This is a genomic window from Streptomyces lothianensis, from assembly GCF_047779955.1.
Taxonomy (GTDB): Bacteria; Actinomycetota; Actinomycetes; order Streptomycetales; family Streptomycetaceae; genus Streptomyces.
Genome location: NZ_JBLMKT010000023.1, coordinates 57018 through 114688, shown reverse-complemented (window position 1 = coordinate 114688; position 57671 = coordinate 57018). Strand labels below are relative to the sequence as shown.

Genomic DNA, 57671 nt, shown 5'->3' with positions numbered 1-57671 from the left:
ATCCGTAGAGGACACCTGTGACTCCTTTGTCCTTCGTCCAGGTGATGTGCCGGGCTCTGCCCGGGCACTGGGAGCGGTGCTCGATCTGCGTTGTCACACCCTACCCCGTATTGCCGGAAGGTGTTCGACAATGCCGACCGATGGACGGCAGTCTTGTTCCGCGGTTCATCCGTCGTCAAGACCCCTGTGGCGGGTATCCCGATTCGTTACGGAGGGGGCTGCGGGGGGCGGCGCCGGGCGGGGCGTCGGCGGCCTGGGAGGGGTGCGGGCCGGACTCCCGGGGGATGCGGGGCAGCCCGCCGCACACCCGCCGCACGCCCGCCGCACGCCCGGCAGGCGCTCGGCCCGGACGCCGGACGGAGGCGGTCAGAACCTGCTTGCGCCCAGGTCACGGGAGACGGCCCGCGCGCAGTCGCGCACGGCGGCGACCAGCTCGTTGCGCAGTTCGCCGTCCTCGCAGACCCGCTCCACGGCACCCGTGACGCCGACCGCTCCGACCGGCATCCGCCGCCGGTCGTGGATGGGGGCGGCCACCGAGGCCACGCCCTCCCAGGTCTCCTCGACATCGGCGGCCCAGCCCCGCGCACGCGTCAGGTCGAGCACGGACTCGAAGTCGTCCAGGCCCGTGATCGTGCGGGTGGTGAACGCCTTGCGCTCGGCCTCGGCCGCCTCGCTGTGCGCCACCGGGTCGTACGCGCTGAGCACCTTGCCGAGCGCCGTCGAATGCAGCGGGTGCATGGCGCCCACCTCGAGGACCTGACGGGACTCGTCGGGCCGGAACACGTGGTGCACGATCAGGACGCCCTGCTGGTGCAGCACGCCCAGATAGACGCTCTCGCCGCTCGAACGGGCCAGGTCGTCGGCCCACACCAGGGCGCGGGCGCGCAGCTCGTGGATGTCGAGATAGCTGTTGCCGAGCCGGAGCAGCTCCGCGCCCAGCTGGTAGCGCCCGGAGGCCTCGTCCTGCTCCACGAAGCCCTCGGCCTGCAGGGTCCGCAGGATCCCGTGCGCCGTGCCCTTGGCCAGGCCGAGGGCGGAGGCGATGTCGGAGAGGCCGAGCCGACGCTCGCCGCCGGCGAGCAGCCGCAGCATGGCCGCCGCGCGCTCGAGCGACTGGATGTTCCTGGCCATGGCGCCGGCCTCCCCACCTGCTCGTCCTGCTCGCTTCTGCCCGTTCGGTAATGCTGAACACTATCGGTGGTTGCCGACCTTGGCCTAATGCTCCCCGGGACCGGCCCGGGACCGGCCCCGGGACAGGCCCCGGCCACGCCCGGTCACCCCCCCGGCGTCCGGCCCGTGGGACGCACTCACCCCGCGACCATGGTCCCGGCTAGGCTGGCCGGGTGCGTCCTCCACGGACAGGACGCAAAGCCGACAGCCGTCGCACACAGGGAGCTCTTCCATGGCCTCGCAGCCGACCCCGCCCGCAGCTACCACAGCCGCCCACGGCGCCCGTATCGCAGCCCTTCGAGAGGCACTCGCCACCCGCGTCGTGGTGGCCGACGGAGCGATGGGGACCATGCTCCAGGCGCAGGACCCGACTCTGGAGGACTTCCAGAACCTCGAGGGCTGCAACGAGATCCTCAACATCACCCGGCCCGACATCGTCCGTTCGGTGCATGAGGAGTACTTCGCGGTCGGCGTCGACTGCGTGGAGACCAACACCTTCGGCGCGAACGCCACCGCCGCGAGCGAGTACGACATCGCCGACCGCATCTTCGAGCTCTCCGAGGCCGGTGCCCGCCTCGCCCGCGAGGTCGCCGACGAGTTCGGCGCGAAGGACGGCCGCCAGCGCTGGGTCCTCGGCTCGGTCGGCCCCGGTACGAAGCTGCCGACGCTGGGCCACACCACGTACACCTCCATCCGCGACGGCTACCAGCAGAACTCCGAGGGGCTGCTCGCCGGCGGTGCGGACGCGCTGATCGTGGAGACCACGCAGGACCTCCTGCAGACCAAGGCCGGTTTGATCGGCGCCCGCCGCGCCATGGACGCGCTCGGTATCGAGGTGCCGCTGATCTGCTCCCTCGCCTTCGAGACCACCGGCGTGATGCTGCTCGGCTCCGAGATCGGTGCCGCGCTGACCTCCCTCGAACCGCTCGGCATCGACCTGATCGGCCTCAACTGTTCCACCGGCCCGGCCGAGATGAGCGAGCACCTGCGCTATCTGGCCCGCCACTCGCGTACGCCGCTGATGTGCATGCCGAACGCAGGCCTGCCCGTCCTCACCAAGGACGGCGCCTACTTCCCGCTCACCGCGCCGGAGATGGCGGACGCGCAGGAGACCTTCGTCAACGACTTCGGTCTCTCCCTGGTCGGCGGCTGCTGCGGCTCCACGCCGGAGCATCTGCGGCAGGTCGTCGAGCGCGTACGGGACATGACGCCGCGTGAGCGGGATCCGCAGCCCGAGCCGGGCGCTGCCTCCCTGTACCAGACCGTGCCGTTCCGTCAGGACATCTCGTACATGGCGATCGGTGAGCGGACGAACGCGAACGGTTCGAAGAAGTTCCGTGAGGCCATGCTGGAGGCCCGCTGGGACGACTGTGTGGAGATGGCCCGCGACCAGATCCGCGAAGGCGCGCACATGCTGGACCTGTGCGTGGACTACGTGGGCCGCGACGGCGTCGCCGACATGCACGAGCTGGCCGGCCGTTTCGCCACCGCCTCCACGCTGCCGATCGTCCTCGACTCCACCGAGGTCGACGTGATCCGGGCCGGTCTCGAGCACCTGGGTGGGCGCGCGGTCATCAACTCCGTGAACTACGAGGACGGCGACGGTCCCGACTCGCGCTTCGCGAAGGTCACGCGCCTCGCCCAGGAGCACGGCGCCGCGCTGATCGCCCTGACCATCGACGAGGAGGGCCAGGCCCGCACCGCCGAACACAAGGTCGCCATCGCCGAGCGGATCATCGAGGACCTGACCGGCAACTGGGGCATCCTCGAATCCGACATCCTCATCGACACCCTGACCTTCACCATCTGCACCGGCCAGGAGGAGTCCCGCAAGGACGGCATCGCCACCATCGAGGCGATCCGCGAGCTGAAGAAGCGTCACCCCGACGTCCAGACCACGCTCGGCCTGTCCAACATCTCCTTCGGCCTCAACCCGGCCGCCCGCATCCTGCTCAACTCGGTCTTCCTCGACGAGTGCGTCAAGGCCGGCCTCGACTCGGCGATCGTGCACGCCTCGAAGATCCTGCCGATCGCCCGCTTCGACGACGAGCAGGTCAAGGTCGCTCTCGACCTCATTCACGACCGTCGCGAAGAGGGCTACGACCCGCTGCAGAAGCTGATGGAGCTCTTCGAGGGCGCCACCACCAAGTCCCTGAAGGCCGGCAAGGCCGAGGAACTTGCCGCGCTCCCGCTCGACGAGCGCCTGCAGCGCCGCATCATCGACGGCGAGAAGAACGGCCTCGAAGCCGACCTCGACGAGGCGCTCCGGGACACCCCGGCCCTCGACATCGTCAACAACACGCTGCTCGAAGGCATGAAGGTGGTCGGCGAGCTGTTCGGCTCCGGCCAGATGCAGCTGCCGTTCGTGCTCCAGTCCGCCGAGGTCATGAAGTCCGCCGTGGCCCATCTGGAACCGCACATGGAGAAGGTCGAGGGCGAGGAGGCAGGCAAGGGCACCATCGTCCTCGCCACGGTCCGCGGCGACGTCCACGACATCGGCAAGAACCTTGTCGACATCATCCTCTCCAACAACGGCTACAACGTGGTCAACCTGGGCATCAAGCAGCCTGTCTCCGCGATCCTCGACGCCGCCCAGGAACACAAGGCCGACGTCATCGGCATGTCCGGCCTCCTGGTCAAGTCCACGGTGATCATGAAGGAGAACCTGGAGGAGCTGAACCAGCGCAAGCTGGCCGCCGAGTACCCGGTCATCCTCGGCGGCGCCGCCCTCACCCGCGCCTATGTCGAGCAGGACCTCCACGAGATCTACGAGGGCGAAGTCCGCTACGCCCGCGATGCCTTCGAGGGCCTGCGCCTCATGGACGCCCTCATCGGCGTCAAGCGCGGTGTGCCGGGCGCCGCACTGCCCGAGCTCAAGCAGCGCCGCGTCAGGGCCACCGGCGTCCAGGTCACCGAGGCCGAGGCCGAGCCGCAGGGACGCTCCGACGTCGCCGTCGACAACCCCGTGCCCACCCCGCCGTTCTGGGGCACCCGCGTCATCAAGGGCATCCAGCTCAAGGAATACGCCTCCTGGCTGGACGAAGGCGCGCTGTTCAAGGGCCAGTGGGGCCTCAAGCAGAACCGCAAGGGCGACGGACCCACGTACGAGGAGCTCGTCGAGACCGAGGGCAGGCCGCGGTTGCGCGGCTGGCTGGACGAGCTGCACACCCGGAACCTGCTCGAAGCGGCCGTCGTGTACGGCTACTTCCCCTGTGTCTCCAAGGGCGAGGACCTGATCCTCCTCGACGAACAGGGCAACGAGCGCACCCGGTTCACCTTCCCGCGCCAGCGTCGCGGGCGCCGCCTGTGCCTCGCGGACTTCTTCCGCCCGGAGGAGTCCGGGGAGACGGACGTGGTCGGCCTCCAGGTCGTCACCGTGGGCTCGAAGATCGGCGAGGCCACGGCCGAACTCTTCGAATCCAACTCCTACCGCGACTATCTCGAACTGCACGGCCTCTCCGTACAGCTGGCCGAGGCGCTCGCCGAGTACTGGCACGCGCGGGTCCGTTCCGAGCTGGGCTTCTCCGGTGAGGACCCGGCCGCGATGGAGGACATGTTCGCGCTCAAGTACCGCGGCGCGCGCTTCTCGCTGGGTTACGGGGCCTGCCCCGACCTGGAGGACCGCGCGAAGATCGCCGAACTGCTGCAGCCGGAACGCATCGGCGTCCACCTGAGCGAGGAGTTCCAGCTCCACCCCGAACAGTCCACGGACGCCATCGTCATCCACCACCCGGAGGCGAAGTACTTCAACGCCCGCTGAGCCGCCGGAGGGGCGCGGCGCGGCACCCCCTCGGATCCGTGCCCCCACGGCACGAAATGCGAAGCAGACGTACACTTATCGGTCCAGCGCAGGCCGGTCGTCCTCACCGGCGGGAATCCCCGCGGGTGCGGACGGCCGGCCTTCTCGTCCCTTACGGAGGTGTTGCGGATGACCAGCACGGTCCCCGCAGTCGGTACCCGGACGGCCCAAAGCAACCTGCAGGCCGTCCTGCTCGACATGGACGGCACCCTCGTGGACACCGAGGGCTTCTGGTGGGACGCCGAGGTCGAGGTGTTCGCCCGACTGGGCCACACCCTCGACGAATCCTGGCGTCATGTCGTCGTGGGCGGCCCCATGAGCCGCAGCGCGGGCTTCCTCATCGAGGCCACCGGCGCCGACATCACGCTGCCGGAACTGACCGTGCTGCTCAACGACGGCTTCGAGAACCGGATCAGCCGCACCCTGCCCCTGATGCCCGGCGCCGCCCGGCTGCTCACCGAACTCGCCGCACACGAGGTGCCGACGGCCCTCGTCTCCGCCTCGCACCGCCGCATCATCGACCGCGTCCTCGACTCGCTCGGCCGCCGCCACTTCGCCCTGACGGTGGCAGGCGACGAAGTGCAGCGCACCAAGCCGCACCCCGACCCGTATCTGCACGCGGCCGCCGGCCTCGGTGTGGAGCCGGCCCGCTGCGCGGTGGTCGAGGACACCGCGACCGGTGTCGCCGCCGCCGAGGCGGCCGGCTGCCGGGTCGTCGCCGTGCCCTCGGTCGCACCGATCACGCCGAGCCCGCTGCGTTCCGTCGTGTCCTCGCTCGAGAAGGTCGACCTGCCGTTCCTGCACGCCCTCGTGGGCTGATCCGGCGGAGCAGTCGGGCAGGACACCTGGGCTGAGGACCTGGGCTGAGGTCCGGGGCTGAGGTCCTGGGTGGCGCAGCGGAGCAGCGCAGCAGGGCAGCGCAGCCGGGCAGAGCAAGCGGAATCTTTCGTCCCGCGGAAAAGCCCGCAGGCCGCCGATCACGGGAATGCACTGATCGTTCACCGAGCGTGTCCCGTGGAAAGCCGAGGAAACCCTGCGCATTGACCCGTGCCTTTACCGTCACTCGGCGAAGCGCAATTCCCGCGCACCCCGATCGAGTTATCGGCGTGATGTTTGTCACGCGCAAGCCTGTCGACAGGGATGCCCAACTGTGCCCAAACGCCCTTCGGGGGTGCGTCGAGGGTGGCGTTGTGTCCCGATTGGCAACCTGATGCACGAAACATTCCGTACCGCGGATTTCGTTGTGTCCGCATCCGCTCCCGCTGCGTGATTACTCCCAACTCCGGGGCGCGGCAACCGACCTGACCCCGCGGACTAATGTCTTCGCGAGAACCCCGGAACACCGTCATAACTTCCATGCCCTGCGCACCCACACCTGTGCCGCAGTCCATGGGATCGATCGTTGGAGTAACTCGCGCATGAACCGCAAGACACTGGTGCTGCCGGTCGTCGTCGGCCTGCTTGCCCCCGTTCTCGCCGCCTGTGGCGGCAGCGATGGAGGCGGCGACAGCGACGGCGCGATCGTGGTCGGTACCACTGATGCGTTCGCCGCCACCTCCGACGCCCCCGCGCCCTTCGACCCGGCGTACGCATACGACGCCGGTTCGTGGAACGTCCTGCGCCAGACCGTGCAGACGCTCCTCATCGCGCCGCGCGGCGGTGGCCAGCCCCAGCCCGAGGCCGCCGAGCAGTGCGGGTTCACGGACAACGTCAACAAGCGCTACGAGTGCACGCTGCGCAGCGGCCTCAAGTTCTCCAACGGGGACGCGCTGACCGCCGAGGACGTCAAGTTCTCCATCGAGCGGACCCTGCACCTCGGCGAGACGCTCCCCGACGAGAAGAACAGTGGTGTCTCCTCGCTGCTCTCCGGCATCGACACCGTCGAGACCGTCGGCGACGACAAGGTCGTCTTCCACCTCAACGCCTCCGACGCCACGTTCCCGCACAAGCTGGCGACCCCTGCGGCGGGCCTCGTGAACCCGGACGTCTACAGCGAGGACAAGCTCCGCACGGGCTTCCAGGTCGACAGCTCCGGCCCGTACACCCTCGAGACCGAGACCAAGAAGGAAGACGGCGCGGAAGTAGTCGTCAAGACGGTCTACACCAAGAACCCGCACTACAAGGGTTCGCTGACGGTCAAGAGCGACAAGATCGAGCTGCGCGGCTTCGAGAAGGCCGAGGGCATGAGCGCCGCCCTGAAGAAGGGCGACATCGACGTCATGGGCCGCACCATCGAGCCGGCCCAGGTCAAGGAGCTCACGACCGGTGCCGTCGACAACGTCGAGCTGATCGAGATGCCCGGCCTCGAGATCCGCTACCTCGGCTTCGACACCGACGCCCCGGTCATCGGCGACAAGTCCGTACGCCAGGCCGTCGCGCAGGTCGTCGACCGCGCCGCGCTCGTCAACGAGGTGTACGGCGCGAGCGCCAAGGAGCTGTACTCGATGGTGCCCAGCAGCATCACCGGGCACAAGAACTCCTTCTTCAACAAGTACAGCGAGCCGAACAAGGACAAGGCCGCCGAGATCCTGAGCGAGGCCGGCGTCCAGACGCCCGTCAAGCTGACCCTGAACTACACGACCGACCACTACGGTGCGGTCACCAAGCAGGAGTTCGAGGTCCTGCGCGACCAGCTCAACGCCAGCGGCCTGTTCGACGTGGACATCAAGGGCGAGCCGTGGAAGACCTACCTCACCGCCACGCTCAAGGGTGAGTACCCGGTCTACGGCATGGGCTGGTTCCCCGACTTCCCGGACGCGGACAACTTCATCGCGCCGTTCGTCGGCGAGGGGAACTTCCTCAACTCGCCCTACGAGAACAGCCGGATCATCAACCAGCTGATCCCGCAGTCCCGCAAGGAAGCCGACCGCCTCGCCGCCGGTGACTCGCTGGAGTCCATCCAGGGCATCATCGCCGAGGACGTGCCGCTTCTGCCGCTGTGGCAGGGCAAGACCTACGTCGCCGCGCGTGATGACATCACCGGTGTCGAGTGGGTGCTCAACTCCTCCTCCAACATGCAGTTCTGGGAGCTGGGACGCGGCATCGGCGAGTGACCGTCACCGGCTTCGGGCCCACCGCCTGAGCAGGACAGAAAGAGGGCCGCCCCCGGTTCGGGGGCGGCCCTCCTCGCCGTCTCGTGCCACGGCTCGCCGTCTTGTGTCCCGCGCGGACGTGGCCGTCGTGGCCGTCGTGTCTGTCTCGTGTCGGCGCGGACGTCTACTGCGCACCGGGCCGTACGAGGCCGCTCTCGTACGCGTAGACCGCGGCCTGCACCCGGTCCCTGAGCCCCAGCTTCGTCAGCACATGGCCGACATGCGTCTTCACCGTCGTCTCGCTGACGAACAGATCGGCGGCGATCTCCGCGTTCGACAGACCGCGCGCCACCAGCTTCAGGACCTCCACCTCACGCTCGGTCAGCGTGTTCAGCGTGTCCGGCACCGGCTCCTCACCGGACGGCAGATGCCCCGCGTACTTGTCGAGGAGGCGGCGTGTGATGCTCGGCGCGAGCATTGCCTCGCCGGCCGCGACCACCCGGATCGCCTGCACCAGCTCCTGCGCGGGCGCGTCCTTCAGGAGGAATCCGCTCGCCCCCGCCTTCAGCGCCTCCACCACGTACTCGTCCAGATCGAACGTGGTCAGCACGAGCACCTTCGCCGGACCGTCACGCTCCGGACCGGTGATCTGCCGGGTCGCCTCGACCCCGTCCATCCGCGGCATCCGGATGTCCATCAGCACCACATCGGGCTGCAGCGCCCGCACCTGGTCGAGCGCCTGCAGGCCGTCACCGGCCTCGCCGACGACTGCGAGATCCTGCTCGGCCTCCAGAATCATCCGGAACCCGGTGCGCAGCAGCGGCTGGTCATCGACCAGCAGGACGCGGATCGCCACGGCAAGATCTCCTTCGCTCGGCGCGCCAGCCCCGTCGGCAAGGACTGGACCGGCCCCATTCTGCCCTGTGAACCACTCACGGCACGCGGCACCCTCGGAGCCGCCGCTGCTCCCCGGCCCGACCTCCGGCCGGATCGCAGCGGCTCGGTGGCCGGCTCCCGACAGCCGCTCGGCCCCCGACGCGCGGCAACGCCTCAGCCGCCGGTGCGCGGCAGCGGATACGGCGGGGGAGTGCCCCCGAATTCCGGGCACACCGCACGGTGATCGCACCAGCCGCACAGCTTGGTCCGCCGCGGCCGCCAGTCGCCGCTCTCGGTGGCCTCGCGGATCGCCTCCCACAGCGCGTGCAGTTTGCGCTCCACCCGCTCCAGATCGGCCATCACCGGGTCGTACGTCAGCACATCGCCGCTGCCGAGATACACCAACTGCAGTCGGCGCGGGATCACGCCCTTCAGGCGCCAGACCACCAGCGCGTAGAACTTCATCTGGAACAGCGCGCCGTCCGCGTACTCCGCGCGCGGCGCCTTGCCCGTCTTGTAGTCGACGATCCGCACCTCGCCGGTGGGCGCCACGTCCACCCGGTCGATGATGCCGCGCAGCTTCAGCCCCGAATCCAGGCTCGCCTCCACGAACAGCTCACGCTCGGCCGGCTCGAGCCGGGTGGGGTCCTCCAGCGTGAACCAGCGCTCCACCAGCGCCTCCGCCTCGGCCAGCCACCGGTCGAGCTGCTCGCCCGCGGACTGCTCGTCCGAGTCCGCGAACAGCTCCGCGAGCTCCGGCTTCGACTGCTTCAGCCGGTCCCACTGGCCTGGGATCAGCGCCTTGGCGCTCGGCGCGGTGCGCTCGGCGGCGGGAGCGTCGAAGAGGCGCTCCAGGACGGCGTGCACCAGCGTCCCGCGGGTCGCGGCCGGGCTCGGCTTCTCGGGCAGCTTGTCGATGACCCGGAAACGGTAGAGCAGTGGGCACTGCATGAAATCGCTCGCGCGCGAGGGCGAGAGCGACGCGGGCGGCGCTGCCTTCGCCCCGCCCGCGCCCCCGGCGGCTGGCGCTGCGGGCACGGAGGCGGCCTCGGTGCTGTTGTCCATGCACAAGACCCTACGGCCCGCCGCCGACAACGGACGCCTACCATCGACGGCAGACCGTACGGCACTGCATGATCGTGAGAGAGTACGCACGCGCGCCGCCTGCAGGCAGGCAGCGGCCGGGCCGACGGCGCACACGGGGCCGACCCCCGTACACACGGGATCGACTCCCGGACAAGGCCAGCACGGGGACTGAAGGGGCGCACAGTGGACGAGAGCGGCGCGAGCGGACTGCCGCGTAGCGGCGGCGGGGACAGAGGCCCCGCGGCCGGCCGGGCCGTGCCGCCGCAACCGCCGCACCCCGATGCGCCCGCACACGACGAGACCGCGGAGCCCCGCGGCACCGATTCGTCCGTACGCGCCGAGCGCTCCGTGCGCGAGGAGTCCTCCGCACGAGACGCCGAAGCCTCTGAGCAGGGCAGCAAGACGCCCGACCGGAGCGGCGACGGCTCGGGGGCGGCAGCCGAGACGCCGGACCCGACAACCTCCGCGGGACCCGCCGCGGCCGGGGAACCGGCCACCGACGAGCAGCCCGCCGCCACCGCCGAGCCCGCCACCACGGAGCCTGCCCCCACGGAGCCCAGCCCCACGGAGCCTGCCCCCACGGAGCCCGCCGCCCCCGAGGAGCCCGCCACCACCACGGCGCCCCACGAGCAGCCCCCCCAGCCCGCCCCCGTACGAGCCCTGGCCCAGCACCCCCGCACCCCGGCCCCGGGCGGTGCCAAGGGCGCCGGCGGTGCTGGTGAGCAGGGCAAGAAGCCCGGCGGCGGCCTGCTCATGGGCCGGATCTTCGGCGTACCGATCTACGTGGCCCCCAGCTGGTTCCTCGTCGCCGCCCTGATCACCTGGGTCTTCGGCGGCCAGCTCGACCGCGTCCTGCCCGAGCTCGGCGCCGCCCGCTACCTCGTCTCGCTCTTCTTCGCCGTCGCCTTCTATGCCTCGGTCCTCGTCCACGAGCTGGCCCACACCGTCGCCGCACTCCGCTTCAAGCTGCCGGTACGCAAGATCCAGCTGCAGTTCTTCGGCGGAGTCTCGGAGATCGAGAAGGAGTCCGAGACCCCGGGCCGTGAGTTCATCCTCGCCTTCGTCGGCCCGCTGCTCTCCCTCGTCCTCGCCGGTGTCTTCTACGCCGGCATGCAGACCGTCGAGGCGGGTACCGTCCCCGGCGTCCTGCTCGCCGGCCTGATGATCTCCAACCTGATCGTCGCGGCCTTCAACCTGCTGCCCGGCCTGCCGCTCGACGGCGGCCGGATGCTGCGCGCCGTCGTCTGGAAGATCACCGGCAAGCCGATGAGCGGCACCGTCGCCGCCGCCTGGGTGGGCCGCGCGCTCGCCATCTCCGTACTGATCGGCCTGCCGCTGCTCACCCAGTCCGGTGCCCTCGGCGCCGAGGCCACCGACTCCGTCGGCATGGACACGGTCACCGACGCCCTGCTCGCCGCCATCCTCGCCGCGATCATCTGGACCGGCGCCGGCAACAGCCTGCGCATGGCACGGCTGCGCGAACGCCTGCCCGAGCTGCGCGCCCGCACGCTCACCCGCCGCGCCGTCCCGGTGGAGCCCGCCACCCCGCTCTCCGAGGCGCTGCGCCGCGCCAACGACGCGGGTGCCCGCGCGCTCGTCGTCGTCGACGGCCATGGCGAGCCGGTCGCGGTGGTACGGGAGGCGGCCATCGTCGGCGTCCCGGAGCACCGTCGTCCGTGGGTCGCGGTCAGCGGCCTGGCCCAGGACCTCACCGACGGCATGACGGTCTCCGCGGAACTCGCCGGCGAGGAACTCATCGACACCCTGCGGGCCACCCCGGCCACCGAATACCTGGTCGTCGAGGACACCGGCCAGATCTACGGAGTCCTGTCCACCTCGGACGTCGAGCGCGCCTTCGTCAAGGCGATGGACCGCTCCCGCTGAGCACCGCGCCCCCAAAGCCACCCCCGAGCAGCGCACCCCGGCCATGGCAAACACCCCCCGCCACGGCCGGTAGGCTGTTCACATGTCCGAACCGACCGGTGCCGCCCGCCGACGCGGGCCCTTCAAGGTCGGGGACCAGGTACAGCTGACCGACCCCAAGGGCCGCCACTACACGTTCACGCTCGAAGAGGGAAAGAACTTCCACACCCACAAGGGTTCCTTCCCGCACGACGAGCTGATCGGCGCTCCCGAGGGCAGCGTTGTCCGCACGACCGGCAACGTGGCCTACCTCGCGCTGCGCCCCCTGCTCCCCGACTATGTCCTGTCCATGCCCCGCGGGGCCGCCGTGGTCTACCCCAAGGACGCGGGGCAGATCCTGGCCTTCGCCGACATCTTCCCCGGCGCACGCGTCGTCGAGGCGGGCGTGGGATCCGGCTCCCTCAGCAGCTTCCTGCTGCGCGCCATCGGCGACGAGGGCATGCTGCACAGCTACGAGCGCCGCGAGGACTTCGCGGAGATCGCCAAGGGCAATGTGGAGCGCTACTTCGGCGGCCCGCACCCCTCCTGGCAGCTCACCGTCGGCGACCTGCAGGACAACCTCTCCGACACCGACGTGGACCGCGTCATCCTCGACATGCTCGCCCCCTGGGAGTGCCTCGAGGTCGTCAAGAAGGCACTCGTCCCCGGTGGCATCCTCTGCTGCTACGTGGCCACCACCACGCAGCTGGCCCGCACCGTCGAGTCCATCCGTGAGATCGGCTGCTTCAACGAGCCGACCTCGTGGGAGTCGATGATCCGCAACTGGCACGTGGAAGGCCTCGCCGTCCGCCCCGACCACCGGATGATCGGCCACACCGGCTTCCTGCTCACCGCCCGCCGCCTCGCGGACGGCGTCGAGCCGCCCATGCGCCGCCGCCGCCCCGCCAAGGGCGCCTACGGCGAGGACTACGAAGGCCCCAACGCCGCAGGCGGCTCCCGCGGCCGCTGACGCCGCGCCGCCTGAGGCGAACACCCTGTCAACGCACCGGCGCCGCCGCCCAGTTCCCGCAGCACCCGAGGAACTCGGCGGCGGCGCCGTCGTATTGACACAGCCTTTACGGACCGGAACGTACCCCGCCGTTCCGCACCCCTGTGAGGTGTGACACGATGCCGCACACCCCCGCCGGCACAGCCCTCACAGGAGACCCTCCTCGTGCAGCACTCCGCCGTACCGGAGCTCGCCCACACGCGCACCAATCCCATGCATTGGCTCGCCACAGCCGTCGCGCTCGCCGCGGTCGTCTCGGGCGCCTCCTTCGTCCAGCCCGACGGCGCCTCCGCCTCCGCCGCCCCCCGACCCGGACCGCCGCCCGTGGCCCCCCAGGCGGCCCCTCAGTCGGCCCCCGACCCCGCCGACGCGAAGATCCCGATGAACTGCGCGGGCGAGGAGCCCCAGGTCATCGAGCAGGCCACCGGGGACCTCGACGGCGACGGCGGCCCCGAGACGGTCGTCGTGGCCCGCTGCCCCGCCGGCTCCGGCACCCCGCCCAGCGGCGTCTACGTCCTCCACCGGCCCGCCGCCGGTCCGCCCCGCATCGTCGCCACCCTCGTCGACCCGAAGGACAAGCTCGGCATCACCGACTTCGCCGTCACCGACGGTGTCGTCACGGCCACGCTGCTCGGCTACTCCTCCCCGTCCGTCCCCCGCTGCTGCCCCGACGAGACCGAGAAGGCCAGGTGGCAGTGGCAGGGCGGCACCTTCGTACGCTCGAAGCAGAGTGCGGCCATCGGCGCCTGACCCGCGCCTGCCCGCCCGTACGCCGGAAGGGCCCGTATCCGCCGCCCTGCGGCGCATACGGGCCCTTCGTCGCACTGCGGGCCGCTGCGGCTACTCCGCGTCCGGTCCGTGCACCTCGACCTTGTCCGAGACGCGCCGTACATGGATGCAGTCACCCGGGCAGTCCTTGGCGGAGTCCGCGACATCACGGATCAGTGGCAGCGGCACGCGCGCCGCCGCGCCGGGCGTCTGCAGCAGCTCGTCCTCGCCGTCCTTCACATACGCAAGGCCGTCGATGTCCAGCTCGAAGACCTCCGGCGCATACTGCGCGCAGATGCCGTCGCCGGTGCAGAGATCCTGGTCGATCCAGACCTCAAGATCCTCTCCGCCTTCGGTGGCGGGGGCCTCGTGCGTCACCGTCATGTCTCCTGCCGTTTCCCTTGGTCGAGCTGCCCAACACGGTACAAGTCGGGCCAGGCCTGACGGGTGTTGAACGTTTCGACGATACAACCGCTCGCTTTTTGATGTTGTTCGGTGGGTATCTACCTGGCGCGAGGGAGAACGCAAGGGTGAAGATCAGACACACCCCGGACGTCTTTGTGATCTAGGGGTTTCAATCAGTACCCGCCCAGGTAGGGTCAGGAAGCGTCCAGCTCCCCCTGGAGGAGGTGAGGACCGTGGCAGCCCACGACGACGACATGAACCGCGGCATCCGCCCGGCCCGAGGGTCCGATGACCCGGCCGGTCAGATTGCCTACCTTGAGCAGGAGATCGCCGTCCTGCGACGCAAGCTCGCCGACTCTCCGCGTCATACGAGGATTCTCGAAGAGCGGATCGTCGAGCTGCAGACCAGCCTGGCCGGCGTCTCGGCACAGAACGAACGGCTCGCGAACACGCTCCGTGAGGCCCGCGACCAGATCGTGGCCCTCAAAGAGGAGGTCGACCGGCTCGCACAGCCACCGGCCGGCTTCGGAGTCTTCCTCAGCGCCAATGAGGACGGCACCGCCGACATCTTCACCGGCGGCCGCAAACTACGGGTGAACGTCAGCCCAAGCGTCGACCTCGACGAGCTCAGGCGCGGCCAGGAGCTGATGCTCAACGAAGCGCTCAACGTGGTCGAGGCCATGGAATTCGAGAGCGTCGGCGACATCGTCACCCTCAAGGAGATCCTCGAGGACGGCGAGCGCGCCCTCGTCACCGGCCACACCGACGAAGAGCGCGTGGTCCGCCTCGCCGAACCCCTGCTCGGCGAGACGATCCGCCCCGGCGACGCCCTGCTCCTCGAACCACGCTCCGGATACGTCTACGAGGTCGTGCCCAAGAGCGAGGTCGAGGAACTGGTCCTCGAAGAGGTCCCCGACATCGGCTACGAGCAGATCGGCGGCCTCGGCAACCAGATCGAAATGATCCGCGACGCGGTCGAGCTCCCCTACCTCTACCCCGACCTGTTCAGGGAGCACGAACTGCGCCCGCCCAAGGGTGTCCTCCTGTACGGCCCGCCCGGCTGCGGAAAGACCCTCATCGCCAAGGCGGTCGCGAACTCCCTGGCCAAGAAGGTCGCCGAGGTCACCGGACAGGCCCAGGGCAAATCGTTCTTCCTCAACATCAAGGGCCCCGAGCTCCTCAACAAGTACGTCGGCGAGACCGAGCGGCAGATCCGCCTCGTCTTCCAGCGTGCCCGCGAGAAGGCAAGCGAGGGAACACCCGTCATCGTCTTCTTCGACGAGATGGAATCCCTCTTCCGAACCCGTGGATCCGGCGTCAGCTCGGACGTGGAGAACACCATCGTCCCCCAGCTGCTCGCCGAGATCGACGGTGTGGAAGGCCTGGAGAACGTGGTCGTCATCGGCGCCTCCAACCGCGAGGACATGATCGACCCCGCCATCCTGCGCCCCGGCCGGCTCGACGTGAAGATCAAGATCGAGCGCCCCGACGCCGAAGCCGCCAAGGACATCTTCGGCAAGTACCTCACCGAACGCCTCCCGCTGCACACCGACGACCTCGGTGAGAACGGCGGCGAGAAGGCGGCCACGGTCCAGCGCATGATCCAGACCGCCGTCGAGCAGATGTACGCCGAATCCGAGGAGAACCGCTTCCTCGAAGTCACCTACGCCAACGGCGACAAGGAAGTCCTCTACTTCAAGGACTTCAACTCCGGCGCCATGATCGAGAACATCGTCGGCCGCGCCAAGAAGATGGCCATCAAGGACTTCCTCGACAAGAACCAGAAGGGCCTCCGCGTCTCCCACCTCCTCCAGGCCTGTGTGGACGAGTTCAAGGAGAACGAGGACCTCCCCAACACCACCAACCCCGACGACTGGGCCCGCATCTCCGGCAAGAAGGGCGAACGGATCGTCTACATCCGTACCCTCGTCACCGGGAAGCAGGGCGCGGACACCGGACGCTCCATCGACACCGTGGCCAATACCGGCCAGTACCTGTAGCACACAGGGCGGCTGCGGGTGCCCGGCTCCGGGCACCCGCAGCCGACTGCTTTCCAGAACCCAGCCAACCCAGCGAACCCCAGCAACCCAGCCAACTCACCAGCCCAGCACAGGCAATGACGCAATTGATCTCCCCACCAGCGCAAAGCCGCTCTAGGCTCTTCGGTACCGCCGGGTCGCGCAGTGCGGGGACGGGCACCGCACACGCTCCGGACAAGAAGCGGTACTTGAGCGCCGCGCCCACAAGGGAGCGCCGCCGGGCAAGGAGGGCCGCATGACCGTACGGCGAGTAATGGGCATCGAGACCGAGTACGGCATCTCCGTGCCCGGACACCCCAACGCCAATGCCATGCTCACCTCGTCCCAGATCGTCAACGCCTACGCGGCGGCGATGCACCGGGCGCGCCGCGCCCGCTGGGACTTCGAGGAGGAGAACCCGCTACGCGACGCGCGAGGCTTCGACCTCGCCCGGGAAGCCGCCGACGCCAGCCAGCTCACCGACGAGGACATCGGCCTCGCCAACGTCATCCTCACCAACGGCGCACGCCTCTACGTCGACCACGCACACCCCGAGTACAGCGCGCCCGAGGTCACCAACCCGCGCGACGCCGTCCTCTGGGACAAGGCCGGCGAGCGCATCATGGCCGAGGCCGCCGAACGCGCGGCGGGCCTGCCCGGCGCCCAGCCCATCCACCTCTACAAGAACAACACCGACAACAAGGGCGCTTCCTACGGCACGCACGAGAACTACCTGATGAAGCGGGAGACCCCCTTCTCGGACATCGTGCGCCACCTCACCCCGTTCTTCGTTTCCCGCCAGGTCTTCGCCGGCGCGGGCCGCGTCGGCATCGGCCAGGACGGCCACGAGCACGGCTTCCAGATCAGCCAGCGCGCCGACTACTTCGAGGTCGAGGTCGGCCTGGAGACCACCCTCAAGCGCCCCATCATCAACACCCGCGACGAGCCCCACGCCGACGCCGAGAAATACCGCCGACTGCACGTCATCATCGGCGACGCCAACCTCTCCGAGATCTCCACCTACCTGAAGCTGGGCACCACCGCCCTCGTCCTCTCCATGATCGAGGACAACTTCATCGCCGTGGACCTCGCCGTCGACCAGCCCGTACGCACCCTCCACCAGGTCTCCCACGACCCCACGCTGCAGCATCTCGTCACTCTCCGCAGCGGCCGCACCCTCACCGCCGTACAACTCCAGATGGAGTACTTCGAGCTCGCCCGCAAATACGTGGAGGAGCGCTACGGCGCCGACGCGGACGAGCAGACCAAGGACATCCTCGGCCGCTGGGAGGACACCCTCAACCGGCTCGAGAACGACCCCATGAGCCTGTCCGGCGAACTCGACTGGATCGCCAAACGCGAGCTCATGGAGGGCTACCGGCGCCGCGACAACCTCGACTGGGACGCCGCACGGCTCCACCTCGTCGACCTCCAGTACGCCGACGTACGGCCCGAGAAGGGCCTCTACAACCGGCTCGCGGCCCGCGGCAAGATGAAACGGCTCCTCGACGAGAGCGACGTCGAGCGCGCCGAGACAAAGCCTCCCGAGGACACCCGCGCCTACTTCCGCGGCCGCTGCCTGGAGCAGTACGCCGACGACGTGGCCGCCGCCTCCTGGGACTCCGTCATCTTCGACCTGCCCGGCCGCGACTCCCTGCAGCGCGTCCCAACCCTGGAACCGCTACGCGGAACGCGTAATCACGTCAAGGAGCTCCTGGACAGGTGCAGGACCGCGGAAGACCTGGTGCGCGTCCTTTCCGGCGGCTGAACGCGCGTCCGGTGGGAATCACTGGGGTAGGTCCCGCGCGTTGAGGTAACTGCGGGGCCGATGTCGGACCCTCGGCGTAGGGTCTGATCAAGAACGGCGAACGTCGACACCGAGCGGGGTGAGGGACATGGCGACCAAGGACACCGGCGGCGGACAGCAGAAGGCCACGCGTTCCACCGAGGAGACCGAGGAGCAGGTGGAGGACGCACAGGCCTCCGAGGACCTGGCGGAACGCCAGGAGAAGCTGAGCGAGGACGTCGACTCGGTTCTCGACGAAATCGATGATGTGCTCGAAGAGAACGCCGAGGATTTCGTGAGGTCCTTCGTTCAGAAGGGCGGAGAGTGATTTTACCTTCGATTCAAAGGGTGGTCTGGTGGGTGACTCGGAGCTGAGGCGTTGTTCTCGCTGTCAGAGACACCTGGCGCGGGGGGCATTTGCTTCCAATAAGTCGATGCCTGATGGTCTGCAGGCGTACTGCCGGGAGTGCTCAGCCGAGTACTACCGGCAGCGCCAAGAGGCCAAAGGTAAGACGGTGCGAGCCAAGGTGACTGTCCCTGCTGGGTGTAAGCGATGCCCGCAGTGCGAGGAGATCAAGCCGCACTCCGAGTGGGAGCGCAACAAGTCTTCGTCGGATGGTTGGGCCAGTTACTGCAAGGCGTGTCGAGCCGAGCGCAACCGGATCAGCTACTTCAGGCGCAAGTACGGCCTGTCGCCTGGCGAGTTGGATGCGCTGATCGAGGAGCAGCAGGGCGTCTGCTGTATCTGTCTTGCTGCTCCCGCCGAGCATGTGGATCACTGTCACGAGACGGGTAAGGTCCGTGGCGTGTTGTGCTTCAGCTGCAACGCGGCACTGGGGCAGTTCAAAGATCGGCCTGACGCCATAAGGCGCGCGGCCGCCTACGTGGAAGGAAACCCGTGGAAGCCAATCCTCGTAGCACCGGGCGTCTACCAGCTGCCTTCCTGACCCCGGGATCCTCGTCCTTCGTGGACTTCCTGGGTGAGCACCAGCCGGAGATGCTGCCCGCGAACCGCACGCTGCCGGCCGTGCAGGGTGCGTTCGAGGCGCCGCACGGTACGACGATCGTTGCCGTGACGTTCCCCGGCGGCGTGGTGCTCGCCGGTGACCGGCGGGCCACGATGGGCAACATGATCGCCTCGCGCGACATGGAGAAGGTCTTCCCTGCGGACGAGTACTCGGCGGTGGGTATCGCCGGTACCGCGGGCCTCGCCGTGGAGATGGTGAAGCTGTTCCAGCTGGAGCTGGAGCACTTCGAGAAGGTCGAGGGCGCGCAGCTCTCGCTGGAGGGCAAGGCCAACCGGCTGTCCACCATGATCCGTTCGAATCTCGGCATGGCGATGCAGGGCCTGGCGGTCGTGCCGCTCTTCGCGGGGTACGACCTGGATCGCGAGAAGGGCCGGATCTTCAGCTATGACGTGACCGGTGGCCGTACCGAGGAGCGGGGCTATACGGCCACGGGCTCGGGTTCGGTCTTCGCCCGCGGTGCGCTGAAGAAGCTGTTCCACGAGGAGTTGACCGAGCAGGAGGCCACGACGCTGGTCGTCCAGGCGCTGTACGACGCCGCGGACGACGATTCGGCGACGGGCGGTCCGGATGTGGCCCGCCGGATCTTCCCGATCGTCACGGTGATCACCGACGAGGGTTTCCGGAGGCTCTCGGAGGAGGAGTCCTCGGCGCTCGCCCGTTCCGTGGTGGAGCGCCGTATGGAACTGCCCGATGGCCCGCGCGCCGCGCTGCTCTGAGAGCGGGCGGCCGGAATGTACTTGTCACTGACAGAAAGGGACGGATAGCCGGTGTCGACGCCGTTCTATGTCTCACCTCAGCAGGCCATGGCCGACCGGGCGGAGTACGCCCGTAAGGGCATCGCCCGTGGACGCAGCCTTGTGGTGATGCAGTACGCCGACGGGATTGTGTTCGTCGGAGAGAATCCGTCCCGCGCGCTGCACAAGTTCAGCGAGATCTACGACCGGATCGGTTTCGCCGCGGCCGGTAAGTACAACGAGTACGAGAATCTGCGGATCGGCGGAGTCCGTTATGCGGATCTGCGCGGCTATACGTATGACCGCGATGATGTGACGGCGCGCGGTCTGGCGAACGTGTACGCGCAGACGCTCGGCACGATTTTCTCGAGCGCCGCCGAGAAGCCCTACGAGGTGGAGCTGGTCGTCGCCGAGGTGGGTTCGGATGCCTCGGGCGACCAGATCTACCGGCTGCCGCATGACGGTTCGATCGTGGACGAGCACGGCTCGGTCGCGGTGGGCGGCAATGCGGAGCAGATCAGCAGTTTCCTGGATCAGCGGCACCAGGACGGGATGTCGCTCGCGGAGGCGCTGAAGCTCGCTGTGCAGGCGCTGTCGCGGGAGGCGAACGGGGGCGAGCGGGAGATCCCCGCGGAGCGCCTGGAGGTCGCGGTCCTGGACCGTACGCGGCCGCAGCAGCGGAAGTTCAAGCGCATCGTGGGGCGGCAGCTGAAGCGGCTGCTCGAAGCGGATGGCGCGGCCACCACGCCGACCGATGCGCCTTCGGACGAGGAGGGCGAGGGCGCGGGCGAGTCCTGAGCCCGCCACCACCCGCCCTGTCGTGGGCCCGCCCCCGGTCACCGGAGATCCGGTGACCGGGGGCGCGGTGTTTCCGGCGCCTATGCGGAGGGCGGCGGCGCCGTGGAGTCCCGTACGACCAGTTCGACCGGGAGCGCGTCGCTCCGGGGCTCCCTGCCCTCCAGGACGTGCAGGAGGGCCTGCATCCCGCTCTCCCCGACCCGCTCGGCGGGCAGTCGGATCGTGGTGAGCTCGGGATCGACCGCGGTGGACAGGGCGAGGTCGTCGAAACCGGCCACGGAGATGTCCTGGGGGATGCGCAGCCCCTGGCGCCGTGCGGCCTTGCAGGTGCCGGCCGCGATGATGTCGTCATCGCAGATGACGGCGGTGGGCTGCGGTCCCGGGGCGGCGAGGGCCTGCTCGGCGGCGCTGCGGGCGCCGTGCACGGAGAGCGGGGCGGGTGCGCGGCGCAGGCTGGTTCCGGCGGTGGTGCGCAGGGTGCGGGCGACGGCCTCGGCCCGTACGCCGAAGGTCCATGAGTCGACATCCGCGCCCAGATGCAGGAAGCGGCGGTGGCCGAGCGCGAGGAGGTGCTCGGTCATCTGCCGCATGCCGTCGGCGAGGTCGACGTTGACGTGGGCGGCGGCGGTGGTGTCGGCGGGGTCGCTGTCGAGCATGACGAGCGGCAGGTCGGTGCCGCGGCTGATGTCGGCGAGCGCACCGGCGGCCATGGAGGAGGCGATGACGCCGTCGATGGCGGAGCGGGCGGAGGCGAAGGGGTCCTTGGCGGGGCCGATGCCGCCGGGGGAGGGGTAGAGGACGACGCCGAAGTCGTGGGCGGCGGCGATGCGGGCGGCGCCGGTGTAGACGCGGGCGAAGAAGTCGTTGGTGAGGGCGGGGACGACGAGGAGCGCGGTGCGGGTGGAGCCGAGGCGGAGGTTGCGGGCGGCGAGGTTGGGGCGGTAGCCGAGCTCGCGGGCGGCGGCGCGGACGCGTTCGGCGGTGGCCTCGGAGACGCGGCCGCGCCATTTGTCCCGCAGGACGAGGGAGACGGCGGCCTGGGAGACCCCGGCGGTGCGGGCCACGTCCTTGCTCGTGGGCCGGGCCACGGCTGCTCCTTGCTGGTCGGTTTCGGGTGTACTGGATTCGGGGGTGTACCGGAGGTGTCCGGGATCCGGTTCCGGGCCGGGTGGGTATCGGCTCCCGGGCTGGACCGGTGGGCTGAGGTCATGCTACGTATGCACAGGGACGTTATACGTAAAACTTGATCCCCAGCGAGCGAGAGGAGCCGCCGATGACCGCGGGATACGCGGAGCTGCTGCGGACACGGCATGCGGCGCGGCTGCTCACGGGCACGCTGGTGGGCCGGCTGCCGAGCGCGACCGGGCATATCGCGATCGTGCTGTTCACCCGCTCCGAGGGCGGCAGCTACACGCTGGCCGGCGCGCTCGCCGCGGTGTACGGCCTGGCCATGGCCCTCGGCCAGCCGCTGCTCGGGCGCGCCGTCGACCTGCGCGGGCAGCCGCGGGTGATGCTGCCCGCGGCCGTCGTCTCGGCGCTCGGCATGGCGGCCTTCGCCTTCGTCGGCATCGGCTCGCTGCCGCTCGCGTACGCGGCCGTCACGGTGGCCGGACTGTTCACGCCGCCGCTCGAGGGCGGTCTGCGGGCGCTGTGGCCGGGCGTGCTGAAGCGCGAGGACCGGGTGCATGCCGCGTATGCGATGGACGCGGTGGCGCAGGAGGTCATGTTCACGGTCGGGCCGCTGCTCGTGACGCTGATCGTCTCGCTGTGGTCGGCGGCCGGTGCGCTGCTGGTCATCAACCTCATAGGCGTCGCGGGCGCGCTGTCCGTCGTGGTCTCCGAGCCCTCGCGTGCGTGGCGTTCGGCGCCTCGGGAGGCGCACTGGCTGGGCGCGCTGCGCTCGTCCGGACTGCTCGCGCTGCTCGGCTCGTTCTTCTTCGTCGGGCTCGCGCTCGGCTCGATCACGGTGGCCGGTGTGGCCTACGCCGACGACCAGGGCCGCGAGTCCGTGTACGGCTGGCTGATGGCCGCGCTCGGGCTCGGCGCCCTGCTGGGCGGCGCGCTCTACGGGGTCCGGCAGTGGACGGGTGCGCCGGAGCGGCGGCTGCGGATCCTCGTGGGCCTGCTCGCGCTCGGCTACGTACCGCTGGTGTTCACTCCTTCGGTCGTGCCGATGTGCGTACTGGCCGGCGTCGCGGGCGTCTTCCTCGCGCCGTCCCTCGCGTGCGCGTTCATCGTCGTGGACCGGCATGCTCCGCGCGGCACCGTGACCGAGGCGTTCTCGTGGCTCGTGACCACGTTCGGCGTGGGCGCGGCGGTGGGAACGGCCGCCGCTGGACCGGCGATCGAGGGCGGTTCGACGGCCTGGGGTTTCGCCGTCGCGGCCGTCGGCGGATTCGCGGCGCTTCTCGTGCTGCTCGCCACCGTGAAGGTGCTCGGTGCTTCCGGGCGGAGCACCGGTGTCACCGGCTCGTCGGAAAGTGATCGGAAAGGTGCCGTCGAACCCGGTTTCAGCGCAGGGCATCAGGCGTAATGTTCAGTCATGGACCGCCGAATTTTCGGGCTGGAGAACGAGTACGGCGTCACATGCACGTTCAGGGGACAGCGCCGTCTGTCGCCTGACGAAGTGGCGCGGTACCTCTTCCGCCGTGTCGTGTCATGGGGCCGAAGCAGCAATGTGTTTCTGCGCAACGGCGCCCGCCTCTATCTCGATGTCGGATCACATCCGGAGTACGCGACTCCCGAATGTGACAACGTGACGGAGCTCATCACCCACGACAAGGCCGGCGAGCGCATTCTGGAGGGCCTCCTCGTCGATGCCGAACGCCGCCTGCACGAGGAGGGGATCGCGGGCGACGTCTACCTCTTCAAGAACAACACCGACTCGGCGGGAAACTCGTACGGCTGCCATGAGAACTACCTGGTGGCCAGGCACGGCGAGTTCTCCCGGCTCGCGGACATCCTGATCCCGTTCCTGGTGACCCGTCAGCTCCTGTGCGGGGCGGGCAAGGTGCTGCAGACCCCGCGCGGCGCCGTGTACTGCGTGAGCCAGCGCGCCGAACACATCTGGGAGGGCGTCTCCTCGGCGACGACGCGCTCCCGGCCCATCATCAACACCCGCGACGAACCGCACGCGGACGCGGAGCGCTACCGGCGGCTGCATGTCATCGTCGGCGACTCCAACATGTCCGAGACGACCATGCTGCTCAAGGTCGGCGCCACCGACCTGGTGCTGCGCATGATCGAGGCGGGCACGGTGATGCGGGACCTCACCCTGGAGAACCCGATCCGGGCGATCCGCGAGGTCAGCCACGACATCACCGGCCGCCGCAAGGTGCGGCTCGCCTCCGGGCGGGAGGCCTCCGCGCTGGAGGTGCAGCGCGAGTACTACGAGAAGGCCGTGGACTTCGTCGACCGGCGCGGCATCCGCACCGGCACGGTCGCCCAGGTGCTCGAACTGTGGGGCCGCAGCCTCGACGCCATCGAGGCGGAGGACCTGGACAGGATCGACACCGAGATCGACTGGGTCATGAAGTACAAGCTGATCGAGCGCTACCGCGCCAAGCACAACATGACCATGTCGCATCCGCGGGTCGCGCAGATAGACCTCGCGTACCACGACATCCACCGTCGGCGCGGGCTGTACTACCTGCTGGAGAAGAAGGGGCAAGCCGCCCGTATCTGCAATGACTTGAAGATCTTCGAGGGCAAGTCGGTGCCCCCGCAGACCACCCGGGCGCGGCTGCGCGGCGATTTCATCCGCCGTGCGCAGGAGCAGCGCAGGGACTTCACGGTGGACTGGGTGCACCTCAAGCTCAACGACCAGGCGCAGCGCACCGTGCTGTGCAAGGACCCGTTCCGGTCGGTCGACGACAGGGTGGAGAAGCTGATCGCCGGCATGTGACATGAGCGGTCAAGTCCGCGGGCCCGCACCGGACATCCGGGTGCGGGCCCGCAGGCATGTGCGGGTGCGGCCCGCACGCATGTCCGGGTCGCTGCCTGCCCGCAGGCATGCCGTACGCGGCGGGGCCCGGCTTGGCCGTAAGGTGTCCGGCACCAGGGCGCGTCCGGGAAACGACCCGCCGAACAAACCCTCCCCACTCCTGCAACCTCCAGAGGACCATTGTGCGACGCCGACTTGCCGGCCTTGTGCTCGTACCGCTGCTGCTGCTGACCACAGCGGCCTGCGGTGACGAGAAGGCCTCCGACTCCGATTCCTCCTCGTCCTCGGTGAGCCAGGGCGGGCTGCCCACGATCACCGACGGCACGAAGTTCGGCGAGAAGCCGACCCTGGCCAAGGGCAAGGGCGAGCCGCCCGAGGAACTCAAGGTCGAGGTGATCAGCGAAGGCAAGGGCGAGGAACTGGGCGACGGCGACAAGGCCGAGGTGAACTACCTCGGCCAGCTGTGGGACGGCGACAAGCCCTTCGACAACAGCTTCGACCGCGGGCAGCCCTTCGAGGTGACCATCGGCGGCGGCGGGGTCATCACCGGCTGGCAGCAGGCGCTGATGGGCCAGAAGGAAGGCAGCCGCCTGGAGGTGTCCATCCCGCCGGACCTCGGCTACGGCGACCGCGGCCAGGGCGACATCCCGCCCGGCGCCACACTCGTGTTCGTGATGGATGTCGTCAAGGTCACCCAGGGCACGCCCATCCCGAAGAAGATCGAGGGCGGCAAGGTCGTCGAGCAGAAGGACGCCAACCTGCCCGAGGTCGGCACGAACGAGGACGGCAAGGAGCCCGAGCTCACCGTTCCGAGTGACAAGGACGCGCCGAAGGAACTTGTCTCGAACTACATCATCGAGGGCAGCGGCGAGGCACTGAAGCCGACGGACACCGTCGCCGTCGCCTATGTGGGCAAGATCTGGAAGGACGGCAAGACCTTCGACTCCAGCTACAAGAGCGGCCAGCCCATCCAGTTCCCGCTGAACCAGGTGATCCCCGGCTGGTCGAAGGGTCTCGACGGCAAGAAGGTCGGCAGCCGGGTGCTGCTCGTCGTACCGCCGGACCAGGGCTACGGGGAGCAGGGCCAGGGGCCGATCCCGGGCAATGCCACGCTGGTCTTCGCCGTGGACATCCTCGCCAGGATGTGACACCGGCAAAGATGTAAGACTGTCCCGGTTGCACATCCGCAGAACTGCAGGAGCTTTTACGTGAGCATCGACAAGCCCGAGGTCGACTTCCCCGGTGGCGAGCCCCCGAAGGACCTTGAGATCAAGGATCTCTGGGAGGGCGAAGGCCCGGTGGCCAAGGCCGGCGACAACGTGCAGGTCCACTACGTGGGCGTGTCCTTCTCCACCGGCGAGGAGTTCGACGCGAGCTGGAACCGCGGCACCCCGCTGCCGTTCACGCTCGGCGCGGGCCAGGTCATCGCCGGCTGGGACCAGGGTGTGCAGGGCATGAAGGTCGGCGGCCGCCGCCAGCTGATCATCCCGCCGCACCTCGCCTACGGCGACCGTGGCGCCGGCGGCAAGATCGCCCCCGGCGAGACGCTGATCTTCGTCTGCGACCTGGTCTCGGTCTGAGCCGGTCCACAGGACCCGTCCGGTGATCTGACCGGATCCGGTTCGAACATCCGAGGGCCCCTGCCGCCTGGCAAGGGCCCTCGGCTTTTGCCCCGACACTCCGGAGCGGTACGGTCGGGCTTCGTAGCAGCAGTCCAGGAGGGGTGGGAGAGGGCGTCGATGGCGATTGCCAAGGCGGAGCGGCTGATGAATCTGGCGCTGTGTCTGCTCGGGACCCGCCGACCGCTGAGCAAGCGCGAGCTGCGCGGCTCCATCGAGGCCTACCTCGAGGCGAATTCGGATGACAGCTTCAACCGGATGTTCGAGCGGGACAAGGACGATCTGCGCGAACTCGGCCTGGTCATCGAGACCGTGGAGAACCTCGACGGCGAGGTCGGCTACCTCGCCCGCCGGGACTCCAACAACCTGCCGCCCGTCACCCTCGACGCAGAGGAGGCCGCCGCGCTCGGGCTCGCCGCCAAGGTCTGGCAGCAGGCCCGCCTCGCCGGCGCGGCGAGCGGCGCCCTGCAGAAGCTGCGCGCCGCCGGGATGCCCGAGGACGTCGACCCCTACGAGGCGCATGGTGCACTCGAACCCCGGATCCCCGTCCATGAATCGGCCTTCGAACCGCTGATGCTGGCCTGCCGCGACCGCAGGCCCGTCGTCTTCGACTACCGCAAGGCGACCGCCGCCCGCCCCGAGACCCGGCATGTCGAGCCCTGGGCCCTGGAGTGCTGGCGCGGCCACTGGTATCTGGCCGGCTGGGACCGCGACCGTGGCGCCGAGCGGGTCTTCCGGCTCTCCAGGATCACCGGCAAGGTGCGCTCGCGCGCGGGCCGGTTCACCGCGGAGGTCCCCGATGTCGTCACCGTCCGCGAGACCGTCGCCGGCTGGGCCGGGGAGATCACCGACCGGACCGCGCTGATCCGGCTCCGTACGGGCGCGGGCTATCCACTGCGCTCCAAGGCCGCCCGCGTACGCGAACTCGGGGACGGCTGGGACGAGTTGGAGATCCCTTACGGGCACGGGCTCGACGCGTGGCTCGTCGAGTTCGGGCCCGATGTCGTCGTACTGGAGCCCGCGGAGCTGCGGGCGGATGTCGTGGAACGGCTGCGTGCCGTGGCCAAGGGCTGAGGGGAAGCGGAACAACTATGGCTGCCAACGCCATCGACCAGACCCGGCGGATGCTGTCCCTGGTCACGTATCTGCGCGAGCGCCCCGGCGCCCGGGTCGCGGATGTCGCGCGCGCCTTCGGGGTCGCGGAGGCCGAGCTGATCTCCGACCTCGATGTGCTGCCCCTGTGCGGGACCAGCTTCCGCGGCGGCGATCTGCTCGACATCGACACCGACGGCGAGCGCATCTGGTGGCACAACCCGGACGATGTGGCCGCGCCGCTGCGCCTGGCCGCCGACGAGGCCACCGCGCTGCTTGTTGCCGCGCGTGCCGTCGCCACCCTGCCGGGACTGCGCGAGAGCGACCGGCAGGCTCTGCTGCGCGCCACCGCCAAGCTGGAGGCCGCCGCCGGTGAGACCGCGGCGGCCGGCGACCGGCTCTCGGTGACCTTCGAATCCGAGGGCGGTGTCTTCGCCGAGGTGGACCGTGCCATCTCCGAACGCCGCCGCCTGTGGCTGCGCTACTACTCGCCGGCCCGCGACGAGCTCACCGAACGCGAGGTCGACCCGATCCGGCTCTTCGCGCTCGGCCACACCTATATGGAGGCCTGGTGCTACCGCTCCGAGGCGCGGCGCACCTTCCGGCTCGACCGGGTCGCCGAGATCCGGATCCTCGACGCCGCCGCGGCTCCGCCGGAGCTGGAGCTGCGGGACCTGTCCGAAGGGCTCGTCCAGCCCTCGGCCGATGATCCGGAAGTGGTGATCGAGGTCGGGCCCGGCGGGCGCTGGGTCGCCGAGTACTACCCGCACGACAGCGCGGAGGAACTGCCCGACGGGGGCTTGCGGATCACACTGCGCACCCCGGACCCGGCCTCGCTCAAGCGGCTCGCGCTGCGGCTCGGGCGCGACGGGCACATCCTCGCCCCGCAGGAACTCGCGGACAGCGCACGCGAGGCGGCGCGGGCCGCGCTCGAGGCGTACGAGCAGGGCTGAGGCGGCTGCGCGCGGGACCGGGACGCGGGGGAGCGGCACCGGGACACGGGGCGGTCCGGGACACCGGGCAGCCCCGAGCGCAGGGCAGGTCCCGGAGTGCGGGGCAAGTCCCGGAGTGCGGGGCAAGTCTCGGAGTGCGGGGCAGGACCAGACACGGGGGAGCAGGACCGAGACGTACGGGAACGCCTGGACCGAGGCGTACGGCAGGACCGGGAGGAGCTGTGACGGTGCGGACACCGACGGCGGGAGGCGGACCCGGCACGATCGACGGATCGGCCGGGGTGTGGAGCGAGGGCACGGTCGGGCGCTGGTACTCGCCCGACCCGGAGACCACGTCCGGAAGTCCGGAAGGGCCAGGTTTCGATCGCTCGGTGTCCGGCGACCCGGCCGTCTTCCGTGCCGCCTGCCCCGAATGCGCCTCCCGCTTCGTGCTCACCGCATCCGCCCTGCGCCTGGTGATGGGCGCGAGCCACCGCACCACCTTCTACTCCTTCACCTGCCCCGACTGCGGCTCGGCGGTACGCAAGCCGGCGGGCGAGCGGATCGTCGAACTCCTCACCGGAGGCGGGGTGCGCACCCTGCGCCTGCACACCACCGTCTAGGCTTGCCCTCATGCTCTGGCCCATGACCGCGATCGCACTCGGCTTCGCCGGGCTCGCGGTGCTCGCTTGCTTCGCGGTACGGGTCTTCGTCGAGGTCCGGCGCCTGGGAGCCCAGGTCGCCGAGACCTCGACGAAGATCACCGCCGCCTCGAACGACCTGGAACGCGCGGCCGAGAACATGGCCAGAACCGGCCGGGACGTCCTCTAGCCGGCTTGAGGACGTCCCGGCGCGGGTCGGTCGTCGACCCGGTGGGGTCTGCAACTTGCGTGTCCGGGCCGGTACCCTGCTCAGGTCATGGTCCGACCGCAATTCATGCCGGTCCGGCTGCAGGGAGTTCGCACGGGCATTGCCTGGAGTTCACTCCTCAGAGTTACGATTGCCGCTCACGCGGGTCTCGCAACCGGGGTCCGAGAGAGCTCTACCACACAAGCCACACGGCCTCGGTGGGAAAGTGGGGAATCATGGGTCAGGTCGGCATCTGGCAGATCGCCATCATCGCAGGACTGATTCTGCTGCTGTTCGGTGCGAAGCGGCTGCCGGACATGGCCCGCTCCCTGGGCAAGTCCGCGCGCATCCTCAAGAGCGAGGCTGCGGCGATGAAGGGCGACAGCGCCACGCGCGAGAAGACCGAGTCGGGCACGGCCGAGCAGACCTCGGCGCCCAAGACCATCCAGGCGGCCCCCGGTGACGTCACCAGCGCCCGCCCCGTCGACGAGCCGAAGCACACGCCGCAGGGCTGAGCCCCACAGGACCAAGGCAGAGATTCGGGCGGCCGGACCTTAGGGCAGCCGCCCCCGAGACGAGGACGTGGGTTGCTCAAGTCCGCCCGCAAGAAGCCCAGGGATCCAGAGGGGCGGATGCCCTTGGTGGAGCACCTGCGCGAACTGCGCAACCGGCTGGTCAAGGCGCTGCTCGCCATCGTGCCGCTGACAATCCTTGGACTGTTCTTCGCGAAGGACATCGCGGAGTTCATCAGCGCCCCGGTGCCGACCTGCGTCGACGAGACGGAAGCCGCCGCGCAGGCAGGCCGCTGTGCCGTGCTGTCCCAGGTGGGACTCACCTCGCCGTTCACGACGTATATGAAGGTGTCGCTCATGGCGGCCGTGGTCGTGGCGGCGCCGGTATGGCTCTACCAGCTCTGGGCGTTCATCGCGCCAGGCCTGCACAGGAACGAGAAGAAGTACGCGCTCAGCGTGGTGGGCATCGGCACACCGCTCTTTCTTCTCGGTGCCTTCCTGGCACACTGGATCCTGCCCTTCGCCGTGAAGACCCTGCTGAACTTCAGCATCGACGGCTCGGTGAACTACATCACCGTCGACGACATGATCGACATCTCGGTCAAGCTGACGCTCGCCTTCGGTCTTGCCTTCCAGCTGCCGATCGTGCTGGCCCTGCTGAACATCGGCGGGGTGCTCAGCGGGCAGCGCATGCTGGGCTGGTGGCGCTTCATGGTGATGATCATCGCCGTGTTCGCGGCGCTGGTGACGCCGACCGACCCGGTGTCCATGATCGCCCTCGCGGCGCCGATGACACTGCTCTACTTCGCGGCCGTGGCCTTCTCCCTGTTCAACGACAGGCGCCGGGGCCGTGCCCGGGGCCCCGAACTGGGCGACGACGAGGCCTCCGAACTGGATCTCACCCCAGGTGACATCGGCGAGGTCGAGGCCGTCGCCGGCGCGAAGGCCCTCCCCGAGCAGGCGAGCGGCGACGGAGATCGTCGGATGAACGGTTACGACGACGTCACCTGACCGGTAGTGTCCGGCCCGTGACCAGCGAGATCACTCTCTTCGTCAACCCCACCGCGGGACGCGGCCGGGGCGCCCACGCGGCGCAGCCGGCCGCTCGCGCGTTCCGGGACTCGGGTTTCCTCGTCCGCACGGTCGTCGGCGAGAACGCCGACGACGCGCTCAGGCGCGCGAAGGAAGCCGTGCACGGCGGTACGGGCGCGCTGGTCGCCGTCGGAGGCGACGGCATGATCAACCTGGCGCTGCAGGCCGTGGCCGGAACCGGCGTCCCGCTCGGGATCGTCGCCGTCGGCACCGGCAACGACTTCGCCCGGTCCCTCGGCCTGCCGGTCCGCGAGCCGGAGGCCGCAGCCCTGCTCGCCGCGCGGGCGCTCAAGGGCGCCACCGAGCGCGCCGTCGACCTCGGCCGGATCGGCGGGCGCTACTTCGGCACCGTGCTCGCCTCCGGCTTCGACTCGCGGGTCAACGACCGCGGGAACCGGATGCGTTGGCCCTCCGGACGCTTCAAATACGACCTCGCCATGGTGGCGGAGCTGGCCTCGTTCAAGCCCTTCCCGTTCCGGATACGCCTGGACGACGGACCCGTCCAGCAGGTCGACGCCACCCTGATCGCCGTCGGCAACGGATCCTCGTACGGCGGCGGTATGCGGATCTGTCCCGCCGCCGCGCTCGACGACGGGGTCTTCGACATCACCGTCGTCGGCGACTGCTCGCGCGCGACCCTGCTCAGGGTCTTTCCGCGGGTCTACCGGGGCACACACGTCGACCACCCGAAGGTCACCGTGCACCGCGCCGCGAAGATCGGTATCGAGGCGGCGGGCATCACCGGCTACGCGGACGGGGAGCCGCTCGGGCCGCTGCCGCTGACCGCCGAATGCGTGCCGGGAGCGGTCAGGGTTCTCACTGCGTAAAGCTCGTTGCCGGGTCAACAAAGATCGCGAGTCTGTCGGTGCCTGCGGGTAGGCTCGAAGACAAGATGACAGACGATCTCTCACCGGCCGAGCGTTACGCGGCAGCGCGAGTGCGCGCTGCCGAGCAGGCCACCGCACTCGCCTCCTTCCGCGAGATGTACGAATTCGGTCTCGACCCCTTCCAGATCGAGGCCTGCAAGTCCCTCGAGGCGGGCAAGGGCGTCCTTGTCGCCGCCCCGACGGGCTCCGGCAAGACGATCGTCGGTGAATTCGCCGTGCATCTCGCCCTCGGACAGGGCAAGAAGTGCTTCTACACCACGCCCATCAAGGCGCTGTCCAACCAGAAGTACGCGGACCTCGTGAAGCGCTACGGCGCGGACAAGGTCGGCCTGCTCACCGGGGACAACAGCGTCAACTCCGAGGCGCCGGTGGTCGTGATGACCACCGAGGTGCTGCGCAACATGCTGTACTCGGGCTCGCAGTCGCTGCTCGGCCTCGGGTATGTGGTCATGGACGAGGTGCACTACCTCTCCGACCGCTTCCGCGGCGCCGTATGGGAAGAAGTGATCATCCACCTTCCCGAATCGGTCACCCTCGTCTCGCTCTCGGCCACCGTGTCGAACGCGGAGGAGTTCGGCGACTGGCTCGACACCGTACGGGGCGACACCGACGTGATCGTCTCCGAGCACCGGCCCGTGCCGCTGTTCCAGCACGTCCTGGCCGGACGCCGGATGTACGACCTGTTCGAGGAGGAGTCCTCCGCCAAGAAACGCCAGGTCAACCCCGACCTCGTACGGATGGCACGCCTGGAGGCGTCAAGGCCCTCGCACGGCAGGGACCGGCGGCGCGGGCGGGAGGCCGACCGGGAGCGGGAGCGCAGGCAGCGCTCGCGGATCTGGGTGCCCTCGCGGCCCGAGGTGATCGACCGGCTCGACTCCGAGGGGCTGCTGCCCGCGATCACCTTCATCTTCAGCCGCGCGGCCTGCGAGGCGGCCGTACAGCAGTGCCTGTACGCGGGCCTCAGGCTCAACGACGAGGCCGCGCGCCTGAAGGTGCGCGAGATCGTCGAGGAGCGCACCGCGTCGATCCCCGACGAAGACCTGCATGTGCTCGGCTACTTCGAGTGGCTGGAAGCCCTGGAGCGGGGCATCGCCGCGCACCACGCGGGCATGCTGCCGACCTTCAAGGAGGTCGTCGAGGAGCTCTTCGTCCGCGGCTTGGTGAAGGCCGTCTTCGCCACCGAGACCCTCGCGCTCGGCATCAACATGCCCGCGCGCTCGGTGGTCCTGGAGAAGCTCGTCAAGTGGAACGGCGAACAGCACGCCGACATCACCCCCGGCGAATACACACAGCTCACGGGGCGTGCGGGACGGCGCGGCATCGACATCGAGGGCCACGCCGTGGTGCTGTGGCAGCGCGGAATGAACCCGGAGGCGCTCGCCGGCCTGGCCGGCACCCGCACGTATCCGCTGCGCTCCAGCTTCCGGCCCTCGTACAACATGGCGGTCAACCTCACCCACCAGTTCGGACGACACCGCTCGCGCGAGCTGCTCGAGACCTCGTTCGCACAGTTCCAGGCGGACAGGTCGGTGGTCGGGATCTCGCGCCAGGTGCAGCGCAACGAGGAGGGGCTCGACGGCTACAAGGAGTCGATGACCTGCCACCTCGGCGACTTCGAGGAGTACGCGCGGCTGCGCCGCGAACTCAAGGACCGGGAGAACGAGCTGGCGAAGCAGGGCGCCGTGCAGCGCCGCGCCGAGGCCGCCGTGGCCCTGGAGAAGCTCAGGCCGGGCGATGTGATCCATGTGCCGACCGGCAAGTTCGCGGGGCTCGCGCTCGTCCTCGACCCGGGGCTGTCCGCGGGGCGCTCCAACGGACACCGCGGCTTCGAAGCACACGACGGGCCGCGCCCGCTCGTGCTCACCGCCGAACGGCAGGTCAAGCGGCTCGCGTCGATCGACTTCCCGGTGCCCGTCGAGGCGCTCGACCGGATGCGGATCCCCAAGTCGTTCAACGCACGCTCGCCGCAGTCCCGCCGCGATCTCGCCTCCGCGCTGCGCACCAAGGCCGGGCACATCCGGCCCGAGAAGCACCGGCGCGGCCGCGCACCGGCGGCCGACGACCGCGAGATCAGCCGGCTGCGCACCGAACTGCGCGCCCACCCGTGCCACGGCTGCGACGAGCGCGAGGACCACGCCCGCTGGGCCGAGCGCTACCACCGCCTGCTGCGCGACACCAAGCAGCTGGAACGGCGCATCGAGGGGCGTACGAACACGATCGCCCGCACCTTCGACCGCATCGTGGCCCTGCTCACCGAGCTTGACTACCTGCGCGGGGACGAGGTCACCGAGCACGGCAAGCGCCTCGCGCGGCTGTACGGGGAGCTGGATCTGCTGGCCTCGGAATGCCTGCGCGAGCGGGTCTGGGAAGGCCTCAACCCGGCCGAACTCGCCGCGTGCGTCTCCGCCCTGGTCTACGAGGCAAGGCAGAGCGACGACGCCCTCGCGCCCAAGCTGCCCTCGGGCAAGGCGAAGGCGGCGCTCGGCGACATGGTGCGGATCTGGGGGCGCCTCGACGCCCTGGAAGAGGACTTCCGCATCAACCAGACCGAGGGCGTCGGGCAGCGCGAGCCCGATCTGGGCTTCGCCTGGGCCGCGTACATGTGGGCCTCGGACAAGAGCCTCGACGAGGTGCTGCGCGAGGCGGACATGCCGGCCGGTGACTTCGTGCGCTGGTGCAAGCAGGTCATCGATGTGCTCGGCCAGATCGCGGCGGCCGCGCCGCGGGAGAACAGCACGGTGGCGAAGAACGCACGCAAGGCCGTGGACGCGCTGCTGCGTGGGGTGGTGGCCTACTCGTCGGTGGGCTGAGCGACTTTCTGCCGGGAGACCGGCGGACCGCTGTAGGCGGGTGGACTTGTCGGACGTGGCTGGTGCGCCGTTCCCTGCCGGGGGCGGCGCACCGGCTTTTCCACAGGTGTAGGGCCGGGTGAGCGGTGGTCGGGGTGCATTGGTCGTACGAACGCGGGTCCATGATCCCTGAGGGTTGTCCACAGGGGTGGCGGTGTGTCCGAGGCATCCGATTTCATGGTCCGACAGCGGCGCGGTCGAAGAACTGCGCCACCGGGGAGGGGAGTTCGACCATGACCGCGGAGCCCACAGCCGCCGTCGGTGCACAGCCGCAGAACCGGCCTGAGTCGGTGCCGGGACCGCGCGGCGTGCCGCTGCTCGGTAATCTGCCGCAATTCGGCAAGGACCCCCTCGCCTTCTTCGAGCTGCTGCGCGACCGGGGCACCATGGTGGACTGGAGGTTCGGCCGCACCTCCTGCGTGTACCTCTCCGACCCGGCGCACATAGGCGAACTGCTGCGGGAGGTCGAGGGCAGCTTCGACCAGCCCGACCTGGGCATCGCCTTCCGTACCGTCCTCGGCAACGGAGTCACGGTCGCCAAGGGCAAGGACTGGCGGCGCAAGCGCTCCCTCGTACAGCCGTCCGTGCGGCCCAAGCAGGTCAGGTCGTACGCGGGGACGATGGCCTCCTGCGCCATCGACGCGGCCGGGACCTGGTCGGACGGTCAACGGATCGACATCAAGCGGGAGATGGCACGGCTGACCCGCCGCATCGCCGTGTCCACGATCTTCGGCGTGGACACGGAGTCCGACTCCGAGGTGATCGGCGAGGCCATGGACGTGGCGCTCAAGGAGATCGGTGCGGAGTTCAGCGGCCTGGGCGCGGTGTTGCCGGACTGGGTGCCGACGCCGGGGCGCGCCCGCATCAGGAGGGCGGCCGGCGTGATCGACGCGGAGGTGAACCGGATCGTCGACGCGCACCGCGATGCCCCCGACGAGCGGCCCGACCTCGTGAGCCGGCTGCTCACCGCGCGCGACGAGACCGGGACGCGCCTCACGGACGCCGAGATCCGGGACGAGGCCGTCACCCTCTACATAGGCGGCCATGAGACCACCAGCTCGACCCTCGTCTGGGCCTGGTACCTCCTCGCCCGCAATCCGCGGGCGAGGGCCGCGCTGGGCGAGGAGCTCGACCGGGTCCTGGGCGGGCGCGACCCGGGCTTCGAGGACTACGCCGAGCTCGCGTACACGCAGGCCGTGGTGAAGGAGACCCTGCGGCTCTACCCCACGATCTGGCTGCTCACGGGCCTCGCCAGGGAAGGTGCATCGATCGGCGGGCGGTCCATGCCCAAGGGCACCCGCGTATGGACCAGCCAGTGGGCCACGCACCGGGATCCGCGCTGGTACAAGGACGCGGAGGCGTTCCGGCCCGAGCGCTGGAGCGGCGTGGAGGCCGAGGAGATACCCGAGGACGCCTGGTTCCCCTTCGGTGGCGGACCGCGGGTGTGTCTCGGGGCGCGGTTCGCCATGGTGGAGGCGGTGCTGATCCTGGCGGTGATCGCCCGGCGCTTCGAACTCCTGGTGGACCAGGAGGAGATACGCCCGGTGCCGACGCTGACGCTGCAGCCGGACCGGGAGGTCACGGCCGTGGTGCGGGGGCGGAGAGCGTCGGAGGAGTAGGCCTCACTCGGAGCCGGAGCCGGAGCCGGAGCCGGAGCCGGAGCCGGAGCCGGAGCCGGAGCGGGGGCTTGCGTCCGCCCATGCCTGGTGGTCGTCCCAGGCCTGCAGGGTGCGGCGGCTGGTGAAGCGGTGCGCCCGGCCGGTCACCGGATCGGTGAACTCCAGGGACCTGGCGAGCAACTGCAGAGGGCGGGAGAAGTCATCGGCTGTGGACCGGCCGAGCACCTCGGGGTAGACGGGGTCGCCGAGCAGGGGGAGACCGAGCGCGTTCATGTGCACGCGCAGCTGGTGGGTGCGCCCGGTGCGGGGGAGCAGTCGGTAGTGGCCGAGTGGGGTGCCGGTACCGGTGGGCGCCGGGCGGTGGCTCAGCAGCTCGATCCGGGTCTTCGCATTGGGCTCGCCCGGCACCTCGCTCGCCGCGAGCACACCGCGCAGCTTCTCGATCCGGCTGCGCACCGTACGAGGCAGCTCGACCCCCGCATCGTACGGTGCCACCGCCTCGTACTCCTTGCGGACCGCCTTGTCGGCGAACAGCGACTGATACCGCCCGCGTTCCTCGGGCCGCACCACGAACATCACCACCCCGGCGGTCAACCGGTCGAGGCGGTGCGCGGCGCTGAGGTCGGGCAGCGCGAGCTCGGTCCTCAGGCGCGCGAGCGCGGTCTGGGTGATGTGCGAGCCGCGGGGAGTGGTGGCGAGGAAATGGGGTTTGTCCACGACGACCAGGTGGTCGTCCCGGTACAGGACGTCGATCGGCAAGGGGACGGGGTGCTCCGGCGCCTGCTCGCGATGGAACCAGATCAACTGGCCGCCCAGATAGGGGGCATCGGGCCGCAGCGGCCCGTCGGTGGTGACGAACGCGCCTTCGGCCAGCATGTTGTCGATCACCTCGGCCCCCGGGGCGAGCCGCTCGACGAGGTGGTCGCGCACGGTGGCCCAGGTCCCGTCGGCGGGCAGCCGCAGCCGCACGGCGTCGATGCCGTCGCGCTGGGGGAGGGGGGAGCGCGGAGCGCGTGACCTGCGAGTCATGGTGCGTCCAGCCTACGAGGTCGCCGACCGACCGACCGGGCCGGGCGGTGCGGGGTGGTGCGGGCGAATGAGCGAAGGCGCCCGACGGGGGCCGAATCCGTCGGACGACTTCGCGGTCGGGCCGCGGGATCCTCCCGTCTTCGAGCCCATGTAGCCGGACAGGCTCAGGAGCACGAAGAGGATGACCCAGGCCTGGGGGCCGCGTCACGGGACCCACGCGCGGCGCACACGAAGGCACCCCACCGGCGAGGCCGATGGGGTGCGGCTGTGGGGGCGGGCGCCAGAGCGGGCGCCCGGGCGGGCGGCTGGTGTGGGGCGGGGGCGGTGGGTCCGTGTGGGCCTGGGGGCAGGGTCAGGCGGCCGGTGCGGGCGTCTCCTGCTCCGCCTCCACCGCAGCGTTCCAGTCGCGCTTCGAGGCCTGCCAGCCGTCCTCGTTGTGCCCGAGGCGCCAGTAGCCCGAGATCGACAGCTGTTCGCGCGGTACGCCGCGGTCGATCCGCAAGTGGCGGCGGAGCTCCTTGACGAAGCCCGCCTCGCCGTGGACGAAGGCCTGCACCTCGCCCTCGGGGAAGTCGAGAGCTCGCACGGCCTCGATCAGGGCCGTGCCGACCGGGCGGCCGTCGCGGTGCAGATAGGTGATGTGGCCCGCGGTTTTCTGTTCCTCGGAGGCGTCCTCGATCTCCACGTAGACGACCGCCTTGGCGTCTGCGGGCAGTTGTTCCAGAGCCGCCGCGATGGCGGGCAGGGCGCTCTCGTCGCCGGCCAGGAGGTGCCAGTCGGCGCTTGCCGAGGGGGCGTAGGCCCCGCCCGGCCCGAGGAAGCGGATCGTGTCGCCGGGGCGGGCGTCGCGGGCCCAGGGGCCCGCCAGGCCCTGGTCGCCGTGGATCACGAAGTCGACGGTCAGCTCGCGGCGCCGCGGATCCCAGGCGCGCACCGTGTAGGTGCGGGTGACCGGCCACTCGTCGCGGGGCCGCTCGGCGCGGATCGCCTGGATGTCGAAGGGCTCGGGATAGTCCACACCCTCGGGCGTGAAGAGCAGCTTGATGTAGTGGTCGGTGAACTCCCCGGCCTCGAAGCGGGCCAGACCCTCACCGCCCAGCACCACGCGCTGCATGTGCGGGGTGAGCCGCTCGCTGTGGATCACCTCGCCGAGGTGGGTCTGCGGTGCTTTGCGCGCCGGACGTTCCGCCACGGCTGCCTCCCCTGGTTAGCCGACTTAGGTCTGCCTAAGTTAACACCGGTGATCGGAAAAGAGGAGAGGGCCTCGCGACACGCGAGACCCTCCGTGGTGGCGGACCGCCTGGTGCGTGGGCGTCTGTGGCGGCTCAGCCCGCCAGCGTCGTCACCAGCCGCTTGAGCGGAGTGCCGATGCCCCAGCGCTCCGCGAGGTCGTCGAGCGCGGCGGGATCGCGCGGCTCGCTCGGCAGGGCGGGGGTGATGTCCGGGACCGGTGCGTCCGTCGCCACCCGGATCACCTTCGGGGCGACCGCCACATACGGCCGGGACTCGTCCAGCTTCCTGCGCTGCGAGGGCGTCAGCTTGGAGCGCGGGTCGTCGACGGCGGCCATGATGCCGGCCAGGTCCCCGTATGCGGCCAGCAGCTTCGCCGCCGTCTTCTCGCCGATGCCGGGAACGCCCGGCAGCCCGTCGCTCGGATCGCCGCGCAGCAGTGCCAGATCGGCGTAGCCGGGGCCGCCGCTGTCGATCGCGTACTTCTCGCGCAGCCAGGCCTCGTCGGTGACCTGCAGGTTCCCCACGCCCTTGATCGGATAAAGGACCCGGATGCCGCGCTTGTCGTCGACCAGCTGGTAGAGGTCGCGGTCGCCCGTCACGATGTCGACCGGGCCGCGGGCGCGTGCCGTCAGGGTGCCGATGATGTCATCGGCCTCGTAGCCGGGCGCGCCGACGCGGGCGATGCCGAGCGCTTCCAGGACGTCGATGATGACCGGGACCTGCGGGGAGAGGGTGTCGGGGATCTCCTCCTCGTCCGGTCCGGTCTCCGTCTCCTGTGCGACCCGGTGCGCCTTGTACGAGGGGATCAGGTCGACCCGCCACTGCGGGCGCCAGTCGTCGTCCCAGCAGGCGACCAGATCGTCCGGCCGGTGGTCCCTGACCAGGCGGTCGATGAAGTCGATCAGCCCGCGCACGGCATTGACCGGTGTGCCGTCCGGGGCCTTCATCGACTCGGGTACGCCGAAGTAGGCGCGGAAGTAGAGGGAGGCGGTGTCGAGAAGCATGAGCCGTCGGGTTTCCGTCACATCCCGCATCATGCCGCACCCCACCGACAGCGGCCGCGCACCGGGCAAGTGCGACCCCTTGGCCCATAACCGCCATACATCAACAAAATGTGAACCGGATCACTTTCCGTTTGGTCTCGGGGTGGCGGGGCACACGCGAACGCGGAGCAGACTCGTGCCGGATACAACTACTTCCGGCCGGTCGGCGGGAAGATTCCGTCCGGCTCCACGGCCCGCCGGCGGGGGAGGTGGGCCGTCAGACGCACGACAGATGAGGTTTTATGTCCAGGCTCCAGGCGGAGCACCTGTACAAGGTGTTCGGCAGAAGGCCCGATGATGCGGTCGGCAGACTCGAAGCAGGCGCCGACCGCGAGGAACTGCGTGCCGAAGGCACCACGGCAGCGGTGATCGACGCCTCGTTCACCGTGGAGCCGGGGCAGATCTTCGTCGTCATGGGCCTCTCCGGCTCCGGCAAGTCCACGCTCCTGCGGATGCTCAACGGACTCCTCGAGCCCACCTCCGGACGCGTCCTGTTCGACGGCGAGGACATCACCCACATCGACCGGAGGAAGCTCCGCGAGGTCCGCTCCAGGAAGATCAGCATGGTCTTCCAGCACTTCGCGCTCTTCCCGCACCGCAGCGTCCTCGAGAACGCCGCATACGGCCTCGAAGTGCAGGGCGTCGCCAAGGACGAGCGCCTCGGGCGCGCCACCGAGGCCCTCGACCTGTGCGGTCTGAAGGGCTGGGAGAAGTCCTGGCCGGACGAGCTCTCCGGCGGTATGCAGCAGCGCGTGGGCCTGGCCCGGGCGCTCGCCACCGATGCCGACCTGCTGCTCATGGACGAGTCCTTCAGCGCACTCGACCCGCTGATCCGCCGCGATATGCAGGACCAGCTGCTCGAACTGCAGAAGACCCTGAAGAAGACCATCGTCTTCATCACCCACGACCTCAACGAGGCCATGCGCCTGGGCGACCAGATCGCCGTCATGCGGGACGGCCGCATCGTGCAGACCGGCACCGGAGAGGACATCCTGGTCCGTCCGGCCAACGACTACGTGCGCCGTTTCGTCGAGGACGTCGACCGCAGCCGGGTGCTCACCGCCGGTTCGATCATGGAGAAGGCCGCCGCGGGCACCGAGTTCGACGCGGGCGAGGACTCCTTCCGTGCCGAGACCCCGGTCGCCGAGCTGTTCGCCACGCTCGCCGAGGGCACCACCGAGATCCCCGTCACCGACGAGGACGGTGACCTCATCGGTGTCGTCGCCCGCGAGAAGGTCCTCTCGGCGCTCGCCGACGAGGCCAGTCTCGACACCGTGACGGCAGGCGACCCCGCGAGCGCGGAGGTGCAGGACGCCGTGCCCGGCCCGCGCGCGACCGACAAGGCGGTGAAGGCCGGTGCCTAGGCTCGAATTCGGCTCCTGGGTGGAGGACGCGGTCTCCTGGCTGCAGACCCACCTCGCCTGGCTCTTCGACTTCATCAACAGCGTCCTCGAAGGCATGTACGACGGCGTCGACACCGTGCTCGGCGGTGGCGAACCGCTGCTCGTCGCCGGCATCTTCGCCGTGATCGCCTGCTGGCTGCGCGGTCTGCTGCCCGGCGTCCTGGCCTTCGCGGGCTTTGCCCTGATCGATTCCCTCGGCCTGTGGGACGACGCGATGGCCACGCTGTCGCTGGTGATCGTCGCCGCGGTGATCACCGTCGTACTCGCCGTGCCGCTCGGCGTCTGGGCCGCCAGGAACAAGCGCGTCAGCGGCGCGATCCGCCCGGTGCTCGACGTCATGCAGACCATGCCGGCGTTCGTGTACCTGATCCCCGGCGTGATGTTCTTCGGCGTCGGCGTCACCCCCGGCGTCATCGCCACCATCGTCTTCGCGATGCCGCCCGGCGTACGCATGACCGAGCTGGGCATCCGGCAGGTCGACGGCGAGCTGGTCGAGGCCGCCGAGGCCTTCGGCACCAGCCCCAGGCACACCCTCACCCGGGTGCAGCTGCCGCTCGCACTGCCGACGATCATGGCCGGAGTCAACCAGGTCATCATGCTCGCCCTGTCGATGGTCGTCATCGGCGGTATGGCGGGCGCGGGCGGTCTTGGCGAGAAGGTGTACGCCGCGATCACCCAGCTCCAGGTCGGCCTCGCCGCCGAGTCCGGTGTCGCCGTGGTCATCCTGGCCATGTACCTGGACCGCATGACCGGCGCCCTCAACCAGCGGGTCTCGCCGCTCGGCCGCCGCGCCGCCGCCAAGGCCGCGGCCGCCGCGGGCCGTCTGCGGTTCGCGCACTACAAGCCGGGCACCGCCGTCGCCACCGTCGGTGTGGTCGTGCTCGCGCTGATCGCCGGCGGCATGAACCTCGCGGGTTCCGACAAGGACGAAGCCCCGAAGGCCGCCGCCACCGGCATCGGCGAGGGCCGGAAGATCAACCTGGGCTACATCCCCTGGGACGAGGGCATCGCCTCCACGTACCTGTGGAAGGAGCTCCTGGAGCAGCGCGGCTTCGAGACGGACATCAAGCAGCTCGACCCCGGCCCGCTCTACTCCGGCGTCGCCCGCGGCGACATCGACTTCCAGACCGACGCCTGGCTGCCCACCACGCACAAGGACTACTGGGACAAAAACGCCGAGCACCTCGAAGACCTTGGCTCCTGGTACGGCCCGACCTCCCTCGAGCTGTCCGTTCCCTCGTATGTGAAGGGCATCGACTCGCTCGATGATCTGAGGGGGCAGGGCAAGAAGTTCAAGGGGAAGATCATCGGTATCGAGGCGAGTGCCGGGATGATGAAGACCCTGGACGAGAAGGTCCTGAAGGAGTACGGCCTGGAGGGCGAGTACGAGGTCGTCTCCTCGTCGACCTCGTCGATGCTGGCGGAGCTCGACCGGGCCATCAAGAAGAAGGAACCGGTCGTGGTGACGCTGTGGTCGCCGCACTGGGCGTACGGCAAGTACGACCTGAAGAAGCTCAAGGACCCGAAGACCGCCTGGGGCGAGGGCGAGCAGATCCACGCCGTCGCGCACAAGGGCTTCTCGTCGAAGGAGCCGGTGGTCGCCAAGTGGCTGAAGGACTTCGAGCTCACCGAGGAGCAGCTCACCGGTCTGGAGAACGAGATCAAGTCCGCAGGCGAGAACAACGAGCAGCAGGCCGTGAAGACCTGGCTGGGGAAGAACCCGGGCCTGGCCGACAAGCTCGCCCCCGTCCCCGGCGGCAGCGCCAAGAAGCAGGGCAGGGACGCCGGCAAGACGGTGGACCTGGGCTACTTCCCCTGGGACGAGGCCATCGCCTCCACGTACCTCTGGCAGAACATCCTGGAGGACCGCGGCTACAGGACCACGAACAAGCAGCTCGACCCCGGTCCGCTCTACACCGCGCTCGCGCAGGGGCAGATGGATGTCCAGTTCGACTCGTGGCTGCCGACGACGCACAAGCACTACGTCGACCAGTACTCGGACAAGCTCACGGACCTGGGTTCCTGGTACGGCCCGACCTCCCTCGAGCTGTCCGTGCCCTCGTATGTGAAGGGCATCGACTCGCTCGATGATCTGAGGGGGCAGGGCAAGAAGTTCAAGGGGAAGATCATCGGTATCGAGGCGAGTGCCGGGATGATGAAGACCCTGGACGAGAAGGTCCTGAAGGAGTACGGCCTGGAGGGCGAGTACGAGGTCGTCTCCTCGTCGACCGCGTCGATGCTGGCCGAGCTGGACCGCTCGATCAAGAAGAAGGAGCCGGTCGTGGTGACGCTGTGGTCGCCGCACTGGGCGTACGGCAAGTACGACCTGAAGAAGCTCAAGGACCCGAAGCAGGCCTGGGGTAAGGGCGAGCAGATCCACATCGTCGGCAAGAAGGACTTCACCGAGGAGTTCCCGGAGCTCAGCGGCTGGCTGAAGGACTTCCACATGACCGAGGAGCAGCTGGCCTCCCTGGAGGTCGAGATCCAGAACGGCGATCCGGAGGACCAGAAGGCCTCGGCCCGGCGCTGGCTGGACGCCCACCCGGAGCTCCTCGACGAGTTCGCTCCGGTGAAGTGACGGCACCGTCCGGGCGGCGGGCACCCCGGGGCCGAGCCCCGGGGTGCCCGCCGCCCGTCGGCGTCCTGCGGGGTGGGGGCCGCCCGGGGCACGCCTTCTGCGCGCTTGTGCGGGATGCTTGAAGTACCAGCAGATGCATTGACGGGGCACGAAAGCCCGGCCTTGCGTAGGGTGCTGGGAACAGTGATCTGACCGCACGCGAAGCGATGGGGGGCCGGCATGGACGACAAGTTCTCCGGACGGGTCGGCTCGGCCATCCGGCGGCGCCGCAGGGCGCTCGGTCTCACGCTGGCCGCGGTCTCCGCGCGCAGCGGCCTCTCGGTGCCGTTCCTCAGCCAGATCGAGAACGAGCGGGCCCGGCCCAGCAGGGCCTCCCTCGAACGCGTGGCCGACGCCCTCGGCACCACCGCTGTCGAGCTCCTCTCCGCCGCCGATGCGGAACGCGTCGTCGAGGTCGTGCGCGCGGCGCCCGCCGGGGAGGGCACGGACATCCGAGCCCTCGTACCCGGCAAGCACCAGCTGCACGCCCGCGAGTACATCGGCGATCATGACTCGGGCCGCGAATTCCGGCACCGCAACGACGAGTTGATGTACGTGGCCGAAGGCGCCATCGAGGTCGAGGCCGACGGGCGCGCCTACCGGCTCGCCCGCGGCGACACGATGTTCCTGTCCGGGGGAGTGCCGCACCGCTGGCGGGCGGCCGTCCCCGAGACCCGGGTCCTGATGATCGCGGTGGCGGAGCACATCAAGGCCGAGCACGAGTGAATGGCCTATCGCCCCTTGCTTCGCGTGAGGAGCGGGGCGCCTGGTGCCCGCGCCGAGTGGTCGCCTGGTCCGCGAGTCGAGTGGTCGCCTGGTGAGCGAGCCGAGTGCGTCGCGTGCTGCCCGCCCTGAGCGGATCGCCCGTCGCACCCGCATAACCTGGGACGATGAGTACCACCCCGCCCCCGGTGCCCCGCCTCAGCGACCGCGTTCCCGACCTCGGGGCGCTTCAGCTGCTGCTCGCGATCGCCAGGCTCGGCAGCCTCGGCCGTGCGGCCCGGGAGCTCGGCATCACCCAGCCCGCGGCGAGCAGCCGGGTGCGGGCCATGGAGCGGCAGCTCGGGGTCGCCCTCGTCGACCGCTCGCCGCGCGGTTCCCGGCTCACCGACGCCGGGGCGTTGGTCACCGACTGGGCGCGGCGGATCGTGGAGGCCGCGGAGGCCTTCGACGCGGGGGCGCAGGCGCTGCGGGTACGGCGCGACCGGCGGCTGCGGATCGCGGCCAGCATGACGATCGCCGAGTATCTGCTGCCGGGCTGGCTGATCGCGCTGCGCCACCAGCGCCCCGAGACGGCCGTACAACTGCTCGCAGGGAACTCACAGTTCGTGGCCGAGCGGCTGCTCGCGGACGAGGTCGACCTCGGGTTCATGGAGGGGCTGAGCGTGCCGTCCGGCCTGACGGGTGTGGTGATCGCCCGGGACCATCTCGTCGTGGTCGCCGCGCCCACGCACCGCTGGGCGAAGCGGCGGGCGCCGCTCGATCCGGAGGAGCTGGCCCGTACGCCGCTGATCCTGCGGGAACGGGGGTCGGGAACCCGGCAGGTGCTCGATGCGGCGCTCGGCGGGCTCGCCGAGCCGCTGCTCGAACTCGCCTCCACCACGGCGGTGAAGGCGGCGGCGGTGAGCGGCGCGGGGCCTTCGGTGCTCAGTGAGCTGGCAGTGGGGGAGGAGCTGGCGGCGCGGCGGCTGGTACGGGTTCCGGTGGCGGGGGTTTCGCTGGACCGTGCCCTGCGTGCCGTGTGGCGCACCGGGCATCGGCCGGTCGGGCCCGCGCGCGACCTGTTGTCGCTGACGCGGGTGGGCTGACCTGCGGCATCCGAACTTCGTTCGGATCTCCTCAAGTGCCGGAGGAGCTGGAGCTGCCGGAGGGGCTGGAGCTGCCGGAGGGACTGACCGTGGATGCCGCCTCCACCAACCCCCGCATCACCCGCAGATCCGTACCCATCTCCGGATGCCACTGCACGCCCAGCACCCATCCCGGTCCGGGCAGTTCCACGGCCTCCACCGTGCCGTCCTCCGCGTGGGCGGAGGGGATCAGGCCGCGGCCCAGGTGGTCCACCGCCTGGTGATGGTAGGTGGGGACCGTGTCCTCGTCCGGGACGAGGGAGGCGAGGAGGGTGTCGGGGACGGTTTTGACCGCGTGCGCGGCGAAGACCCCGACCGGACCCGTGTGGCCGTCCAGATGCTGTACGAGGGTGCCGCCCAGCGCCACGTTCAGCAGCTGCATCCCGCGGCAGATGCCGAGCAGCGGCGTGCGGGTGGCCAGTGCTGCCTCGATCAGGGACAGTTCCCACGCGTCGCGTCGGCGTGCGGGCGGGCCCGTCCTCGGGTCCGCCTCGGCGCCGTACCGTACGGGCTCCACGTCGGGACCGCCGGCGATCACCACCCCGTCGAGGCGGGCGACCACGGCGGCCGCCCGCGCCGGATCGTCCGGCGGCAGCATCGCCGCGAGTCCGCCCGCCTCCTGGACGAGGCGCGGATAGCCGGCGGGCAGCAGAGCCGCGTCCAGCTCCCAGACACCCCAGCGGGCACCCGACTCCAGATACGTACTGACCCCGACCAGTGGCCTGTTCACCCGTCACCCTCCAGCCTCGCAAGTTGCGAACCCCGACCCGTCACGCTCCACTCTGCCGCTACTCCCGCTGCAGCTCGGCCTCCGCCTCGGCCAGCGCCGCGAACTCCTCCTCCGGTGCCTGCGCCACCAGGTGGTGCCGGCTGTGGATCCCGAAGTACGCGATGGCCACCACGTACACGAGCAGCGCGATGAAGGCCGCGGTCACATCGACCAGGAACGTGGCGACGAGTGCGGAGAGCGCGAGCGTCAGTGCGGTGCCCGAGGTCCAGGTGCCGCCCGGGGTGCGGTAGGGGCGGTCGAGGCCCGGTTCGCGGCGGCGCAGCACGATGTGCGAGAGCGACATCAGGGCGTACGAGATGGTGGCGCCGAAGACCGCGATGTTCAGCATGCGTGCGCCGTCCCCGGTGCTCGCGGCCAGCGCGAAGCCGATCGCGCCGGGCACGAGCAGCCCCAGGTAGGGCGCCTTGCGGCCGCTGGTGAGGGAGAGGAAACGCGGCAGATATCCGGCCCGGGAGAGCGCGAAGAGCTGACGGGAGCCGGCGTAGATCAGGGAGAAGAAGGAGGCCACGAGGCCCGCGAGCCCTGCGTAGTTGATGATGCGGCTGAGCGTGGTGGGTTCCCCGTCCGGCTGCAACGCCTCGACCAGCGGGTTGCCCGCTTCCTGGATGGCCGCCGAGCCGCGCGCGCCGGCCGCGGCGAAGAAGGTGAGCAGGGCGAGGACGACGAGGATCGCCATGGACCAGCGGATCGCCTTCGGCAGCGTACGGGCGGGCTCGCGGGTCTCCTCGGCGGCCAGCGGCACGCCCTCGACACCGAGGAAGAACCACATGCCGAACGGGAACGCGGCCCAGATGCCGAGGAGGCCGAAGGGCAGCCAGGAGCTGGCGCCGAAGGCCTCGGTGTCCACCGCGATGTCGTTGAGCCCGGAGGCGTCGAACTCGGTGAACGCGCCGATCGCGAAGATCAGCAGGGCGGTAACCGCGATGCCCGTGACGACGAAGCTGAAGCGCAGCGCCTCGCCCACGCCCCACAGGTGGATGCCGATGAAGATGACGAAGCAGGCGAGGTACACCGGCCAGCCGGACTCCAGACCGAACAGGCCGAGCGATTCGACGTAGTCCCCGATGAAGATGGAGATCGCGGCGGGCGCGAGAACGTACTCGATGAGGATCGCCGTGCCGGTGAGGAAGCCGCCCCAGGGGCCGAGCGCCCGTCGGGCGAAGCCGTAGCCGCCGCCCGCGGTGGGCAGGATGGCGGAGAGTTCGGCGAGCGAGAAGACCATGCAGACGTACATCAGGCCCATCAGGACCATGGCGATCGCGAGGCCGCCGAAGCCGCCCTCGGCGAGGCCGAAGTTCCAGCCCGAGAAGTCTCCCGAGACGACGTAGGCCACGCCGAGGCCGGTGAGCAGCAGCCAGCCCGCGCTGCCGCGCCGCAGGGCGCGGCGCTTCAGGTAGTCGTCGCCGTGCTCGGGTGGTGGGGTGGTGCCGCTCTCGGTGCGTGCTTGGGTCATCGCAGGGCTCCCCGCTCAGGGCCGGTGGCTTCGGAGATGTCAGGTGGCTCAATGGAGCGAGTGCATACCATTGCGGTGGGTGTGCGCGGAGCGCAAGACCCCTGCGTTACTTTCCGGTGAACACGGGAGCCATGCGCGCTCCCGCGGGCGGACTCGGGCGGTGCCTGCGGGAGGACGCGTGCCTACGCGAGGATGCGTTCCTGCGGCGAGGATGCGTGCCTACGCGAGGAACCCGCGCAAGAGCGCCGCCGTCCCCGCGCAGTGCTCGCGCATCGCGGCCCGCGCCCGCTCCGGATCTCCGTCGAGCACGGCCCGGACGAGCGCCGTGTGCTGCGCCTGCGAATGCTCCAGGTTCCGTACGAGCAGCGGGATGCAGTCGAGCAGGTCGTTGACCTGCGCCCGTACGGCCGCGTAGTGCGCGGTCAGCGAGGGGGAGCCGGACAGCTCGGCCAGGGTGAGGTGCAGCAGGGTGTCGCGGCGGCGGTAGTCGCCGAGCGGGGCGTCATGCGTGGCGGTGAGCGCCGAGCGCAGCTGCTGCTTGTGCTGCTGGGTCAGCGGCCGGCCCGCACACAGCTCCGCCGCCCCGGTCTCCAGGACCTCGCGGAAGCGCAGCACGTCCTCCACGTCCACGTCCGCGAGGCGTCGGCGCAGTTCCTCCTCGCCGGTGGCGTCCGGGCGCGGCAGGACGAAGCTGCCGCCGTAGCGCCCGCGTCGGCTCTCCACCAGGCCCTCGTCCTGCAGGACGCGCAGCACCTCGCGCAGCGTCACCCTGCTGATCCCGAGGGACTCGGCCAGTTCCCGCTCGGCGGGCAGCCGTTCGCCGGGTGCGGCCAGCTCCAGGCGGATGACCTGGAGGATCTGCTCCAGCGCCTCCTCGAAGCCGTTGCCGGCGCGCACCGGGCGCAGGACGCGCGCGAGCCGGTCCATCCGTTCGGCTGTCCCCATCGGCCGTTTCCCCCTTCCCAATGAATGGTCTGAAGCAATACCTTAAGGCACCCCGGAACGCCCAAGGATGGAGTCCCCGTGGCAGACCGCACCGCCCCGCTCGGCGTCGAGGAACTGCGTGCCCTCGTCGCGAGCGGCGAGATCGACACCGTAGTCCTGGCCTTCCCCGATATGCAGGGCCGCCTGCAGGGAAAGCGGTTCGCCGCCGGCTTCTTCCTCGACGAGGTCCTGGAGCACGGCACCGAGGGCTGCAACTATCTGCTCGCGGTCGACACCGAGATGAACACCGTCGACGGATACGCCATGTCGAGCTGGGACCGCGGCTACGGCGACTTCGCGATGCACCCCGATACGAGCACCCTGCGCCGCCTGCCGTGGAACGAGGGCACCGCGCTGCTCATCGCCGACCTCGCCTGGAACGACGGCGGACCGGTCGCCGCCGCGCCCCGGCAGATCCTCCGCCACCAGCTGGAGCGCCTCGCCTGCCTCGGACACACCGCACAGGTGGGCACCGAGCTGGAGTTCATCGTCTTCCGGGACACCTACGAGGAGGCCTGGGACCGCGACTACCGCGATCTGATCCCGGCCAACCAGTACAACATCGACTACTCGGTGCTCGGCACCGGCCGCATCGAACCGCTCCTGCGCCGCATCCGCAACGAGATGAGCGGTGCGGGCCTGACCGTCGAATCCGCCAAGGGCGAATGCAACCCCGGCCAGCACGAGATCGCCTTCCGCTACGACGAGGCCCTCGTCACCTGCGACCAGCACGCCGTCTACAAGACGGGCGCCAAGGAGATCGCCGCGCAGGAGGGCATGGCGCTCACCTTCATGGCCAAGTACAACGAGCGCGAGGGCAACTCCTGCCACATCCACCTCTCGCTCACCGACGCCGAAGACACCAACGCCATGGCCGGGCCCGGCGGCGACGGCATGTCCGATCTCATGCGGCACTTCCTGGCCGGACAACTGGCCGCGCTGCGCGAGTTCTCGCTGCTCTACGCGCCCAACATCAACTCGTACAAGCGTTTCCAGCCGGGCTCCTTCGCGCCGACCGCCGTCGCCTGGGGCCACGACAACCGCACCTGCGCGCTGCGCGTGGTCGGCCACGGGCGCTCCACCCGCTTCGAGAACCGCCTCCCCGGCGGCGACGTCAACCCCCACCTCGCCGTCGCCGGCATGGTCGCCGCCGGTCTGCACGGCATCGAGCAGCGCCTCGAACTCCCCGAGGCCTGCCCCGGAAACGCCTACACCGGCGACTACGAGCATGTGCCGACGACCCTGCGCGAGGCGGCCGAGCTGTGGGAGAACAGCGCGCTCGCCAAGGCAGCCTTCGGCCCGGAGGTCGTCGCGCACTACGCCAACATGGCGCGCGTCGAACTCGCCGCCTTCGACGCCGCCGTCACCGACTGGGAGCTGCGCCGTTCCTTCGAACGGCACTGAGCCGCCCACGTCCACCCGCGACCTTTCGTACACCCTGCGAGGACCGACTTGCCCCACGAGCACCGCGTACTCAACCCCGCGACCGAGGAACTCATCGCGACCGTCCCCGCCACCACCCCCGCCGAGGTCGAGGCGGCCGTCACGCGCGCGGCCCGCGCCCAGGAGGCCTGGGCCGCGCTCGCCCCCGCCGACCGGGCGCGCATCCTGCGCCGCGTGGCCGACGGCATCGACCGGCACCTGGAGGAACTCGCTCTCCTCGAAGTCCGCGAGGCAGGCCACCTTGTGGGCAACGCCCGCTGGGAGGCGGGCAACGCCCGTGACCTCTTCGCCTACGCGGCCGGGGGAGTGGAGCGGCTGACCGGCCGACAGATCCCGGTGCCGGGCGGCGTCGACATCACCTTCCAGGAACCCCTCGGCGTCATCGGCGTCATCGCCCCCTGGAACTTCCCGATGCCGATCGCCGCCTGGGGCACCGCCCCCGCGCTCGCCGCCGGAAACGCGGTCCTCCTCAAGCCCGCCGAGACGACCCCGCTCACGGCGCTCCGACTGGCCGAGATCGCCCTGGAGGCGGGCCTGCCCGAGCACCTCTTCCAAGTCCTCCCGGGCGCGGGGGACGTGGCCGGGAACGCACTGGTGGAACACCCCGGCGTCGCCAAGATCGTGTTCACCGGCTCCACGCGCGTCGGCAAGCAGATCATGGCCAAGTGCGCCGAGCAGGTGAAACGCCTCACCCTGGAACTCGGCGGCAAGAGCCCCAACCTCGTCTTCGCCGACGCCGACATCGAGGCGGCGGCGCACGCGGCCCCCATGTCCTTCCTCGACAACTCCGGCCAGGACTGCTGCGCCCGCACCCGCATCCTCGTCCAGCGTCCGGTCTACGAGCGGTTCCTCGACCTGCTCGCACCGGCCGTCGAAGGCGTGCGCGTCGGCGATCCCTCGGACCGGAAGACCCAGATGGGACCGCTGATCTCCCGCGCCCAGGTGGACCGCGTACGCGGCTACGTCCCCGACGGGGCGACCCTCGCCGCCGGGACCGCCATCCGCGGCACAGCGCCGGACGGGCCCGGCTTCTGGTTCCCGCCGACCGTCCTCACGGATGTGGACCCCGCGGACCCGGTCTGCGTCGAGGAGGTCTTCGGCCCGGTCGCCGTCGTCCTGCCCTTCGAGGACGAGGCCGAGGCCGTACGCCTGGCCAACGCCACCCCGTACGGCCTCGCCGGCTCCCTGTGGACCCGCGACGTGGGCCGCGCCCTGCGGGTCTCCGGCGCGGTCAGGGCGGGCAACCTGTCCGTCAACTCGCACTCCGCGGTGCGCCACTGGACCCCGTTCGGCGGCTACGGGCAGTCGGGACTCGGCCGCGAACTCGGCCCCGATGCCCTCACCGCCTTCACCGAAACCAAGAACGTCTTCCTGAGCACGGAGGCCTGATCCGCATGACCGACCAGACCATCTGCCGCCGCCTCGTCGGCCGCACCGCCGTCATCACCGGAGCAGGCAGCGGCATCGGCCTCGCCACCGCCCGCCGCCTCGCCTCCGAAGGCGCGCACGTCGTGTGCGGCGACATCGACGAGACGGCGGGCAAGGCGGCCGCCGAGGAGGCCGGCGGCGCCTTCGTACGCGTCGACGTCACCGATGCCGAGCAGGTCGAGGCGCTCTTCGAGGCCGCCTACGACACCTACGGCTCGGTCGACATCGCCTTCAACAACGCCGGGATCTCCCCGCCCGACGACGACTCCATCCTCGACACCGGGCTCGAGGCCTGGAAGCGCGTCCAGGAGGTCAACCTCACCTCCGTGTACCTGTGCTGCAAGGCGGCCATCCCGTACATGCGACGCCAGGGCCGGGGCTCCATCATCAACACGGCCTCCTTCGTGGCCCGCATGGGCGCCGCCACCTCACAGATCTCGTACACGGCCTCCAAGGGCGGCGTCCTCGCCATGTCCCGGGAGCTGGGCGTGCAGTTCGCCCGCGAGGGCATCCGGGTCAACGCGCTCTGCCCCGGCCCCGTCAACACCCCGCTCCTGCAGGAGCTGTTCGCCAAGGACCCCGAGCGGGCGGCGCGGCGCCTCGTGCACATCCCGCTCGGCAGGTTCGCCGAGGCCGAGGAGATCGCCGCCGCTGTGGCCTTCCTCGCGAGTGACGACTCCTCGTTCGTGAACGCCACGGACTTCCTCGTGGACGGCGGGATCGCGGGCGCATATGTGACACCCGTGTGAGATGTCCGCTTCCGTACGGAGGGCGCGCGGCGTCCCCACTCAGGACGCGCGGCGTCCGTACTCAGGAAGCGCGTCCCTACTCAGGACGCGCGGCGTCCGTACTCAGGACGCTCGGCGCCCGCGAATGGCGGACGCGCGCCCTCCGCAGGGAAGGCCGGGAACCCGGTGTACCAGGCATGACACCACCGCCTAGGGTGGCCGGATGAGCATGCCCCCGACGCCTGCCGGCTGGTATCAGGACCCCGAGGCGCCGTCCCACGAACGCTGGTGGGACGGCACCGCGTGGACCCCGCACTCCCGCGTCGCCCAGCCCCGGGCGGGCCACGGCCTGGCACCAGCGGACCCCGCGCAGCAGACGGGGCAGCAGGCTGCTGGGCAGTTCGGTCCGCCTGCCGTAGTTGGACCTGCCGGATCTGCCGGACCTCTCGGCCCGGCGGGACCCGGCGTGCCGGGCGGCTCAGGCGGCGGTCCGGGCGGCGGCTCAGGAGGCGGCCCGGGCGGGCGCGCCAAGATCGTGGCGCTCGCGGTGGCCGGTGTCGTACTCGTCGCATCCATCGTGACCGGAGTCGTGGTCCTCGGCGGCGACGACGAGCCCGACCCCGGCGCCACGGCCCGCACCAGTCCGACCGCCGAGGTCGACTCGCCGGGCGGCGGACCCGAGCCCGCCGGGACCGAGAGCGCGGGCGCGACCGAGCCCGCCGGGGACGACGGCAAGCTCCTCGTGGACCAGCTCAACGGCATCACCCTGCCGATTCCCGAGGGCTGGGAGCGGCCGGAGCGCACGGTCGAGAAGGACCCCATGATCACCACCGAGGGCACCTACACCTGCCCCGGTGACGGTGGCTTCTGCCACCGCGGCAGGGTTTCCACGCACACCGTGCGGGCGGGTGCGGGCAGCGACCCCGAAGTGGCCGCCAAGACCGACATCTCCGAGGCCGCGGAGCGCGCCTACGACCGCGATGCGATCGACCGCCGCCCGTACAACGGCGTCACCTCGCACTCCGAGCTCAAGTCGGAGCGGGTCGTGGTCGCGGGCTCCACGGGGTATCTGGTCCGCTGGCGCGTCAGGACCGAGGCGGGCAGCGGCGGGTACGTGCAGTCCGTCGTCTTCCCGAGGGCCGAGAGCGAGACCCTGATCGTCGTCCGTTTCGCCTTCGACGCCTCCGACGGCCCGTCGCTGTCCCTGATGGACGACATCACCGGCGGTATCCGCCGCATCGGCGACAAGGGTTCGACGAACGGGGGCGTGGGCTCGACGATCGAGCCGTAGCCCGCGCCGTCCGCGGCCCGCTCGTCAAGCTCTCGTGCCCCGCCCCGTCACAGGAAGGTGTGGCCCTCCCCGCGGTACGTCGGCACCGTCGCCGTGATCCGGTCGCCCTCGATCAAGCGCAGCGAGTCGAAACGCTCGCACAGCTCCCCGGCCTTGGCGTGGCGGAACCACACCTTGTCCCCGATCCGCAGATCGTCCGCGGCCGCGCCGAGCAGCGGGGTCTGCACCTCGCCCGCGCCCTCCTGCGGGTCGTAGCGCAGGCCCTCCGGCAGATACGGGACGGGCGAGCGGTCCTTGCCCGCCACCCCGGACGCGGGATAGCCGCCCCCGAGCACCGTGACGATCCCGACCCCGGGCCTGCGCACCACGGGCTGCGCGAACAGCGCCGCCGGGCGGGCGCGGAACGACGTGTAGTTGTCGAACAGCCGAGGCACGTACAGACCCGAGCCGGCCGCGATCTCCGTGACCGCGTCCTCCGCCGCCGTGTGCTGCACGCTCCCCGTGCCCCCGCCGTTGACGAACTCCAGCTCCGGCGCCACGGCCCGGACCGCCCGCACGGCCTCGGCCCGCCGCACGGCCAGCTCGCGCCGCGCCGCGCTCTGCATCGCGCGGATCGCCCGCGAGCGCACCGGCCGCCCCTGCAGCGCGTCCCCGACCCCGGCGATATGGCCCTCGTACGCCATGATCCCGACCAGCCGGAACCCGGGCGTACGCGCCACCGTCCTGGCCAGTTCGGCGAGTTGGTCGGGGGAGTGCAGCGGCGAGCGGCGTGCCCCGATGCGCACCCGGCCGCCCAGGAGCTTGAGCGCGGTGTCCAGCTCCAGACAGACGCGGATCTCCTCGCGGCCGCCATCGCGCGCCGCGTCGATCAGCCGCAGCTGCGCGGGATCGTCGACCATCACGGTCACGGCCGCGGCCAGCTTGGGATCGGCGGTCAGCTCGGCGAAACCGGCGCGGTCCGCGGACGGGTACGCGAGCAGCACGTCCCCGAAACCGGACCGGGCGAGCCACAGCGACTCCGCCAGGGTGAACGACATGATCCCGGCGAAACCATCCCTGGCCAGGACCCGTTCCAGCAGCGCACGGCAGCGTACGGACTTGCTCGCCACACGGACCGGCTTGCCGCCGGCCCTCCTTGCGAGGTCGTCGGCATTGGCGTCGAAGGCCTCCAGATCGACGATCGCGACGGGGGCGTCCAGCTCCGCGGTGGCCCGGTCGTAGCGGGTGCGGTCCGCCGCGTCGGGGCGGTACTGCACGGAGCGCCTCGCCGCGCGGCGGATGTCGGATGACGGGTGGGCTGTCATGGCCGAAGCCTGCCAGACACGATTACCCCGCGGTAGGGGGACGAAGCAGACAGATCCCCCTGACCTGCGGACTGGTTCCCACGGGCCCCGCGCGAGACCGTAGAGTGAGGCGAGGAAGGTGCAACGGGCCTGTCTCCGCAGGTGATCGACACCAATGCAGGGTGATCGGTGACATCGGGGTGTGCAGGCGAACCGGCTGCGGTGGCCACGGCCCACACGGGGCGGTGCGGTCCGGGGGCCGGAGAGTTCGGCGAACGGGGGGTGGATGAGTACCGAAGCGAAGCGCGCCGACATCCCCCCGCGTCCCTCGTCCCCACCCCCGCCACTGCCCTCGACCCGCCTCCCGGACCGTGCCCCCATGGGAGCGGCGGAGCCGCACCCGAACCCTCCGAGGGACAGCGAGCCGCCGGCCAACGGCATCCCCGCACCCCAGGCCGCACCGGGCGCATCGGGCGCGTCGGGCGGCCGTACGGCGGTCCCCGGCATCCCCGCGCCGTACGCCCCCGAGCGCGCCCCGGCCGTGCAGCCGCCCGCCCCGCCGCATGGGGAGTCCGTGCCGGGCGGCCCGGCAGCGAGCCCGGAGGGCCGCGCGCCGCAGGCACCCGGCCCCCGGACCGGACCCGGCCCCGAAACCCCCGCCGAGACCACCACCCGCCTGCGCCCGGTGACGGACGGACCGCCGCGGACCGAGGCACCCTCATCACCTCCCCGGGCCGAGGCGCCCTTGCCGCCTCCCGCCGTGCTGCCGCCGCATTTCGACCCCGCCGGCCCCTTCGCCGTGCCCACCGCCCCCACCGCGCGGCTGTGGCCGCCGGTCCGCCGCAGCCGTGGCCGGGTCGTCGCCGCGGCCGCCTGCCTGGTGCTCGGCCTCGGGCTCATCGCCGGCGCGGTGACCGGGACCTGGCTGACCGGGGAGTCCGGCGCCGCCTCCGGTGAGGCGGGCGTGTTCGCGGCCGCCGCGGAGGCCTGGCACAGCCAACCCGTCGACACCCTCTTCCCGACCACCGTCGTCGGCGTCGGCACCGGACCCGGCGGCGCAGACCGGCGCTGGACCCGGCTCGGCGTCGCCCCCGACAGCGACTGCGCGAAGGGCCTGAGCCCCCGGTTGACCGAGATCCTCGGCGAGTTCGGCTGCGAACGACTCATCCGCGCCACGTACACGGACGCCACGCACACCCACGTCACCACGGTCGGCATGGTGTTCACCCAGGCCGACATGGAGGCGATGAACTCCCTGCGGACCCGCTTCCGGAAGGAGAAGCTGGCGACGCGCGCCGACCTGATGCCCCGCACCTACCCGGTCAAGGGCACGGCCGCCGCCGACTTCGGGCCCGACCAGCGGGCCAGTTGGACCCTGTCCGTACGCGACGACGCACCCGTCGTCGTCTTCGCGGTCTCCGGCTTCGCGGACGGCCGCGCGATCGACGCCCCCGAGCCCGCCGCCGAGGCGATGACCGAGGGCGCCACCAGCACCCCCGCCCAGGCCGGACTCGGCCACGCGGCGCAGGGCCTCTCCGACCGCATCGGGTACGCGCTGCGCCAGCGGGCCGTCAAGGCCATGAGAGATGCCTCGTGATACCGCCGACCCGCACCGTGACGAAGCCGCGCACCAGCGCCGCCGGGAAACGAGAAAGCACAGGGAAGCCGCGAGCCGCCGCAGGTCATCCGCGAGCCGGTGCCGCGAAGCTGCGCGCCATCGGCGCCCTGCTCCTCGCCTGCGCACTCGTCCTCCTGCCGGTCACGGCCGCACACGCCGACACCATCCGCGCCCAGCAGTGGGCCCTCGACGCGCTCGACGCCCAGGAGGCCTGGGCCACCACCAAGGGCCGGGGCGTCACCGTCGCGGTCCTCGACACCGGCGTGGACGCCACCCATCCCGACCTCAAGGACAACGTCCTCACCGGCAAGGACATGATCGGCTTCGGCGCGCGGCGCGGCGAGGAGGCCTGGGCCCGGCACGGCACCAACATGGCCGGCATCATCGCCGGCCACGGGCACGGACCGGGCCGTACGGACGGAGTCCTCGGGATCGCCCCCGAGGCCGAGATCCTTCCGGTCCGGGTGATCCTCGAAGAGGACGACAAGTCCCGTAAGGCGGCGCGCGACACACGTGGTACGGCGCTCGCGGACGGCATCCGCTGGGCCGCCGACCACGGCGCCGACGTGATCAACCTCTCGCTCGGCGACGACAGCGAATCCGCCCACCCCGACGCGGGCGAGGACGCCGCCGTCCAGTACGCGCTCGGCAAGGGCGTGGTCGTCGTCGCCTCCGCGGGCAACGGCGGCGAGAAGGGCGACCGCATCTCGTACCCGGCGGCCTATCCCGGCGTCATCGCCGTCACGGCCGTCGACCGCTACGGAGCCCGCGCCTCGTTCTCCACCCGCCGCTGGTACGCCACGGTCAGCGCGCCCGGCGACGACATCGTCATGGCGGGCCCCGACCGCGAGTACTACAAGGGCTGGGGCACCTCGGCCGCCGCCGCGTTCGCCTCCGGTGCCGTCGCCCTGATCCGCGCCGCACACCCGGACCTCACCCCCGCCCAGATCAAACAACTCATCGAGGAGACCGCCCGGGACGCCCCGGCCGGCGGCCGCGACGACTCCTTCGGCCACGGTCTGATCGACCCCGTCGCGGCGATCGAGGCCGGCGGGTCGGTCAAGCCCGAGAAGGCCCGGGCCCACCCGCGGAAGTACTTCGGTCCCGGCCCCGCCGAGGCGGACTCCGGCCCGGACACCGCCGGCTGGCTCGGCCTCGGCGCGGCCGCCACAGGTGCGGCCTTCCTGCTCGCGGCCACCCTTCTGTGGCGCCGCGGTACGCCCCGGTAGGGTCGGTGCGTGGCGAAGAAGAACATCCCGGACTCCGGGTACGCGAACGACGACGGCTCCGCCGCCCCCGAACTGAGCGCCGCGCTCGGTGCCTGGGCGAAGGACCGTACGCCCGAGAGCGAGAGCCGTGTGCTCGGCGCGCTCATGGACGCCCGGCTGCTGGTGCCCGTCGTCGCCGTCCTCGGCGAGGTCGAGCCCGCAACCGCCGCCGCGAACGGGCTCAAGCGCGAGAAGAACAGCGACATGGCCGTGCCCACGCTCAAGGCCGGCAACCGCACCGCGCTCCCCGCGTTCACCTCCACCCATGCCCTCGCCCTGTGGGACCCGGAGGCCCGGCCGGTCGCCGTACCCATGCGGCAGGCGCTGAGCGCGGCCGCGCACGAGAAGGCCGACACGATCGTCCTCGACCTGGCCGGGCCCGTCCCGTACGAGCTGCCGCGCCGTGCC

49 protein-coding genes (2 of these 49 cut by a window edge) are annotated in these 57671 nt (G+C 70.4%); 36 read left to right on the top strand and 13 right to left on the bottom strand.

The features are described from left to right. Both ACLF6P_RS06490 and ACLF6P_RS06485 read right to left on the bottom strand, forming a co-directional pair. Positions 1–15, bottom strand: partial view of an MIP/aquaporin family protein gene (locus ACLF6P_RS06490; RefSeq protein WP_415948774.1) — the 5' portion only. It extends 774 nt beyond the left edge of the window; only the first 15 of its 789 coding nucleotides appear in the window; the start codon lies at positions 13–15; the stop codon falls past the left edge of the window. Between the two features lie 351 nt (positions 16–366). Continuing rightward, positions 367–1131 carry an IclR family transcriptional regulator gene (locus ACLF6P_RS06485; protein WP_415948773.1) on the bottom strand — a complete coding sequence of 255 codons (765 nt, stop codon included), beginning with the start codon at positions 1129–1131 and terminating at the stop codon, positions 367–369. 271 nt (positions 1132–1402) lie between these two features. On the opposite strand from ACLF6P_RS06485, the gene metH reads away from it, so the two are divergent. The 3 genes from metH (at position 1403) to ACLF6P_RS06470 (ending at position 8022) form a co-directional block, all read left to right on the top strand. After that, positions 1403–4930, top strand: coding sequence for a methionine synthase (gene metH / locus ACLF6P_RS06480; RefSeq protein WP_415948772.1), 3528 nt, complete (start codon positions 1403–1405; stop codon positions 4928–4930). Between the two features lie 168 nt (positions 4931–5098). Continuing rightward, entirely contained in the window at positions 5099–5788 is a 690-nt protein-coding gene (locus tag ACLF6P_RS06475) for an HAD family hydrolase (RefSeq protein ID WP_415948771.1), read from the top strand. 599 nt (positions 5789–6387) lie between these two features. Continuing rightward, positions 6388–8022, top strand: a complete 1635-nt coding sequence (locus ACLF6P_RS06470; RefSeq protein ID WP_415948770.1) for an ABC transporter substrate-binding protein — start codon at positions 6388–6390, stop codon at positions 8020–8022. A 163-nt stretch (positions 8023–8185) separates the two neighbouring features. On the opposite strand, the gene ACLF6P_RS06465 is transcribed toward ACLF6P_RS06470, so the two are convergent. Both ACLF6P_RS06465 and ACLF6P_RS06460 read right to left on the bottom strand, forming a co-directional pair. Then, entirely contained in the window at positions 8186–8857 is a 672-nt protein-coding gene (locus ACLF6P_RS06465; RefSeq protein ID WP_415948769.1) for a response regulator, read from the bottom strand. 194 nt (positions 8858–9051) lie between these two features. Then, the gene (locus ACLF6P_RS06460; RefSeq protein WP_415948767.1) at positions 9052–9942 is read right to left on the bottom strand and encodes a RecB family exonuclease; all 891 of its coding nucleotides are present in this window, start codon (positions 9940–9942) and stop codon (positions 9052–9054) included. 204 nt (positions 9943–10146) lie between these two features. Between ACLF6P_RS06460 and ACLF6P_RS06455 the strand changes: the two genes are divergently transcribed. The 3 genes from ACLF6P_RS06455 to ACLF6P_RS06445 all read left to right on the top strand — a co-directional run bounded on the left by ACLF6P_RS06455 (position 10147) and on the right by ACLF6P_RS06445 (position 13624). Continuing rightward, a complete protein-coding gene (locus tag ACLF6P_RS06455; RefSeq protein WP_415948766.1) occupies positions 10147–11847 on the top strand; it encodes a site-2 protease family protein in 1701 nt (566 codons plus the stop codon). 82 nt (positions 11848–11929) lie between these two features. Continuing rightward, complete coding sequence (locus ACLF6P_RS06450) at positions 11930–12835, top strand: tRNA (adenine-N1)-methyltransferase (protein WP_415948765.1); 906 nt, start codon at positions 11930–11932, stop codon at positions 12833–12835. 204 nt (positions 12836–13039) lie between these two features. After that, positions 13040–13624, top strand: coding sequence for a hypothetical protein (locus ACLF6P_RS06445; RefSeq protein WP_415948764.1), 585 nt, complete (start codon positions 13040–13042; stop codon positions 13622–13624). 90 nt (positions 13625–13714) lie between these two features. Here the strand turns inward: ACLF6P_RS06445 and ACLF6P_RS06440 are convergent, their stop codons facing one another. Next, positions 13715–14026, bottom strand: a complete 312-nt coding sequence (locus ACLF6P_RS06440) for a ferredoxin (RefSeq protein ID WP_415948762.1) — start codon at positions 14024–14026, stop codon at positions 13715–13717. Positions 14027–14280: 254 nt separating this feature from the next. On the opposite strand from ACLF6P_RS06440, the gene arc reads away from it, so the two are divergent. From arc to prcA, 6 genes are all read left to right on the top strand, one after another. Continuing rightward, positions 14281–16047 (top strand): proteasome ATPase, encoded by a 1767-nt coding sequence (gene arc / locus ACLF6P_RS06435; protein WP_415948761.1) that lies wholly within the window; start codon positions 14281–14283, stop codon positions 16045–16047. 274 nt (positions 16048–16321) lie between these two features. Beyond that, complete coding sequence (gene dop / locus ACLF6P_RS06430; protein WP_415948759.1) at positions 16322–17833, top strand: depupylase/deamidase Dop; 1512 nt, start codon at positions 16322–16324, stop codon at positions 17831–17833. Positions 17834–17960: 127 nt separating this feature from the next. Then, positions 17961–18179: a ubiquitin-like protein Pup gene (locus ACLF6P_RS06425; RefSeq protein WP_415948758.1), complete on the top strand. Its 219-nt coding sequence runs from the start codon at positions 17961–17963 to the stop codon at positions 18177–18179. Positions 18180–18285: 106 nt separating this feature from the next. Beyond that, positions 18286–18798, top strand: a complete 513-nt coding sequence (locus ACLF6P_RS06420; protein WP_415948757.1) for an endonuclease VII domain-containing protein — start codon at positions 18286–18288, stop codon at positions 18796–18798. Further along, a complete protein-coding gene (prcB, locus tag ACLF6P_RS06415) occupies positions 18750–19595 on the top strand; it encodes a proteasome subunit beta (protein ID WP_415948755.1) in 846 nt (281 codons plus the stop codon). The genes ACLF6P_RS06420 and prcB overlap by 49 nt, the downstream gene beginning before the upstream one ends. A gap of 51 nt (positions 19596–19646) precedes the next feature. Further along, complete coding sequence (gene prcA / locus ACLF6P_RS06410; RefSeq protein ID WP_415948753.1) at positions 19647–20411, top strand: proteasome subunit alpha; 765 nt, start codon at positions 19647–19649, stop codon at positions 20409–20411. Between the two features lie 80 nt (positions 20412–20491). Here the strand turns inward: prcA and ACLF6P_RS06405 are convergent, their stop codons facing one another. Further along, on the bottom strand, positions 20492–21499 hold the full coding sequence (locus tag ACLF6P_RS06405) for a LacI family DNA-binding transcriptional regulator (protein WP_415948752.1): 1008 nt from the start codon (positions 21497–21499) through the stop codon (positions 20492–20494). Between the two features lie 185 nt (positions 21500–21684). Between ACLF6P_RS06405 and ACLF6P_RS06400 the strand changes: the two genes are divergently transcribed. The 13 genes from ACLF6P_RS06400 to ACLF6P_RS06340 all read left to right on the top strand — a co-directional run bounded on the left by ACLF6P_RS06400 (position 21685) and on the right by ACLF6P_RS06340 (position 35805). After that, complete coding sequence (locus ACLF6P_RS06400) at positions 21685–22944, top strand: MFS transporter (RefSeq protein ID WP_415948751.1); 1260 nt, start codon at positions 21685–21687, stop codon at positions 22942–22944. Between the two features lie 9 nt (positions 22945–22953). Further along, complete coding sequence (pafA, locus tag ACLF6P_RS06395; RefSeq protein ID WP_415948749.1) at positions 22954–24315, top strand: Pup--protein ligase; 1362 nt, start codon at positions 22954–22956, stop codon at positions 24313–24315. 221 nt (positions 24316–24536) lie between these two features. Further along, positions 24537–25502 (top strand): FKBP-type peptidyl-prolyl cis-trans isomerase, encoded by a 966-nt coding sequence (locus ACLF6P_RS06390; RefSeq protein ID WP_415948747.1) that lies wholly within the window; start codon positions 24537–24539, stop codon positions 25500–25502. Positions 25503–25562: 60 nt separating this feature from the next. After that, positions 25563–25934 carry an FKBP-type peptidyl-prolyl cis-trans isomerase gene (locus ACLF6P_RS06385; protein WP_415948746.1) on the top strand — a complete coding sequence of 124 codons (372 nt, stop codon included), beginning with the start codon at positions 25563–25565 and terminating at the stop codon, positions 25932–25934. A 159-nt stretch (positions 25935–26093) separates the two neighbouring features. Continuing rightward, on the top strand, positions 26094–27047 hold the full coding sequence (locus ACLF6P_RS06380; RefSeq protein WP_415948745.1) for a helix-turn-helix transcriptional regulator: 954 nt from the start codon (positions 26094–26096) through the stop codon (positions 27045–27047). 17 nt (positions 27048–27064) lie between these two features. After that, positions 27065–28018: a helix-turn-helix transcriptional regulator gene (locus tag ACLF6P_RS06375; protein WP_415948743.1), complete on the top strand. Its 954-nt coding sequence runs from the start codon at positions 27065–27067 to the stop codon at positions 28016–28018. Positions 28019–28389: 371 nt separating this feature from the next. Continuing rightward, positions 28390–28620 carry a hypothetical protein gene (locus ACLF6P_RS06370; protein ID WP_415948927.1) on the top strand — a complete coding sequence of 77 codons (231 nt, stop codon included), beginning with the start codon at positions 28390–28392 and terminating at the stop codon, positions 28618–28620. A 10-nt stretch (positions 28621–28630) separates the two neighbouring features. Then, on the top strand, positions 28631–28828 hold the full coding sequence (locus ACLF6P_RS06365; RefSeq protein ID WP_415948742.1) for a hypothetical protein: 198 nt from the start codon (positions 28631–28633) through the stop codon (positions 28826–28828). Positions 28829–29082: 254 nt separating this feature from the next. Then, the gene (gene tatA, locus ACLF6P_RS06360; RefSeq protein ID WP_415948740.1) at positions 29083–29361 is read left to right on the top strand and encodes a Sec-independent protein translocase subunit TatA; all 279 of its coding nucleotides are present in this window, start codon (positions 29083–29085) and stop codon (positions 29359–29361) included. Between the two features lie 72 nt (positions 29362–29433). Further along, complete coding sequence (gene tatC, locus ACLF6P_RS06355; protein WP_415948739.1) at positions 29434–30369, top strand: twin-arginine translocase subunit TatC; 936 nt, start codon at positions 29434–29436, stop codon at positions 30367–30369. A gap of 17 nt (positions 30370–30386) precedes the next feature. Continuing rightward, positions 30387–31277, top strand: coding sequence for a diacylglycerol kinase (locus ACLF6P_RS06350; RefSeq protein ID WP_415948737.1), 891 nt, complete (start codon positions 30387–30389; stop codon positions 31275–31277). A gap of 65 nt (positions 31278–31342) precedes the next feature. Next, positions 31343–34147, top strand: a complete 2805-nt coding sequence (locus tag ACLF6P_RS06345) for a DEAD/DEAH box helicase (RefSeq protein WP_415948736.1) — start codon at positions 31343–31345, stop codon at positions 34145–34147. A 272-nt stretch (positions 34148–34419) separates the two neighbouring features. Next, positions 34420–35805: a cytochrome P450 gene (locus tag ACLF6P_RS06340; RefSeq protein ID WP_415948735.1), complete on the top strand. Its 1386-nt coding sequence runs from the start codon at positions 34420–34422 to the stop codon at positions 35803–35805. 3 nt (positions 35806–35808) lie between these two features. Here the strand turns inward: ACLF6P_RS06340 and ACLF6P_RS06335 are convergent, their stop codons facing one another. The 3 genes from ACLF6P_RS06335 to ACLF6P_RS06325 all read right to left on the bottom strand — a co-directional run bounded on the left by ACLF6P_RS06335 (position 35809) and on the right by ACLF6P_RS06325 (position 39101). After that, positions 35809–36834 (bottom strand): pseudouridine synthase, encoded by a 1026-nt coding sequence (locus ACLF6P_RS06335; protein WP_415948734.1) that lies wholly within the window; start codon positions 36832–36834, stop codon positions 35809–35811. Positions 36835–37186: 352 nt separating this feature from the next. Beyond that, positions 37187–38026, bottom strand: a complete 840-nt coding sequence (locus ACLF6P_RS06330; protein WP_415948732.1) for a siderophore-interacting protein — start codon at positions 38024–38026, stop codon at positions 37187–37189. Between the two features lie 133 nt (positions 38027–38159). Further along, positions 38160–39101 (bottom strand): 5'-3' exonuclease, encoded by a 942-nt coding sequence (locus ACLF6P_RS06325; RefSeq protein WP_415948926.1) that lies wholly within the window; start codon positions 39099–39101, stop codon positions 38160–38162. Between the two features lie 251 nt (positions 39102–39352). On the opposite strand from ACLF6P_RS06325, the gene ACLF6P_RS06320 reads away from it, so the two are divergent. The 4 genes from ACLF6P_RS06320 (at position 39353) to ACLF6P_RS06305 (ending at position 44938) form a co-directional block, all read left to right on the top strand. Then, complete coding sequence (locus ACLF6P_RS06320; RefSeq protein ID WP_415948731.1) at positions 39353–40474, top strand: quaternary amine ABC transporter ATP-binding protein; 1122 nt, start codon at positions 39353–39355, stop codon at positions 40472–40474. After that, positions 40467–43091 (top strand): ABC transporter permease/substrate binding protein, encoded by a 2625-nt coding sequence (locus tag ACLF6P_RS06315; protein ID WP_415948730.1) that lies wholly within the window; start codon positions 40467–40469, stop codon positions 43089–43091. Before ACLF6P_RS06320 ends, ACLF6P_RS06315 begins: the two co-directional genes overlap by 8 nt. A gap of 219 nt (positions 43092–43310) precedes the next feature. Then, positions 43311–43856, top strand: a complete 546-nt coding sequence (locus ACLF6P_RS06310; RefSeq protein WP_415948729.1) for a helix-turn-helix domain-containing protein — start codon at positions 43311–43313, stop codon at positions 43854–43856. A gap of 164 nt (positions 43857–44020) precedes the next feature. Beyond that, a complete protein-coding gene (locus tag ACLF6P_RS06305; RefSeq protein WP_415948727.1) occupies positions 44021–44938 on the top strand; it encodes a LysR family transcriptional regulator in 918 nt (305 codons plus the stop codon). A gap of 31 nt (positions 44939–44969) precedes the next feature. On the opposite strand, the gene ACLF6P_RS06300 is transcribed toward ACLF6P_RS06305, so the two are convergent. From ACLF6P_RS06300 to ACLF6P_RS06290, 3 genes are all read right to left on the bottom strand, one after another. Next, entirely contained in the window at positions 44970–45707 is a 738-nt protein-coding gene (locus ACLF6P_RS06300; protein WP_415948725.1) for a gamma-glutamyl-gamma-aminobutyrate hydrolase family protein, read from the bottom strand. 58 nt (positions 45708–45765) lie between these two features. Further along, positions 45766–47220, bottom strand: a complete 1455-nt coding sequence (gene eat / locus ACLF6P_RS06295) for an ethanolamine permease (RefSeq protein ID WP_415948724.1) — start codon at positions 47218–47220, stop codon at positions 45766–45768. Between the two features lie 219 nt (positions 47221–47439). Continuing rightward, entirely contained in the window at positions 47440–48165 is a 726-nt protein-coding gene (locus ACLF6P_RS06290; RefSeq protein WP_415948723.1) for a FadR/GntR family transcriptional regulator, read from the bottom strand. Between the two features lie 78 nt (positions 48166–48243). Here ACLF6P_RS06290 and ACLF6P_RS06285 point away from each other — a divergent pair, with 78 nt between their 5' ends. The 4 genes from ACLF6P_RS06285 to ACLF6P_RS06270 all read left to right on the top strand — a co-directional run bounded on the left by ACLF6P_RS06285 (position 48244) and on the right by ACLF6P_RS06270 (position 53094). Then, complete coding sequence (locus ACLF6P_RS06285) at positions 48244–49608, top strand: glutamine synthetase family protein (protein ID WP_415948722.1); 1365 nt, start codon at positions 48244–48246, stop codon at positions 49606–49608. A gap of 48 nt (positions 49609–49656) precedes the next feature. Next, complete coding sequence (locus tag ACLF6P_RS06280; RefSeq protein WP_415948720.1) at positions 49657–51036, top strand: aldehyde dehydrogenase family protein; 1380 nt, start codon at positions 49657–49659, stop codon at positions 51034–51036. Between the two features lie 5 nt (positions 51037–51041). Next, complete coding sequence (locus ACLF6P_RS06275; protein WP_415948719.1) at positions 51042–51824, top strand: 3-oxoacyl-ACP reductase; 783 nt, start codon at positions 51042–51044, stop codon at positions 51822–51824. A gap of 202 nt (positions 51825–52026) precedes the next feature. Then, on the top strand, positions 52027–53094 hold the full coding sequence (locus tag ACLF6P_RS06270) for a DUF2510 domain-containing protein (protein ID WP_415948717.1): 1068 nt from the start codon (positions 52027–52029) through the stop codon (positions 53092–53094). Positions 53095–53141: 47 nt separating this feature from the next. Here ACLF6P_RS06270 and ACLF6P_RS06265 read toward each other — a convergent pair whose 3' ends face one another. Beyond that, complete coding sequence (locus ACLF6P_RS06265; RefSeq protein ID WP_415948716.1) at positions 53142–54398, bottom strand: amino acid deaminase/aldolase; 1257 nt, start codon at positions 54396–54398, stop codon at positions 53142–53144. Positions 54399–54756: 358 nt separating this feature from the next. Here ACLF6P_RS06265 and ACLF6P_RS06260 point away from each other — a divergent pair, with 358 nt between their 5' ends. The 3 genes from ACLF6P_RS06260 to ACLF6P_RS06250 all read left to right on the top strand — a co-directional run. After that, complete coding sequence (locus tag ACLF6P_RS06260; protein WP_415948715.1) at positions 54757–55974, top strand: hypothetical protein; 1218 nt, start codon at positions 54757–54759, stop codon at positions 55972–55974. Positions 55975–56084: 110 nt separating this feature from the next. Continuing rightward, the gene (mycP, locus tag ACLF6P_RS06255; protein ID WP_415948924.1) at positions 56085–57224 is read left to right on the top strand and encodes a type VII secretion-associated serine protease mycosin; all 1140 of its coding nucleotides are present in this window, start codon (positions 56085–56087) and stop codon (positions 57222–57224) included. Positions 57225–57233: 9 nt separating this feature from the next. Continuing rightward, positions 57234–57671 carry the 5' portion of an SseB family protein gene (locus tag ACLF6P_RS06250; protein WP_415948714.1) on the top strand. 342 nt of this gene lie beyond the right edge of the window, so 438 of the gene's 780 nt are visible here — the first part of the coding sequence; the start codon lies at positions 57234–57236; its stop codon lies beyond the right edge, outside the window.

Bases quoted from the DNA above. Each gene is read 5' to 3' on its own strand.
- ACLF6P_RS06275 (WP_415948719.1), top strand. From the start codon at position 51,042: ATGACCGACCAGACCATCTGCCGCCGCCTCGTCGGCCGCACCGCCGTC.
- ACLF6P_RS06265 (WP_415948716.1), bottom strand. From the start codon at position 54,398: ATGACAGCCCACCCGTCATCCGACATCCGCCGCGCGGCGAGGCGCTCC.
- ACLF6P_RS06345 (WP_415948736.1), top strand. From the start codon at position 31,343: ATGACAGACGATCTCTCACCGGCCGAGCGTTACGCGGCAGCGCGAGTG.
- ACLF6P_RS06485 (WP_415948773.1), bottom strand. From the start codon at position 1,131: ATGGCCAGGAACATCCAGTCGCTCGAGCGCGCGGCGGCCATGCTGCGG.
- pafA (WP_415948749.1), top strand. From the start codon at position 22,954: ATGGACCGCCGAATTTTCGGGCTGGAGAACGAGTACGGCGTCACATGC.
- ACLF6P_RS06460 (WP_415948767.1), bottom strand. From the start codon at position 9,942: ATGGACAACAGCACCGAGGCCGCCTCCGTGCCCGCAGCGCCAGCCGCC.
- ACLF6P_RS06375 (WP_415948743.1), top strand. From the start codon at position 27,065: ATGGCTGCCAACGCCATCGACCAGACCCGGCGGATGCTGTCCCTGGTC.
- ACLF6P_RS06425 (WP_415948758.1), top strand. From the start codon at position 17,961: ATGGCGACCAAGGACACCGGCGGCGGACAGCAGAAGGCCACGCGTTCC.
- ACLF6P_RS06470 (WP_415948770.1), top strand. From the start codon at position 6,388: ATGAACCGCAAGACACTGGTGCTGCCGGTCGTCGTCGGCCTGCTTGCC.
- tatA (WP_415948740.1), top strand. From the start codon at position 29,083: ATGGGTCAGGTCGGCATCTGGCAGATCGCCATCATCGCAGGACTGATT.
- ACLF6P_RS06310 (WP_415948729.1), top strand. From the start codon at position 43,311: ATGGACGACAAGTTCTCCGGACGGGTCGGCTCGGCCATCCGGCGGCGC.
- ACLF6P_RS06380 (WP_415948745.1), top strand. From the start codon at position 26,094: ATGGCGATTGCCAAGGCGGAGCGGCTGATGAATCTGGCGCTGTGTCTG.
- ACLF6P_RS06420 (WP_415948757.1), top strand. From the start codon at position 18,286: ATGCCTGATGGTCTGCAGGCGTACTGCCGGGAGTGCTCAGCCGAGTAC.
- dop (WP_415948759.1), top strand. From the start codon at position 16,322: ATGACCGTACGGCGAGTAATGGGCATCGAGACCGAGTACGGCATCTCC.
- metH (WP_415948772.1), top strand. From the start codon at position 1,403: ATGGCCTCGCAGCCGACCCCGCCCGCAGCTACCACAGCCGCCCACGGC.
- eat (WP_415948724.1), bottom strand. From the start codon at position 47,220: ATGACCCAAGCACGCACCGAGAGCGGCACCACCCCACCACCCGAGCAC.
- ACLF6P_RS06440 (WP_415948762.1), bottom strand. From the start codon at position 14,026: ATGACGGTGACGCACGAGGCCCCCGCCACCGAAGGCGGAGAGGATCTT.
- ACLF6P_RS06400 (WP_415948751.1), top strand. From the start codon at position 21,685: ATGACCGCGGGATACGCGGAGCTGCTGCGGACACGGCATGCGGCGCGG.
- ACLF6P_RS06320 (WP_415948731.1), top strand. From the start codon at position 39,353: ATGTCCAGGCTCCAGGCGGAGCACCTGTACAAGGTGTTCGGCAGAAGG.
- ACLF6P_RS06260 (WP_415948715.1), top strand. From the start codon at position 54,757: ATGGGAGCGGCGGAGCCGCACCCGAACCCTCCGAGGGACAGCGAGCCG.
- ACLF6P_RS06450 (WP_415948765.1), top strand. From the start codon at position 11,930: ATGTCCGAACCGACCGGTGCCGCCCGCCGACGCGGGCCCTTCAAGGTC.
- ACLF6P_RS06335 (WP_415948734.1), bottom strand. From the start codon at position 36,834: ATGACTCGCAGGTCACGCGCTCCGCGCTCCCCCCTCCCCCAGCGCGAC.
- ACLF6P_RS06340 (WP_415948735.1), top strand. From the start codon at position 34,420: ATGACCGCGGAGCCCACAGCCGCCGTCGGTGCACAGCCGCAGAACCGG.
- ACLF6P_RS06325 (WP_415948926.1), bottom strand. From the start codon at position 39,101: ATGCGGGATGTGACGGAAACCCGACGGCTCATGCTTCTCGACACCGCC.
- ACLF6P_RS06270 (WP_415948717.1), top strand. From the start codon at position 52,027: ATGAGCATGCCCCCGACGCCTGCCGGCTGGTATCAGGACCCCGAGGCG.
- ACLF6P_RS06290 (WP_415948723.1), bottom strand. From the start codon at position 48,165: ATGGGGACAGCCGAACGGATGGACCGGCTCGCGCGCGTCCTGCGCCCG.
- ACLF6P_RS06305 (WP_415948727.1), top strand. From the start codon at position 44,021: ATGAGTACCACCCCGCCCCCGGTGCCCCGCCTCAGCGACCGCGTTCCC.
- ACLF6P_RS06365 (WP_415948742.1), top strand. From the start codon at position 28,631: ATGCTCTGGCCCATGACCGCGATCGCACTCGGCTTCGCCGGGCTCGCG.
- ACLF6P_RS06475 (WP_415948771.1), top strand. From the start codon at position 5,099: ATGACCAGCACGGTCCCCGCAGTCGGTACCCGGACGGCCCAAAGCAAC.